We start from the raw sequence: 55,287 nt of genomic DNA, 5'->3' as shown, positions 1-55,287 counted from the left end.
CGCCGGACAGTCCCAAGAAAAGGTCCGCGCCGTCGACAACCTCGCCCAGGCTGCGCGCGTCGCTGTTCTGCGCGAACTCGGCCTTCTGCGGATTCATGTCCTCGGTCCGGCCCTCGTAGACCAGCCCATGAATGTCGCAGAGCCAGATGTTCTCGCGCTTGGCGCCCAGCTTGATCAGCATGTTCAGGCAGGCGATCCCGGCAGCCCCGCCGCCGGTCGAGACGATCTTGATGTCCTCGAACCGCTTTCCGGCGATGCGCAGCGCGTTGGTCGCGGCGGCGCCCACCACGATTGCGGTGCCATGCTGGTCGTCGTGGAAGACCGGAATGTTCATCCGCTCGCGGCAGATCTTCTCGACGATGAAGCAGTCGGGCGCCTTGATGTCTTCCAGGTTGATCGCCCCGAAAGTGGGCTCCAGCGCGCAGACGATATCGGCCAGCTTCTCGGGGTCGGGTTCGTTCAGTTCGATATCGAAACAATCGATCGCGGCGAACTTCTTGAAGAGAACCGCCTTGCCCTCCATCACTGGCTTGGCGGCCAGTGCGCCGATATTGCCAAGGCCAAGAACGGCGGTGCCGTTGGTGACGACGGCGACCATGTTGCCACGCGAGGTATAGCGCGCTGCGGTCGACGGGTCGGCCTTGATTTCCAGACAGGCCTCGGCGACGCCGGGCGAATAGGCACGGGTCAGGTCGCGACCGTTGGCAAGGGGCTTTGTCGCGCGGATCTCCAGCTTACCGGGGCGCGGAAATTCGTGATAATCGAGCGCCGCCTGCCTTGCGTTGTCATGCCTGCGTTCTTCCATCGCTGTCCCTCCAGACGGCTGCCTTTACCGATCTCTTGCACTGCCCAACGGCCCGGCGCAACATTGCGGGCGGGTTTTTGTCGGGGGAACGATGTCATTGCTGGATGCGGCGCGCCTGGTGCGTGAGGCGGCCTACGCGCCCTATTCGAACTTCAAGGTCGGCGCGGCCGTGCGCGGCGCCTCGGGCAGGGTCTATTCCGGCTGCAACGTTGAAAACGTGGCTTATCCCGAAGGCACCTGCGCGGAAGCGGGTGCCATCGCAGCGATGGTGGCCGCGGGCGAGACACGGCTGGTCGAGGTCGCGGTGATCGCCGATGCGCCGTCCCCGGTGCCACCCTGCGGCGGTTGCCGCCAGAAACTGGCCGAGTTCGGAAGCGGCGAGACGCCGGTGCTTCTGGCGACCACAGAAGGCCGCACGCAGGCGACGACGATCGGCGATCTGCTACCCGGTCGCTTTGATCCGTCGCATATGAGCACGGTGGGATGAGCGATCCGCGCCCCGTGATCGCGGCGCTCCGTGCGGGTCGCGGCCTTGACGTGGATGGGGCGCGGTTGATCGCGCAGGGATTGGCGGATGGAAGTGTCAGCGACGCGCAGGCCGGCGCCTTCGCGATGGCGGCGCTGCTACGGGGAACGGGGACTGAAGGTCGCGTCGCGCTGACGCGCGCGATGCGGGATTCGGGCGCGGTGCTGCAATGGGATCTGCCAGGGCCGGTGGTCGACAAGCACTCGACCGGGGGCGTAGGCGACGTGACCAGTCTGGTGCTTGCGCCGCTTCTGGCCGCCTGCGGCTGCTACGTCCCGATGATCTCGGGTCGGGGACTGGGCCATACCGGCGGAACCCTGGACAAGTTGGAGGCGATCCCCGGATTTCGCTGTGATCTGGAGGGTGACACCTTTCGACACACGGTCGCTGATATCGGCTGCGCCATCGTCGCGGCGGGTGGCGATCTCGCGCCCGCAGACAAGCGGCTCTACGCCATTCGCGATGAGACGGCGACGGTCGACAGCCTCGATCTGATCACCGCGTCGATCCTGTCGAAGAAACTCGCGGCGGGGCTGGATGCGCTCATCCTGGATGTGAAAGCAGGTTCGGGCGCGTTCATCGGCGGTGATGAGGATGCGCGCGCGTTGGCCCATGCCCTTGTAAAAACCGCAAACGATGCAGGCTGCCGGACCACGGCGCTGATCACCGATATGGACCAGCCGCTGGCGCGTGCCGCGGGCAACGCGCTGGAGGTGGCCGAGGCGATCGCGGTCCTGCGCGGGCAGGGCGGCGCCCTGCGCGATCTGGTTCTGGCACTGGCTGAGGCGTGCCTCACGATTGCCGGTGAAGCCCCGGAGGCGGCGCGCCGCGCGCTGGACAGCGGTGGCGCGGCCGAGCGGTTCGCGCGGATGGTTGCGGCGCAGGGCGGGGATGCCGGTGTGTTGGAGGAACCGCGTCGCTTGCCGCGCGCGTCGGTGATCAGACCGGTCGTGGTGCCGGATAGGACGACGGCGGTCACTGCCATCGACGTGACCGCCCTTGGCCATGTCGTCGTTGCGATGGGCGGCGGGCGCCGCCACGCTGGCGATGGGATCGACCCGTCCGTGGGACTGGCAAAGCTTGCCAGGCTGGGCGAGGAGGTCGGACCTGACCGTCCGTTGGCGATGATTCATGCCCGCACCGAAGCCGACGCCGATGCGGCCGACGCAGCCGTCCGGGCCGCCTATACGCTGGGTCACGCGGCCAAACCCGGCGCGCTGATCCGTGAAAGGATTGAGCCATGAGCCGCGCCTTCTTGATCGTCATGGATTCGGTGGGCATCGGCGGCGCACCGGACGCTGCGCAATTCTTCAACGAGGGTAAGCCCGATACCGGCGCGAACACGGTCGGTCACATCGCGCAGGCGCAGCCCCTGGCGATGCCGAACCTCGACCGCCTGGGTCTCGGCGCGGCGATCCGGCTGGCTTCCGGTCTCGATGCGCCGGGTTTTGGGCAGACTCCGCAAGGCCTGTGGGGCGCGGCCTCCGAAATCTCGCAGGGCAAGGATACGCCGTCCGGGCATTGGGAGATCGCGGGGGTGCCGGTGCCGTGGGACTGGCATTACTTCCCCGACACCGACCCCGCGTTCCCGCCCGAGGTGACCGCGCGGATCTGCGAGATCGCGGGTGTCGATGGCATCCTCGGCAACTGCCACGCCTCGGGGACCGAAGTGATCGAGCGCTTTGGCGAAAAGCATCTGCGGACCGGACAGCCGATCTGCTACACGTCGGTCGACAGCGTTCTGCAAATCGCCGCGCATGAAGAAGCTTTCGGGCTGGACCGGTTGATCGACCTTTGCCAGCGACTTGCGCCGATGCTGCACGATATGCGCGTCGGACGCTGCATTGCGCGCCCCTTTATCGGAACCAGCGCCGCTAATTTCAAACGCACGCCGAACCGCCGCGATTTCGCTATTGCGCCGCCCGACGACACGATCTTCGATATTGCCGAAAAGGCCGCGCGCGTGACCCATGCGATCGGCAAGATCGGCGACATCTTCAGCCATCGCGGCATCTCGCATCTTCACAAGGGCAAATCCGACGCCGATCTGGCGGATCACCTGATCCGACTGGCCGATGAGGCGGAGGGCGGCAGCCTGACATTCGCCAACTTCGTTGAATTCGACAGCAATTTCGGTCATCGCCGCGACGTGCCGGGTTACGCCGCGCAACTTGAATGGTTCGATGTGGTCGCAGGACAGTTTCTCGACCGGCTTCGCCCCGGCGATCTGGCGATCTTCACCGCGGATCATGGCAACGACCCGACTTGGCACGGCACCGATCATACCCGCGAACGCGTCCCGGTGCTGGGCGCTGGTCTGGGCACACGCGCCGTCGGACAGGTCGGTTTCGTCGATATTGGCGCGTCGGTGATGGCGCATCTGGGCCTGCCGCCCCCCAAGAAAGGACGCTCGTTCCTGTGAGTAACATCAAGAAGATCGAACTGCACCTGCATCTGGAAGGTGCCGCGCCGCCCGCGTTCATCCGCGCGCTGGCGGCGGAAAAGCGTGTCGATCTCAGCGGTATCTTCGATGAGCGTGGGCACTATAGGTACGCTGATTTCAACGATTTCCTGCGGGTGTACGAGGCCGCGACCTCGGTCATCCAGACCCCCGCCGATTACGCACGGCTCTTGCGTGAGGTTCTGGAGCGTGCCGCCGAGACCGGCGTGATCTACGCCGAACTGTTCGTCTCGCCCGAATTCTGCGGCAAAGGTGATCTGTCAGCCTGGCGCGACTATCTGGCGGCGATGGAAGAGGTCGCGGCAAAGATGCGGTCCGACATCGATTCGCGCGGCATCGTTACCCCGATCAGGCATTTCAGCCCTGATCGCGCCCGAGCCTCAGCCGTCTGCGCAGCCGAGACGGCGGGCGGCTGGATCACCGGACTGGGCCTCGGCGGTGCCGAGACTGTCGGCAAGGCGACCGATTTCGCCTGGTCCTTCGACTGCGCGCGAGAGGCCGGACTAGGACTGACCTGTCACGCGGGCGAATGGGGCGGGCCGGACAGCATCCGCGAAGCCTTGGCGTTGGGCGTCACGCGCATCGGCCATGGCGTCCGCGCGATTGAAGATCCGTCGCTTGTGGACGATCTGGCAGAAAAAGCGATTACGCTGGAAGTCTGCCCTGGATCGAATATCGCGCTGGGCCTTTGGCGGCGCTGGCCTGATCATCCGATTGCGCGACTGATGGATCGCGGCGTGCGCGTCACCGTCTCGACCGACGATCCGCCCTTCTTCCATACCGATATGGATCGCGAATACCGCATGCTCGCCGACAGCTTCGGCTGGACCGAGGCCGAGTTTTCGCAGATCAACCAATGGGCCGCCGATGCCGCATTTTGCGACGAGGCGACCCGCACGAGATTGAGAAAGGACTTCGCGTGACCGAACATCTGACCGTCGTCACCCACCCGCTGGTCCAGCACAAGCTGACGCTGATGCGGCAGAAGGACACATCGACCGCCAGTTTTCGCAGGCTTCTGCGCGAGATCAGCCTGCTTCTGGCCTACGAGGTGACGCGCGAGCTGGACATCGGGATGCAGCGGATCGAGACGCCGCTGTGCGAAATGGATGCGCCGTTGCTGGAAGGCAAGAAGCTGGCCCTGATCTCGATCCTGCGGGCGGGAAACGGGCTGCTGGATGGCATTCTGGAACTGATCCCGGCGGCGCGGGTCGGCTTCATCGGGCTTTACCGCGACCCCGAGACGCTTCAGCCGGTTCAGTATTATTCGAAGGTACCGCGCGCCTTGGATGCGCGCATGACGATCGTCGTCGATCCGATGCTGGCGACCGGCAATTCTTCTGCCGCAGCGATCGACGTGCTGAAGCAGGAAGGGGCGAGGAACATTCGTTTCCTGTGCCTGCTGGCTGCGCCCGAAGGTGTGGCGCGAATGCGTGAGGCCCATCCTGACGTTCCCATCGTGACGGCGGCCCTGGACGAAAGGCTGGACGATCACGGCTATATCGTGCCGGGTCTCGGCGACGCTGGCGACCGGATGTTTGGCACGAAGTGAGCCGTTAACCGGGACTTAGCGTTTCCGGTTTATCCCCGGTGGAACAGGTGTCCTTTCGGGAAAGGGTGGCCAATGCGCGCCGCGATCATGGTATGGCTGATCTCCGCCGGCGCGGTGCTGGCCGCGCCCGCCGAGACCCCGCCCGCCGATTTCACCGGCGCGCAATACATCGACAGCACAGGCTGCGTCTTCACAAGAACCGGAAGCGCTTGGACGCCCCGCCTTGACGCGACTGGCTCCACAATCTGCGGCTATCCGCCAACGCCGACCTCTCTCTCTGTCAATCGGGGCGGGGTGCACGATGCGAAAACGCCATCGCCGGAAGAGGCGCTTGCCGAAACGCTGGCGCATGGGCTCCGCGATGGTGAACTGACGGCCGATCCCCGACCTCGTGAAGAGCGCAGGGCGGCCCCTCCGGTAAAGACACCGGCCTCAAGCCCGCTGGCCGATCTGCCCCGGATGGTCGTCGCAGCGCCGTCCCTGCAGCGACAGATGGCTGCGGACCTGAACCCGAACCGGCGGCTTTGCGATCTGCTGGGTTACCCAGTGGAGGGAATTGCGACGCCGGGTCTGGGCGAGGACGCGACCCATGGTTTCTGTGGCGGGGGTGACGTTCGACCGTTGCAACGCACGGCGGCGACGCGAGCCGACGCATCAATGCCGCAGCAGACGATGAACTCGACGCAGGGTCAAACGGCTGGCGTCGATGAGGTGGGCGGCCCCAGAACGGCGACGGCCCGACCCACGCCGCCCACACGGTCGAAGCCCAGGTCGGTTGCGGCGTCAGTGCCGCGACAGACCCGTTCCGCTGATGTCGAGATGATCCCGGCAGGCGCCCGCTTCGTCCATGTCGGTTCTTTCCCAGATCAGGGAAGCCGCCGTGTCGTCATCCGCCGACTTCGCGATCTGGGCTACCCGGTCGCGCAGGAGCGCGGGCGGGGAGCGTCCGCATCCGGCCTCTATGCTGGACCGTTCAGTGATCGCCGTTCGCTCGTTGCGGCGCTGAACGATCTGCGCTCGCGTGGGATCGGTCGCCCGGTTGCTCGCTGAATTGGGTTAGCTCGTCTCGCAGATCTGCGTCAGCGCCTGCCATTGCTCGTCCGACAGCAACGGGGCAGGAGGGTTGGTGGTGCGGAAGGGATCCGCCTCGATCAGGCCCAGCGTCGCCTCGCCGCTGGGATCGAGCCGCCTCGCGTAAGGGACGCTGGAAATCCCCACCTCGGTGAATGCGGAAAGCAGCGACGAGTCCGCTGCGCGCTGGACCGGTTGGCTCAGCAGGATCTGGCCATAGCCGTCAAGCGAACCGGCCGGAAGGTCCCCCCCTGTCAGCAGCGACATGACGGGGCGAAACCCGGCATAATCCAAGGCGCCGTAGACGGGATCGGTCTCGCCAGCGACGATTCCCGCGGCAAGCAATTCGCCGGCAAGACTTTCCGTGCTCGCGGATCCTGCCAGCGAATCTTGTCCAACGGCGAAGATGCGGCCCGGCAGTTGCCGAGCGCCGTTCAGATCTGCGGGTAGAACCACGATCGTTGCGCCCTCGCCCAGGACGCGGCGCGCGAGATGGTCAGTGACGAGCGGCCCCTGACCATGGGCGCAGGCAAGCCCCGTCGAGCGCATCACATCGGCCAACGCCATCTTGCCGATCTGAAGCGATTGCGCGGGCGGGGCAATCCGCGCCGCGTGTCGCACAAGCGCGCCGGGAACCCACAAGATCGCCACCGCCAGCATCGCCACGACTGCCAGCAGGGTCAGCCCGCCCCGAAGTCGGCCCGGATGGGCACGTCGCGATTCGATCGCGCGATGGACGCGTTCGATCGCGTCGACCATCACGGCATCGTCGATTTCCAAGACTTCGTCATCGCCCGCCCCATCAGCCTGGGGTGCGAAAAGGGCGGGACTTTCCCCTGGGTTGAGGCGGATGACCGCAGGCAGCGACCAGTGCGACAGGGGCGTGTCGGATTTCGGATCGGTCAGGATCAAGGTCGCATCACCGACCGAGACGATGACCTCGCGCAACCGTTCGCCCGGACCCTCGCGCCAGGATCCAGCCGCCTCCAGCCGCTCGTATTCCGTCAGCGCCGTCATCTGGCCGCGATCCGCCCCCGCATGATCCCGACCATAGCCGGGGCGGGGCGACGGTCAATGCAGCCAAGGCTGTGAGAAGGAAGTTACTCCGCCTCGGGGATCGCCATCCCCTTCTGACGACCAAGCTCGCGCATGCGGTCCTGCAATTTCTCGAAGGCGCGCACCTCGATCTGGCGGATCCGTTCGCGGGAGACGTCGTAACGGCCTGAAAGATCCTCGAGCGTCATCGGATCGTCGCGCAGGCGACGCTCCATCAGGATGTCCTTCTCTCGATCATTCAGGACATCCATCGCCTGCACCAGGATCGTGCGGCGCGCCTGCAATTCGTCCTGTTCGGCATAGGCTTCGGCCTGGTCGGCATCCTCGTCTTCCAGCCAGTCCTGCCACTGCGCGCTCGACTCCCCTTCCGCCGAACCGACCGTCGCGTTCAGCGACGCATCGCCACCGGACAGGCGGCGGTTCATGTCGATCACCTCCTGCTCGGTCACGTTCAGATCATGGGCGATCTGCGCGACGTTTTCCGGGCGCAGGTCGCCATCCTCCAGTGCGCCGATCTTGGATTTGGCCTTGCGCAGGTTGAAGAAGAGCTTCTTTTGGGCGCTCGTGGTGCCCATCTTTACGAGCGACCACGAGCGGAGGATGTATTCCTGGATCGAGGCGCGGATCCACCACATCGCATAGGTGGCCAGCCGGAAGCCCTTTTCGGGATCGAAGCGCTTTACCGCTTGCATCAGACCGACATTCGCCTCGGAGATCACTTCCGCCTGCGGCAGCCCGTAGCCGCGATAGCCCATGGCAATCTTGGCAGCGAGCCGCAGGTGCGAGGTCACCAGACGATGCGCAGCCTCGCTATCCTCGTGATCGGCCCAAGCCTTGGCCAGCATGTACTCTTCTTCCGGCTCAAGCAGGGGAAACTTGCGTATTTCCTGCAGGTAGCGGTTCAGACCCTGTTCGGGTGATGGTGCTGGAAGCTGGGTGTAATTGACCATGGTCAGCGATTCTCGTCGGTTTGGGGTAACGCACCGCTGGTTGCGAGGGTTCCGCGCAGCAATGCCAGCAGGTTCGCCAAGTCCCGGGGAAGCGGGCTGTCGAAGCTCAGACGCTCGCCGGTCGTCGGATGATCGAAACCAAGTTGCGCCGCGTGCAGCGCCTGGCGGGGAAACGCTGCGACGGCAGTCGCTGCCTCGGCACCGAGCGCGCGGGCCGAGGCGCGGCGCGCGCCGCCGTAGACAGGATCGCCGATCAGCCCAAGCCCTGCATGGGCCATGTGAACCCTGATCTGATGCGTGCGACCGGTTTCCAGGCGGCATTCGACCAGCATCGCCGAAGGCGGCGCGCCGAAGCATTCGAGCATCCGCGCTCGCGTGACGGCATGGCGGCCGCGCTCTGCATGGACTGCCTGCCGCTGGCGGTCGGTGGGGTGACGGCCCAGCTTCGTCGCGATTCGCAGAACACCACCATCTTCGAAGCTGACGCCGGGCAAACCGCGCAGACGTGCATCGGCCGCATCGATCACCCCATGCGCCAGCGCAAGATAGCGGCGGGCCGCACTATGCGCCTCGAATTGGGCGGCGAGCCCATGATGCGCGCGGTCCGATTTCGCCGCGACCAGCAGCCCCGACGTGTCCTTGTCGATCCGGTGCACGATCCCGGGGCGCCTGGCCCCTCCGATCCCCGAAAGACTGTCCCCGCAATGGGCCAGAAGCGCATTGACCAGGGTGCCGCCGGGATTGCCGGGGGCCGGGTGGACAACCATCCCCGCCGGCTTGTCGATCACGATCAGTTCGTCATCTTCATAGGCGATCGACAGCGGAATCGCTTCGGGTCTGGCCGTGACCGGTTCGGGCGCGGGCAAGACGATGCGAAATTGTTGCCCTTCGGCGACCCGCGCCTTGCCGTCGCGCATCACGCCATCTGGACCGCTGACCGCACCATCCGCGATCAGCCGAGCAAGGCGCGATCGCGACAGGGCCGCTGCCTCTGGCACAGCGGCCGCCAGCGCCTTATCAAGCCGCTCGGGCGGATCCGCCGGGATGGTCACGAGAAGGTCGGGCATGATGGGCGATGATAGCGGGAGCGGACGCGAAGCGGAAGCGCAGCCGATGCCCGCTGAGGTGCGATTCCTGAAATGGCTGGTGACGGGCCTGGCGGCGGTCATGGGCGGCGGCATGATCGCCCTGGTCGCACTGATGTGGGTGCGTCTTGGCCAGCCCTCGCTGCCTCAACTGCCCGATACGATCATACTTCCAGAAGGCGCATCGGCCGACGCGGTCACCTTTGCGCGGGACTGGATCGTCGTGGTGACGGATGCGGGTGAGGTTCTGCTTTACGACCGTGAAGGCCGGCTGCAGGACAGCGTTCAGCCCTGATCGGTCTTCGCTGCCTCCAGCGAGTCGAGGCGCGCCTTCAGCTCGGCGTTCTCGGACCGTGCCTTGATCGCCATCTCGCGCACGGCCTCGAACTCTTCGCGCGTCACCAGGTCGCGCTCGGCCAGCCAGCGATCGACCCAGCCCCGCATCGCCGTTTCGGCCTCGGACTTCGCGCCCTGGGCCACGCCCATCGCGTTGGTCATCAGCCGCGAGATGTCGTCGAAGATGCGGTTTTGCGTGGTCATGGCGGGCCTTTCCAGATCGGTTCGTCCTGATATGGGCCGCGGCGCCTTCGCCTTCAAGCGGGGATCAAGCGCTCGTCAACCGCGCCTCGGTTGACTTCGCGGTCCCGCCCGCTAAGCCTGCGCGCCGACCGAGCCCCGAGGCAGCATGATCCCCTTTCCCGACATCAGCCCCGAGATCTTCACGCTGCGCTTCGGCGATTTCGCCTTTTCGCTGCGCTGGTACGCACTCGCCTACCTTGCCGGATTGCTGCTTGGCTGGTGGGCGGTGCGTTCCTTGATGCGCCGCCCGGCGCTGTGGGGCGGCACGCCGCCCGCCACGGCCGAAGGGATCGACGATCTGCTGAGCTGGATCATCCTTGGTGTGATCGTGGGCGGCAGGCTGGGCTTCGTTCTGTTCTACGAGCCAGCGTACTACCTCGCCAATCCGCTGGATGTCATCAAGGTCTGGCAGGGTGGCATGGCGTTTCACGGCGGCTTTCTGGGCGTCGTCGTCGCGGCTTTCCTGTGGTCGCGGAAGCATGGCGCGGCGCCCCTGAAACTGGCGGACTCTCTGGCGCTGGTGGCGCCGATCGGGCTGTTCTTCGGGCGCGTCGCAAATTTCATCAATGCCGAATTGTGGGGGCGACCGACCGACCTGCCCTGGGGCGTGATCTTCCCCGGTGAGGCAGCGCAGGCCTGTCCCGGTGTCGAAGGCCTTTGCGCCCGCCACCCCAGCCAGCTTTACGAGGCGGGTCTGGAGGGGCTGCTTCTGGGGCTGATCCTGTGGCTGATGGTCAGGGCCGGCGCGCTGGCGCGGCCGGGCACGGTGCTGGGCATGTTCTTGCTGGGCTACGGTCTGTCGCGCATCTTTGTCGAGTTCTTCCGTGTCGCAGACGCACAGTTCATCGCGCCGGACAACCCGTTGGGCCACGTGATCGGCGGCCCGGTCTGGGGCCTGTCGATGGGGCAGCTTCTCTCGCTGCCGATGGTTCTTCTGGGGCTGTTCTTCCTGTGGCGCGCGCGCCGGGCATGAACGCCCTTGGGCAGATCATCGCTGCGCGGATCGGCGCGCACGGCCCGATCAGCCTAGCCGATTACATGCAGACCTGCCTGCTGCATCCTCACCATGGGTATTACGCGACGCGCAATCCGTTCGGGCGGGGAGGCGATTTCATCACCGCGCCGGAAATCCACCAGATCTTTGGCGAGATCGCGGGCCTCGCGCTCGCGCAAGCGTGGCTGGATCAAGGCTCGTCCGCGCCCTTCACCCTCGCCGAACCTGGGCCGGGGCGCGGTACGCTGATGGCCGACATGCTGCGTGCGATGACCCGCGTGTCCGGCATGCGCGAGGCCGCGCAGATCGCATTGATCGAAGCGTCGCCGCATCTGCGCGACATGCAGCGTGATCGGCTGGGTCCCGTGACGCATCTGGACAGGCTGGACGATCTTCCGGATCGCCCGTTGTTCCTGATCGCCAACGAATTCTTCGACGCTCTGCCGGTCCATCAATACCTGCGGACGACGGATGGCTGGGCCGAGCGCATGGTGGGCTTCGACGGAGAGAAGCTGACCTTCGGTCTTGCGCCGCCGATGCCGCTGCCGCGCGAAGAGGCCGAAGGAACGGTGATCGAAACGCGCCCTTCGGCCGTCACGGCGATGAGTGCGATTGCCCGTCGCATTGCCGAGCATGGCGGCGCGGTGATCGTGATCGATTACGGCGACTGGAACGGCACCGGCGATACGTTCCAGGCCTTGCGCGACCATGCCCACGCCGATCCGCTGGACGCGCCCGGGCAGGCGGATCTGACCGCGCATGTGGATTTCGCTCCGCTTGCAGCAGCGGCGATCCAAGCGGGGGCGGTCGCCTCGAAACCGGTGATGCAGGGGTCCTGGCTCTTGTCGCTTGGCGCCGGAGAGCGGGCAGCGCGGCTGGCGCAGGCGGGCGATGCGGGGGCAGGGGCGGCGTTGCGCCGCTTGACCCACGCCGGCGAAATGGGACAATTGTTCAAGGCGCTGGCGGTGTGGCCGCGCGGTGCGCCGCCCGTCCCCGGATTCGAGGCTTTGGACGCGGATGCAGACGATGCTTGAGATCCTGACCCACCCGCTGCTGGACGGCGTCCGGCACGGCTTCTTCACCCGGAAGGGCGGGGCGTCCTCGGGCCTTTACGCCGGGCTGAACTGCGGGCGCGGCTCCGAGGATCAGGCAGCGATCGTGGCGGTGAATCGCGGCCGCGTGGCCGAGGCGATGGGGGTGCCGCGCGACCATCTGGCGGGGGTTCATCAGGTTCATTCGGCGACAGTGGTGACGATCGCCGAGGGTGATGACCCCGACAAGATGCGGGAAATACAGGCGGATGCCCTTGTCACGGCGCGGCCTGGGATCGCGCTGTCGGTGCTGACCGCCGATTGCCAGCCGGTGCTGCTGGCCGATCCCGAGGCGGGCGTGATCGGGGCGGCGCATGCGGGCTGGAAAGGTGCGATCGGCGGCGTTCTGGAGGCAACGGTCGCGGCGATGCGTGCCGCCGGCGCCGAGAATATCCGCGCCGTCATCGGCCCCACGATCAGCCAGCGCGCCTATGAGGTCGGCGAGGATTTCATGGAGGATTTCATCGCCGAAGACGATGACTATTCGCGCTTTTTCTCGGGCGGACCAAACGGGCGGCCGATGTTCGATCTGCCGTCCTTCGGCCTCTCGCGGCTGCGCGAGACCGGGGCCGAGGCGGAATGGACCGGCCATTGCACCTATTCCGACCCCGCGCGCTTCTTCAGCTATCGCCGCGCGACGCATGAAGGCGCGGCGGATTACGGCCGCCTGATCTCGGCGGTGGTTCTCTAGTCAGCGGAATGGTTAATTTCGGGCGCGCGTTGCGCGGCGCACCGAGCGTGCGTTGCCAGCGCAACAGCGCAACACCTGCGGCTCTATTTTGCCCAGCGTTTGTTAAGTTTGACGAGTCACAACCCGTACACCGCGCGTACACAGGCTGTACACAACCTGTACACAGCCTGCGGGCGTGCGGTTAGGAAGTGGTTAACGGGTGTTGCGACGCGATCGGAGATAGTTGCGGGCCAGCGCGGCCAGTCGTCATCCGAGGGCAATCAGCACAACCGCTCCACCGGCCAAGATCAGGCCCAGCCCTTGGATCGGCCTCAGTCGTTCGTTCAGGATGATCGCAGCGAGTGCTATCGTCGCTGCGGGATAAAGGGCAGTCAGCACGGCGACGATCGACAAGAGGCCGCGCTGCGCGGCCAGCATGAATCCAAGCACAGCCGCCGCCGCCAGTATGCCCCCAATCAGACCGATCGCTTCAGCACGGCGCGTCGGCCACCAGGCTTGGCGTAGCAGGCTTGCGAGAAACGGAATGACGACAATTGACGCCATCTGCAACGCGACCAGTGGCCACAGGCCCGCCGATGGCGCAATCTGCCCCGTCGCGATGAACAGCAGGCCAAAACCGAGCCCGGCGAGCAGTCCGTCCACGACCCCGGCACCCAGCCTGCCGCCGCCGCCGTTTCCGGGGGCGGCGGGTTCGCGTGAGATCAGGCCGACAGCTGGAAGGGCTAGGAGAATTCCGCACCAACTGAGAGCGGAAGGGCGTTCGCCCAACGCCAGCCCGGCCACAATGGGCAAAAGCGCCCCGGTCAACGAGGACAGCGGCGCCACGACGCCCATCCGTCCGGCGGCCAGTCCGCGGTAGAGAAAAGTCCCGCCCATGCCGTTGCCGATCCCCGCAAGAACGCCCCAGCCAAGGTCCACCGGATCCGCGCGTCCGCCCACCACCACGGCGGCAAGACACATCGCGATCCCGCCTCCGATTGAGGCCCAGAGCGCGACCGCGAAGGCTGAACCGCGACGGGAGGCGAGGCCGCCGATGAAGTCGCCGACGCCATAGGCCAACGACGCGAAAAGGGCGAGAAGGACGCTCATCGGGCGGGAGTTGGTCTCACCCCGCCTCGCGCACCCGCTCCTCGACCACCTCGAACGGCACGCCAGGTTCGTCCTTGGCGCCGCGGATCACCAGCGAGGTCTTGACGCTGGCCACGTTCGGCGCGGCCGTCAGGCTTTCTGTCAGAAACCGCTGGAACGTGCTCAGGTCGGGCGAGACGCATTTCAGGATGAAGTCGATCTCGCCATTCAGCATGTGGCATTCGCGGACCAGCGGCCAGCCGCGGCAGAGGTCCTCGAACGCGGACAGGTCGCGCTCGGACTGGCTGGCGAGGCGGACCATCGCGAAGACCTGCACCTCGAACCCGAGCGCGCGCGGGTCGATGTCGGCGTGATAGCCGCGGATGAAGCCCTGTTCCTCCAGCGCGCGGACGCGGCGCAGGCAGGGCGGGGCGGAGATGCCGACGCGGCGGGCGAGCTCGACATTGGTCATCCTCCCGTCAGCCTGCAATTCGGCGAGGATGTGGCGGTCGATCTCGTCCAGTCGTGCGCTTGCCATGTGGCGGGAGGTCCTTCAATGAGCTTGCGGGAAGCTACCTTGCGGGGCCAATCTGCGCAACATTGTTTCCGGTTTTGGCACCAGCCACGCCGGGGCGTCAGGTCGGCCATGCGTTGCATGGCGGCGGCGCGGCGCATAGATAAGGCCGACAGATGATGGGGGCCACGATGGGCGAACGCAATCACACCGAACTTCTGATCGTCGGTTCAGGCCCGGCGGGCTATACCGCTGCGGTCTATGCCTCGCGCGCGTTGCTGGAGCCGATCCTGATCCAGGGCATGCAGCCCGGCGGGCAACTGACCATCACCACCGAGGTGGAGAACTGGCCGGGCGAGACCGAGATCCAGGGCCCCGAGCTGATGGTGAAGATGGAAGAGCATGCCCGCGCGATGGGGACCGAGATCGTGACCGACCTGGTCACCGATCTGGACCTGTCGCAGCGACCGTTCCGGGCCACCTGCGACAGCGGGCGCGTGGTGACGGCGGATGCGGTGATCCTGGCCACCGGCGCGCAGGCGCGCTGGCTTGGGCTGGACAGCGAAGAGAAGTTCAAGGGGTTCGGCGTCAGCGCCTGTGCGACCTGCGACGGGTTCTTCTATCGCGGCAAGCCGGTTCTGGTGATCGGCGGCGGCAACACCGCGGTCGAAGAGGCGCTGTTCCTGACCAAGTTCGCGTCCAAGGTAACGCTGATCCACCGCCGCGACACCCTGCGCGCCGAGAAGATCCTGCAGGAGCGGCTGTTCAAGAACCCCAAGGTCGAGGTGATCTGGGATCACGAGCTGGCCGAGGTGCGCGGCACCGAAAGCCCGCTGGGCGTGACGGGCGCGGTGCTGCGGTCCACGAAGGACGGCACCGAGCGCGAGGTGACTGCGGATGGCATCTTCATCGCCATTGGCCATGCGCCCGCAAGCGAGCTGGTCAAGGATCAGCTTGAGACCTACGAGGGCGGCTACGTGAAGGTCGAGCCGGGGTCCACGCGGACCTCGATCCCCGGCGTCTTCGCGGCAGGCGACCTGACCGACCGGATCTACCGGCAGGCGGTGACCAGCGCGGGCATGGGTTGCATGGCGGCGCTGGACGCGGAACACTGGCTGGCCGAGCGCAACGCGGCCGGTGAGCCCGAACCCGACGCCGCGCAAATCCCGCCTGTGGTGGAGACCGCCGCGGAATAGGTCATTTAGGCAGCATCTCGGCCAGAAAGGCCATCATGTTGCCGCCCATGACCTTGGCGATCTGCGGGTCGGTCAGCCCCGCATCGATCAGCGCCTGCGTCAGCGCGGCAAGATGCGCCGCGTCGAAGGGCGCGTCGACCGAACCGTCGTAATCCGATCCGAGCGAGACGTGATCCTCGCCCACCAGCGCGATGGCGGCTGTGATCGCTGTGGCGATGTCGTCCGGCGTCTTGCCGCAGATGACGTCGGACCAGAAGCCGATCCCGATCAGCCCGCCCTTCGCCGCGACCGCCTGCATCAGGTCGTCGGGCAGGTTGCGCGGGCTGGCGCAATGGCGGTGGATGCCGGTATGCGAGACGATCGGGCGCGTGCCCTCCATCGCCAGCACGTCGCGGACCATCTGCGGGCTGGCATGGGCGAGGTCCACGATCATGTTGCGCGCCATCATCTCGGTCACCACCGTGCGGCCGAAATCGCTGAGACCCGTGTCGTCCTCGCCATGCAGGCTGCCGCCAAGCTCGTTGTCGAAGAAGTGGGTCAGCCCGATCAGGCGGAAGCCCGCATCGTAGAGCGTGTCGAGATTGGCGATGTCGCCTTCCAGCGGATGCCCGCCTTCCGACCCCAGAATGCCGCCCACCAGCCGGCCGCCAGCGCGGTGATCAGCCAAGACTGCCTCCAGGTCGGCCCGGGTCAGGATCAGGCGAAGCCGGTCGGGCGCGTCCTCTGCCATGCGGTGCAGCGCGGCGGCCTGGACCAGCGCCCGCTCGCGCAGGCTGGTCCAGGCGCGGACCGGGCGCAGCTGGCCGATGAAGAGGGGCGTGATGTTATCGGGCGCGTCTTCGCTGTTCTCGCCGTAGTTCTGGCCGCGCGGGCTTTTGGTGACGGTGGTGAAGACCTGCACGGCGACGTTGCCCTCGGCAAGGCGCGGGATGTCGGTATGGCCGCGATCCGCCCTGTCCAGAAGATCGCGGTCCCACAGCAGCGCATCGGCGTGCCAGTCGCCGATCAGCAGGCGGTCGTGCAGCGCCTGCGCCCGCTCGCTGACGGGCCAGCCGTCGTCGGGTCCGGTGACGGGGTTGCGCTGCGCCTCGACGTAGCCGGGACCCCAGACCAGCACCGCGCCGATCAGGACCACGATCACGATCGCCAACCCGCCCAATATCCGTCGCAGCATGTCCTGGCCCGTCCTTTCTCGATGCACTGATCTTAGCCGAAACCGGCGGCGTTGCGAGAATGGGAATGATTTTGGTTAGCGCGGGTGAACCTGTGGCGCTTCGTCGCGTTTCCCTGACCTGCGCGCCCACAGCGGCGCTGGAGATTCAGGAAAGGAGGGCATCATGCCTGCCATGGAAAACGCCAAGATCGCGATCCTTGCCACCGACGGTTTCGAGAAGTCCGAATTGTTCGAGCCGCGCCGCCAGTTGAGCGATGCGGGTGCCGAGATCACCATCGTCTCGCTGAAGAGCGGTGAGATCAAAAGCTGGGACAAGGACGATTGGGGCGAAAGCGTGACCGTCGACAAGACGCTGGATCAGGTGTCGGTCAGCGATTTCGACGCGCTCGTCTTGCCCGGCGGCCAGATCAATCCTGATCTGCTGCGGGTCGAGGAGAAGGCCGTGAAGTTCGTGAAGGATTTCTTCGAAAGCGGCAAGACGCTTGCCGCGATCTGCCATGCGCCCTGGCTGCTGATCGAGGCGGATGTGCTGAAGGGTCGCAAGGCGACCAGCTACAAGTCGATTCGCACCGATCTGAAGAATGCGGGCGCCGTCGTTCAGGATGCCTCGGTCGTGTGTGACGAGGCGTTGATCACCTCGCGTAACCCAGACGATCTGGACGATTTCTGCGCCAAGATCATTGAGGAAGTGCGCGAAGGGCGTCACGAGCGCGTCTGATCGCTTGACGGAACCGACGAAGGGACCGGCTGTCTAGCCGGTCCCTTTTTCTATGCGTGGTCCAGCGACAGGCGCATGATGTGCTGCGGACCCAGATCCCCACCCAGATACCGCTCGTCCGTATCGACGAAGCCGGCGCGCTGGTAAGTCCGGTATGCGCCCCCATTCTTGATGTTGACGGTCAGCAGGACCGCGCGCGCCAGCGGATGGGTGATCTTGACGTGATCCGGCAGCAGCCGCACCGCCGCAAGGCCATAGCCCTTCCCCTGATGATCGCGATCGATCAGCACGCCGCGCAGGCCGATCTCATCCGCTTTCGCAAAATCGTGGCGCTCGTGATAGCGGGGGTCCAGCTTGAACATCCCGACCGTCCGACCTTCGGCCCGGATCTCGTGGAAGGTCAGGTCCGGCGTCCGATCCTGGATCGCCACCGCGCCGCTGGATGCGAATTGCGGCCCCGCGTTCATCATCAGGCCGGACAGGCGATCCAGTTCGCCCGCCGGCACGACATGAAGCGAGATCACCGTTCCAGTGCCTCGAGTTCGTCGATCAGCCCCTCGATCATCGACAGGCCCTTGTCCCAAAAGGCGGGGTCCGACGCGTCGAGGCCGAACGGCGCGAGCAGCTCCTTGTGGTGCTTGGCACCGCCGGCCTTGAGCATGTCGAAATACTTGGCCTGGAAGTCGGGCAGGCCGTCTTCGTAGACGGCATAAAGCGCGTTCACCAGACCGTCGCCGAAGGCATAGGCATAGACGTAGAAGGGCGAGTGGACGAAGTGCGGGACATAGGTCCAGAACGTCTCGTAGCCCGGCATGAATTCGAAGACCGGCCCCAGGCTTTCGGCCTGCACCGACATCCACAGCGCGTTGATGTCGTCGGGCGTCAGCTCGCCCTCGGCCCGCGCGGCATGCAGCTTGCACTCGAAATCGTAGAAGGCGATCTGGCGCACGACGGTGTTGATCATGTCCTCGACCTTGCCGGCGAGCAGCGTCTTCTTCTGCGCCGGGTCGGTCGTGCGGGCCAGAAGCGCGCGGAAGGTCAGCATCTCGCCGAACACGCTGGCGGTTTCGGCCAGCGTCAGCGGCGTCGACGCCAGCAGTTCACCCTGCCGCGCGGCCAGACGCTGGTGGACGCCGTGGCCCAGTTCATGGGCCAGGGTCATCACGTCGCGCGGTTTGCCCAGGTAATTCAGCATCACGTAGGGGTGTACGGTGGTGACCGTCGGATGGGCGAAGGCCCCCGGCGCCTTGCCCGGCGTCACCGCCGCATCGATCCAACCCCGACCGAAGAAGGGCTTCGCCAGTTCGGCGAGTTCGGGGGAAAAGCCCGCGTAGGCGTCAAGCACGGTGCGTTCCGCCTCGTCCCAGCCGATGGTGCGGGGGGCGTCGGTTGGCAGGGGCGCGTTGCGGTCCCAGACCTGCAGCGTGTCGAGCCCGAGCCAGCGTGCCTTCAGCGCGTAATAGCGGTGCGACAGGCGCGGATAGGCGGCGACGACGGCTTCGCGCAGCGCCTCGACCACCTCGGGCTCGACATGGTTCGACAGGTGCCGCGCGGTTTGCGGCGTGGGCATCTTGCGCCACTTGTCCTCGATCGCCTTTTCCTTGGCGAGCGTGTTGTGGACCCGCGCGAACAGGCCGACATTCTTGGCAAAGACCTTGGCCAGGGCGTGGGCACCCGCCTCGCGCCGCGAGCGGTCGTGATCGGTCAGCAGGTTCAGCGTCGGTTCCAGTCCCAGCGTTTCGCCGCCGACATCGAATTCCAGCGCCGCTGTCGTTTCGTCAAAAAGTCGGTTCCAGGCCGCCGCGCCGACGACCGACGTATCGTGAAGATACTGCTCCAGCTCGTCGGACAGCTGATAGGGCCCCATCGAGCGCATGCGGTCGAAGACCGGCTTGTAGCGTGCCGGGCCATCGGGCGCGGTGAAGATGGCGTGGTAATCCGCCTCCGGGATGCGGTTGAATTCGAGGCTGAAGAAGACCAGCGGGGTCGTATCCTCGGTCACACGCGACTGGATGTCGCCCAGCATCTTGGCGCGCGCGGCATCGGTAGTTTTCTGGTAATAGCGCAAGCCGACATAGGACATGATCCGACCGCCAAGGATGTCGATGCGCTGGTAGCGCTCTATGCAATCTAGCATCGCGGGCGCGTCCAGATCGGCCAGCCTGCCCCGATAGGTGTCGGCGAAATCCGCACATTCGCTGCGCAGCAGATCCAGATCGCGGGTCAGCTCCGGCGCGTCCGGAGCGGGATAGAGATCGGTCAGGTCCCATTGCGGCAGGTCGCCGAACGGCGAGGTGACGCGCTCGGCGGCATCGAACACCGGATTGCGTTGCATGATATTTCCTTTGACTGGGCTACATCAGATGTGGACCGTGGCAGGGCCGGGTGCAAGGGCGCGGCCACGGCGGAGCATACGATGGGCGTTCCCAATCCCCGGCTGGACCGGTTCTTTCACCGCGATGCGCCGTGGCGGCCGGAACTGCGCGCCCTGCGCGCCGTGGTTCTGGACGGCCCGGTCGAAGAGGATCTGCGATGGCGCCAGCCCTGCTATCGCGCCCACGATGCCAATATCGCGATCGTCAGCGCGATGAAGGATTGCGCCGTCGTGTCCTTCCTGAAGGGGGCGCTGCTGGACGACCCGGACGGCGTGCTGGTCGCGCCGGGGCAGAACTCTCGCTCGGCCCGGATGGTGAAGGTGACGTCGGTCGCCCAGGTCGAGGGGCTGGCCGACACGATCCGCGGCTTCGTGCGGCAGGCGGTGGAGAACGAGGCGGCAGGGCGCAAGGTCGCGATGGAAGCGGGCGATTTCGACTGGCCGCCGGAACTAAGGGCGGCTTTCGACGACGATCCCGGCCTGCGCGAGGCATTCGAGACGCTGACGCCGGGGCGGCGGCGCGGCTGGCTGATCCATTTCACCGGGGCGAAGCAGTCGAAGACGGTGGTGTCGCGGATCGAGAAGGCGGCGCCGAAGATCCGGGCCGGGAAGGGGATGCAGGATTAGGGGATCACCCCTCGAAATGATCCAGCATCGCGTTCAGAAACGCCTCGCGCACGGACGGTGTTTCCATCATCGGTTCATGGCGGCAGTCGGGAAGGTCCAGCAGATGGGCCCCGGACCAGTTGGACACGCGTTCGCGGATCGCGGCCTTCGAGACGACCTGTTCCAGCGCGCCGAGCGCGACCAGGGTGGGAACGCTGGGCGATGGTTCGCGCGACAGGCGGGAGCATTCGTTCAGGGCATGGGCCACCCAGTCGAAGCTGGCGCCGCCGATGGTGAGATCGGGCCAGCTCGCAGCCTCGATCACCATGCGTGACCATTCCTGCGCATCGCCGGTCAGCAGGTTGGCGGAGAAACTTTCATCCAGCACGTAGGTGCCACCCTTGCCGCCACCGCTGGACGGCGCGGCACGGCCGCCGCGGCCCATCCGCCCGGCGAGGTAGGACACGCCCAGGGCCATCCGCTGCGGCATCTGGCGAAGGTTGATTCCCCACATCGGTGCCGAGAAGACCGCGCTTTCCACCGGCAGGTCGTCCAGCAGCGCGCCCAGACCAATGCAGCCGCCCATCGAATGGGCCAGCAGGTGCCACGGCCGCGGCAGGCCCAGATCCGACGCGGCCACGACCATCTCGACCACGTCTCGCTGGTAATCGGCGAAGGCGCCGACATGGCCGGGGCGCGGGTCGTCCTGCAGACGGTCCGACAGGCCCTGTCCGCGCCAGTCGATCGCGATGACGGCGTAGCCGCGCTCGTTCAGCCAGGCGGCGGTCGGCGCGTATTTCTCGATATACTCGGTCCGGCCCGGGAACAGCAGAACGGTGCCCGCAGCCCGGTCGTCCGCAGCCGCGCCGTCGCGCCAGACGGCGAGGCGCAGGCGAACGCCGTCCTCGGCCCGCGCCCAGTAGGCTGTGGCGGCGGGCAGCGGATCGCCTGGAAGCTGATGAAAGGGTGCGTCCTGCATCATGGCTCTATGCGCGGGCGAACCCGCGCAGGCAAGACACGATCAGGACAGGGCGGCGCCAAGCTGCATGGCAAGCGCCATCGAGCCGTCGACCTTCAGCTTGCCCGACATGAAGGCCATGGTCGGATTGACGCTGCCGTCCAGGATACCCTCGAACGTTTCGGCCGAGGCGGTCATCGTCACGTCCGCCGGCTCGTCGCCCGGACGTGCGCCGTTTTCGTCCATCATGATCGTGCCTTCATTCTCGATCACGAACTTCGCGGTCGAATCGAACTTGCCGACTTTTCGGTTCAACGCCGTGACGGCGCCGTTCACAACTTCGCTCATTTTCCATTTCCCCTTCGAGCTTTGACTGGCGCTGGCAGCGCCCCTTGGGATAGACCGTATTTATGATGAGGCGCGCGCCCCATTTCCACCATGCCGTGACGGCATGCCGGCACCGTGTCACGACGGCACTTTGCGCTGCAATCGTTATGATTGTGTTGACGTCCGCAAATCACGTTCCGGTTTACGCGCAGGATCTTCCCGATACCGGCACCGATGGCGCGGATCCTGCTGCCAAGACGGCGGCGCCTGACACCGGCGGCGAACCCTCGCGGATGGACCAGCTTTTTGCCGAACTGGCGCAGCCCGAGGGCGAGGGCTGGCGGATCGCCGAATCGGATATCCTTCGCGAATGGTCACGGTCCGGGTCCGCGGCGATGGATCTGCTTTACAAGCGCGGTGAGGATGCGCTGGACGGCGGCGATGCAGCCACCGCGATCGGTCACCTGACAGCGCTGGCCGACCACGCGCCCGACTTCGCCAGCGGCTATCACATGCGGGCCGTGGCTTATGCGACCGAAGGCGATTACGGCCCGGCGCTGGCCGATCTGGCCCGCGCCCTGCAGCTTGAACCGCGGCACTTTCCGGCCCTGACCCAACTGGGTTTCCTTCTGGAGGACATGGACCAGCCCGAGCGCGCGCTAGACGCCTATCGCCAGAGTCTGGCGATCCATCCGCATCAGCAGGACGTGCTGGATGCGGTCGAGCGGCTGGAACAGGCCGAGACGGGCACCAATATCTGACATCATGTTCGATTCCCCGCACCCGCGCCGGGTGACGGCCGTCCTTGGCCCGACCAATACCGGCAAGACCCATTACGCGATCGAGCGGATGCTGGCTCATCGGACCGGGGTGATCGGCCTGCCGCTGCGGCTGTTGGCGCGCGAGGTCTATGACCGGATCGTCAAGGCACGCGGTCCGTCGGTCGTGGCGCTGGTGACGGGCGAGGAACGGATCGTCCCGGACCGTGTGCAATACTGGGTCGCGACCACAGAGGCGATGCCAGAGGTCGGTGCCGATTTCGTGGCGCTCGACGAAATTCAGCTCTGCGCCGATCCCGAACGCGGCCACGTCTTCACCGACCGGCTGCTGAACATGCGCGGCCTGCACGAGACGCTGCTGCTCGGCTCTGACACGATGCGGCCCGCGATTGCCGCCCTGGTTCCGGGCGTGCGGTTCGAGCGGCGCGAGCGGTTCAGCACGCTCAGCTGGGCCGGCTCGAAGAAGCTGAGCCGGATGCCCGCGCGCTCGGCCATCGTCGGTTTCTCGACCGATGATGTCTACGCGATGGCAGAACTGATCCGACGCCAGAAGGGCGGCTGCGCGGTGGTGATGGGCGCGCTGTCGCCGCGCACGCGAAACGCGCAGGTCGCGCTGTATCAGGAGGGCGAGGTCGACTACCTCGTTGCAACAGACGCGATCGGGATGGGGCTGAACCTCGACATCCGCCACGTCGCGTTTTCCAGCACCCACAAGTTCGACGGCCGCCGGGTCAGGCCGTTGTTTCCCCACGAGATGGGCCAGATCGCGGGACGCGCCGGACGTCACACCGATCCCGGGACCTTCGGCGTGACCGGCGAGGCCTCGCCGCTGGACGAAGGGCTGATCGACGCGATCGAGAACCATCGCTTTCAGCCGATCCGGCGACTGACCTGGCGCAATGGTGCGCTGGAATTCGGCACGATCGACCGTCTGGTCGAAAGCCTCGAGGCGCCGTCCGGCGACGAATGGCTGGGGCGTGGGCGTGAGGCGGACGACATCCGGGCGCTGAAGGCGCTGCGCGATCTGCCCGAGATCCGCGACCGCATTGATCATCCCCGCGACGTGCGTCTGTTGTGGGATGTCTGTCGCGTGCCGGACTTCCGTGGAATCTCGCCTGCCGAGCATGTCACGCTTCTGTCGCGGATCTTCGGCTTCCTGCAGGAGGGCGGGATACCGTCCGACTGGCTGGCACGGTCGGTGTCGCGCATTGATAAAACGCAAGGCGATATCGACACGCTGTCCAAACGGCTCGCCTATATCCGGACTTGGACCTATGTGGCGCAGCGGGCGGGCTGGGTCCGGGACGAAAGTCATTGGCGGGGCGAGACTCGCGCGGTAGAAGATCGCCTGTCGGACGCGCTGCATGCCGCGCTGACACAGAGATTTGTGGACCGGCGCACATCCGTGCTGCTGCGCCGGCTCAAGCAGAAGGAGAGCCTTGTGGCCGAAGTGAACGACAAGGGCGAAGTGACGGTCGAGGGCGAATTCGCCGGCCGTCTGGAAGGTTTCCGCTTTCGCCCCGATCAGACCGGATCGGCCGACGAGGCGAAGATGCTGAACCGCGCCAGCCACGAGGCCCTGCGGCCCGAGTTCCACCTGCGCGCGGACCGGTTCTACAACGCACCCGATACCGAGCTGGATTTCACCGAGCAGGGCGGCCTGATGTGGGGTAGCGCCGCGATCGGCAAGCTGGTGCGCGGGGACGATCCGCTGAAGCCGGGGATCGAGGTTTTCGTCGACGAAGAGGCCGGCCCTGATATCGCCGAGAAGGTGAAGCGGCGGCTGCAGCATTTCATCGACCGCAAGGTCGCCACATTGTTCGAGCCGCTGCTGGCGATGCAGAAGGACGAGGCGCTGACGGGTCTGGCCCGCGGTTTCGCCTTCCGGCTGGTTGAATCGATGGGCGTGCTGCCCCGCACCGGCGTCGCGACCGAGGTCAAGGACCTTGACCAGGAATCGCGCGGTGCGCTGCGCAAGCACGGCGTGCGCTTTGGCCAGTTCACCATCTTCATGCCGGCGCTGCTGAAACCCGCGCCGACGCGGCTGCGGCTGGTTCTGTGGTCGCTGGCGGAAGGCTTGGACGAATTCCCCGAAAGCCCGCCCCCCGGTCTGGTCACGATCCCGCATCTCGATACCGTGCCGGACGGTTACTACACGTTGTCGGGCTATCACCCGGCGGGCGAGCGGGCGATCCGCATCGACATGCTGGAACGGCTGGCCGACATGATCCGCACGCAGGACACCCGCGCGGGGTTCGAGGCCAGCGCCGACATGCTGTCGATCACCGGCATGACGCTGGACCAGTTCGCCGACCTGATGGGGGGCCTCGGCTATGCGGCCGAGAAGGGCGAGCGCGAAAAGGCGCGGCCGACCGAGCCCTTGCCCAAGCCCGAGCCCGAGGCCGCGCCGTCGGACGCACCGATGACCGAGGAGGAATCGGTTCTGGCAGCCGAAACTCGCGCCAAATGGGAAGCGGATCAGGCTGCCAAGCGGGTCGTCGAGGCTGCGTCCGCGAACGAGCCCGATCCGGCGACGGGGGACGATCCGGCATTGGCGGAAGCCTTGGGCGTCGAGGGCGAGGCTGCGGCAGAGACGGCACCCGAGACCGAGACCTTCTATACGTTCCGCTGGGCGCCGCGCCCGCGCGGTCAGCGCCCGCAGCGCGGTGGCGGCGGACGCAACCGGCAGGGACAAGCGGCGGCCGAGGGCGCCGAACCCCAAGCCGCAGGCGAGCAGGGCGAGGGTCGCGGCGGACGGCGTCCCCGGTCCGACGGTGCGAAGGGTGGCGCGCCCGGCGGCCAGCGTCGTGGGCCCAAGGGCGCCGGCGGACATCACGATGGCGGGCGTGGCGAGGGCGGCTTCAAGAAGGGTGGCCCGAAGAAGGGGAACTTCCGCAAGGGCGACAAGCCGCAGGGCACCAAGACCTACAGCGCGCGTCCCGAAAAGAAGGCCGATCCCGACAGCCCGTTCGCGGTGCTGGCGGCGCTGAAGGACAAGAAGTGACCTCAGTCGTGGCACGCGGCTGATGGCCAAGACGGCCGAACCGGTCGAGGATACGCTTAGGCTGGACAAATGGCTGTTCTTCGCCCGGTTCTTCAAGTCGCGCGGTCTCGCCGCCGAACGGATCGAGGGTGGTGGCATCCGGGTGAACGGGCAGCCCTGCCGCAAGCCGGGACGGTCGGTCAGGGCTGGTGATCATCTGACGATCTCGGCGCGGGGACAGGTTCGTGCGCTGGAGATCCTGTCGCTCGGCACCCGCCGCGGACCAGCGCCCGAGGCGCAGGCCCTGTATCGCGACCTGACGGTGACGGCTGAAGGCTAAAGGCACCTTGGCGGATGATCGTCGCCCACGGGGGCCGTTTGGCCAAATCCGTTCTCCTCCGCGCGAGGTTCGGGGAATGGCCGTCTTTTTCGACGCGCGGCGCCGCGCCCCTCCCTTGAATGATCGCGGGAGCGCGCGTAACTGTCGCGGCAAAGGCCCGCGGAGCAGATTATGACTTACGTCGTCACCGACAATTGCATCATGTGCAAGTACACCGACTGCGTCGAGGTGTGCCCGGTCGATTGCTTCTATGAGGGTGAGAACACGCTGGTGATCCATCCCGACGAATGCATCGATTGCGGCGTCTGTGAGCCGGAATGCCCCGCTGACGCCATCCGACCTGATACCGAGCCGGACATGGAAAAGTGGGTCGAGTTCAATCGCAAGTATTCCGAAGCCTGGCCCGTGATCACCCGCAAGAAAGACCCGCTTCCGACCGCCGAGGAATATGACGGCAAGTCGGGCAAGATGGAGTTCTTCTCGGAAGCGCCGGGCGAGGGCGACTGAGACCAGCCCGCCTGTTTACGAGCGGTCCCGGCCGGTCAGCAGCGGCCACAGGACCATCTTGGGAAAATCGGCATAATAGCCTTTCGGCGCGAGCATGGGGTTCCGGCGAAGAACGGCGACCGGCACGTTCAAAAGCGCGCCCGTGAAGGCAGCGAGACCGGCGCCGATCGCACCGCGGCGGCCTCGCGTCTTCAGATGATAAAGCCTCCAAGACCTGTACCAGTATGCCGGTCTGCGCGCGACGCGCGGTCGTCCACCGCCGATCTCGGTCGCTGCGCCTTCGACGTGACGGACGCGCGCTTTGGGAACATGCAGGATGCGGTGTCCGGCGCGTGTCAGACGATGCATCAGTTCGACCTCCTCGAAATAAAGGAAGAAGTCGGGGTCAAAGCCACCGACCGCCATCACGTCGCTCAGCCGAAACATCACCGCGGCCCCCGTCACCCAGTCCACGGGCCCGTCCGGCTGGTCAGGGGGCAGGGAGACGCGGACGTCGTCAAACAGGCGCTCGACCGGGCCGAAGTTCATTGCGACGACGAATTCGCTGCGGGCGGTCGGAAAGCGGAAGCTGGCGCTGACCGGGTTGCCCGACGGCTGCGTGACGCTGGCCCCCACCGCTGCGACGTCTGGTTCGGCGTCGAGACGATCGGCGAGGATCGCGATCGCCTCGTTCTCCAGCGCGGCGTCTGGGTTCAGAAGGAAGACGTAATCCGGCGGTGTGTCGCGCTTGGCGAGCGCGTGCAGAACGACGTTGTTGCCACGACCGAACCCATGGTTTTCACGTTCGGGCCACAGGGTGACACGCTCGCCCCAGCCACGGTCCCGATGGATGCGGGACAGCGTTTCGGCGTCGTGACCGGGCGAGGCATTATCCAGCAGGTGCACCTCGACCGGGTGGTCGCGATGGTCCGCCGACAGCACGCTTTCGACCGCTTCGGCGGACAGATCGGCGGTGCCGTAATTGACGATGATGACAGCAATCGAGCTGGGCAATTGACGCTCTGCCAAGAAGAATGGGCGGTTAGAGATGACATCGGAACCGGCCCGAATTCAAGCGCGAGGCTGCACGCATCCGGCGTTGGAGAATGAGTCGCGCGCGAGCAATTTTCGAAAGCGATTCGGGACCACGCGATTCGCCATTCCGGCTGTTGGGAACGTCAACGCCTTGATTGCCTGAGCATAATCGAACGTCCGTTTCGCAACGTCGCACAGGCGCAAGCGGCTTTTTTGCAAGCGTAATTTATGATATATTCATGACATGTAAATCCTGCCGGGGCGGAACATGCCTCGGCTGGTTTCGGAAAGATCCACTGTCACCTCCGTCCTTCTGCGCGGACGGACGCATGAAAACAAGATCAATCGGCCCAAGGCGGCATTTTCCCGCCCGGGGCCCTTTGTGCACCGGCGAAGCCGTGCACCACCTGAGAGGAAGCCTATGTCGAAAGCCAAGAAGAACGAATTTCGCCCTGATGATTTCGTCGTTTACCCGGCGCACGGCGTCGGCCGTATCGTGTCGATCGAGGAGCAGGAAGTCGCCGGGCTGAAGCTGGAAATGTTCGTGATCTCGTTCGATAAGGACAAGATGACCCTGCGCGTGCCGACCGCGCGCGCAAGCGAGATTGGAATGCGCAGCCTGGCCAGCCCCGACCTTGTGGACAAGGCGCTGGAAACGCTGAAGGGCAAAGCCCGCGTGAAGCGCGCGATGTGGTCGCGCCGTGCGCAGGAATACGAGCAGAAGATCAATTCTGGCGATCTGATGTCCATTGCGGAAGTCGTGCGCGACCTGCACCGCAACGACGATCAGCGCGAGCAGAGCTATTCCGAACGTCAGCTTTACGAAGCCGCGTTGGACCGCCTGACCCGTGAAGTCGCCGCCGTCGCCGGTATGGACGAAGGTAGCGCCCAGAAGCGCGTTGACGATGTTCTGACGGCTCGCGCCGCCTGACCGGCAGAATCCTGCCAGTACAGAAATGGGAAAGGGGTGCCAATGGCGCCCCTTTCTGCTTTTCTTAGGGTCGCGGCGCCGTTTTTCACGCCCACTCAGAGCTGAAGCGTCGCATCAAGCTACAGCTTTTGCGGACAATGGCTAGCCAAGGCGAGCGCCGCAAAACACCAGCACTGGCTCACAAAATTGCGTGCCGAGGCGCCGCGCCGCATTTTTTCGCCTCTCGCGGTAGCCATGTGAGTGAATCTAGTATATGGAATTTGGTATACCAGACTCGTCCGAGGATTGTATCCGGCTGGTGTGGACCGTTCAGGAGGTAGGAGCGGCCCGGGCACGACAAGACGAGAACCAACGTAGGGAGGATACGGGTGACCGATACCAACGCGGATTACAAGGATTTTGGGAGAGGGGCTGGCGCGACCGATGCGTCCGTCGTTCACCAGAAGTCCGAAAGCATCCATCTGGAGGCACCGGGCACGGGCGTCGCCGATACGTGGCGCGCCATGGGACCGGGCGTCGCCGCCGCCATGACCGGCATCGGCGCGAGCCACATCATTCACGGACCGACCGCCGGCGCCACTTATGGCTACGCATTTTTGTGGATCATTCCCGTCGCTTACCTGCTGAAATATGCCTGTTTCGAATTCGCTCAGCGCTACACGATGGTGAAGGGCGAGAGCGTGATGGAGGCCTACGGTCGCGTGGGCCGCTGGCCGTTCTGGTACCTTGGCTTCCAATCGCTGGCGAACACGCTGGGGATCGCGGGCCGGGCATTGGGCTGCGGGGCGATGCTCTACGCCGCCTTCCCGTTCATTCCGCTGGAATACTGGGCGCTCTTCATCCTTGTCTTCAGCGTTGGCATCCTCTGGCTGGGCCAGTACGACGCGCTGGAAAAGGTCGTGAAGCTGGCGATCATCATCTTCGCGCTGTCGACCTTCTTCGCCTTCGCGCTGCAATCCCCGCCGCCGGGTGACTATCTGGGCCGTCTGATGCCGTCATTGGCACCGGCCGGGGCGATGATCCTGTTCGGGGCGATGTTCGGCTATTTCCCGACCACAACCGAGGTGTCGCCGATGCAGTCCAACTGGGCGGTCGACAAGCAGTCCGGCATGGTCAAGGTCCGCAAGCTGCGTGAAGCCGGCCACACGGTCACGATGGACAAGAACTACATGAAAAACTCGATGCTGCTGTTCAAGCGTGACATGAACATCAGCTACATCGTGTCCATGGTGACCGGCATGATCTTCCTGATCATCGGTGCTGCGGTCCTGAACCCGATCGGTCTTGTCCCCAAGGGCAGCGAGATGGGTGCCACGATCGCGAAGATCTACACCGACACCTTCGGCGCCTGGATCTTCCCGTTCATCATCGCGGGCGGCATCGCTGCGCTGTTCTCGACCGTCTTCACCTATTTCGACGGTCAGGCGCGTGTGTTCGAGGAATGTGCGGTTCGTCTGCGCAAGAACCTCGACACGCCGGAAAAGCGCAAGATGCTGTATCGCGGCTTCCAGGTTCTGTGGGTCGTCACCGGCGCGCTGATCATCTTCGGTCTGCCGCGTCCGGTTCTGGTCGTGCAGATCGCGTCGGTTCTGGCGCTGCTGTTCTCGCCGGTGATCTACTGGCTGAACATTCGCGCCATCAAGGACAACTTCAACGACGAGTTCGAGCGCAGCTTCCTGCCCGGACCGATCCTGATGGGGCTGGCCTGGGTCGGCACCGTCGGCATGGCCGTCATCAGCCTTTACGTGCTGACAATGATGGTCGTCGGCTAAGCCGAGACACCATCGCGAAAACAGCGCCCCCGTGTATCGCACGGGGGCGTTTTCGCATTTTGGTCGGGCCGGTCCCGGACCGGTCGTGCGTGGACATCCGGGGCGTGCAGTCCTATACGTCCCGCAAATTTTCCCGACCCGAACGAGAGATGCGATGATCAAGGTTTTCGGCCACAAGGCACCCGACACCGATTCCACCGGCTCGCCCATCATCTGGGCGTGGTTTCTGAACGAGGTTCGGGGAACGCCGGCGCAGCCCTTGCTGCAGGGAGAGCCTAACTCGGAAGCCGCCTGGATGCTGACGCGCTGGAACCTCGACAAGCCCGAGATCTTCTCGGACGTCGCCGAGGGCGATCAGTGCGTGCTCGTCGACACGAACAACCCTGCGGAACTGCCCGCCTCGCTGGACCAGGCCGACGTGATCGAGATCATCGACCACCATCTGCTGGCCGGCGGCGTCAAGACCCGCAGCCCGATCAACATCACCGTCCGCCCGCTGGCCTGCACCGCGACGATCATGCACGACCTGATCGGCGAAGACATGGCGCGGGCGCCTGAGGGCATCAAGGGTGCGATGCTGACCTGCATCCTGTCCGATACGCTGGAATTCCGCAGCCCGACCACGACCGCGCATGACCGCGCCGTGGCCGAGAAGCTGGCGGGCGAGTTGGGAATCGAGATCGCGGACTATGCCAGCGACATGTTCGCCGCCAAGTCGGACGTCTCATCCTTCTCGGATGACCAGCTTCTGCGCGTGGACAGCAAGTCCTATGAGTTGGGCGAAAAGAAGCTGCGCGTCTCTGTCCTGGAAACGACCGCGCCGCAGGTCGTGCTGGCCCGCAAGGACGCCATCATGGCAGCGATGCCTGCGACCGCTGCTGCCGATGGCGCGGACGAGGTCCTGTTCTTCGTTGTCGATATCCTGAACGAGGAAGCGACGCTGCTGGTCCCGAACGATTACGTGCGCCAGGTGGCCGAGCGCAGCTTTGGCGTGACCGTCACCGGTGACAGCGTGGTGCTGCCGGGGGTTGTCAGCCGCAAGAAGCAGATCATTCCGGTTCTGGCCGTCTGATGACCCGCACGATCCGCACGCTGGCCGAGATCGGCGGCGATTACGACGCGCTCTACTGCGATCTGTGGGGCTGTCTGCACAACGGAAAGCAGGCCTATCCGGCCGCCGTCGCGGCACTGCAGGCCTTCCGGCGGGGCGGTGGCAAGGTCTGTCTGCTGACGAACGCCCCCCGTCCCCAGCAATTCGTCGCCGTTCAACTTCAGCGCATGGGCGTCCCTGAAGACGCCTTCGACGTGATCGTGTCGTCCGGCGATGCCGCGCAGGACGCGATGTTCCAGGGCGTGGTCGGTCGCAAGGTCTGGCATATCGGCACTGACAAGGACGACGGCTTCTTCGATGATGTGCCGCCCGAACATTCCGCCGCCGAGAAGGTGACGCGGGTGCCGCTGGACCAGGCCGAGGGCATCGTGGCCACCGGCCCGTTCGATGAGGTGAACGAGGTCCCCGAGGATTATCGCGATCAGCTGGCCGATGCACAGGCGCGCGGGCTGAAGATGCTTTGCGCCAATCCCGACATCGTCGTCGACATGGGCGAGACGCGGATCTACTGCGCTGGTGCGCTGGCCGAGTTTTACACGTTGCTGGGGGGCGAAAGCCTCTATTTCGGCAAGCCGCATGCGCCGATCTACGATCTGGCCCGCCGCCGGCTGGGCCTTGATGACGACGCGCGGATCCTCGCCATCGGCGACGGCATCCTGACCGACGTGAAGGGAGCGCTCGACCAGGGGATCGACTCGATCTTCGTGACCGGCGGCCTTGCCGCCGAGGCGATGGGCCCGGATGTCGAGAACCCCGATCCCGGTCTGATGGCCGAATGGCTGACGGGGCAGGGACTGCGCCCCACCTTCGCGATCGGACGACTGAGATGAGCCTGACACCGATCCGAGAGCCCGCCGAGCCCGCACCGCCCGCGGCGCGCGTGGGGCACGTCCATCTGCGGGTGTCGGATCTGGAACGGTCGATTGCGTTCTACTGTGACGTCCTGGGGTTTTCGGTCACGCAGCGCTACGGCGCTGGTGCGGCGTTCTTGGGCGCTGGCGGTTATCACCATCATATCGGGTTGAACACGTGGGAATCGCTGGGCGGTCCGGCGCCCGCGCCGGGAACGACCGGGCTTTACCATTCGGCGTTTCTTTATCCCGACCGCAAATCATTGGGTGAGGTGCTGGCCCGGGTGATCGCGGCGGGCATCCCGCTGGACGGCGCCGCCGATCATGGCGTCAGCGAGGCGATCTATCTGCGCGATCCCGACGGAAACGGCGTCGAGTTGTATCGCGACCGCACGAGCGACGAATGGCCGCTGGACCCCGACGGGCACCTCAAGATGATCAACGCTCCGCTCGACCTGCAAGCACTTCTGAGCGAAGCGTCTGCCGAGACATAATCGGTCTAAGAAAGAACGATTGGTGTTATTTTATTGCGCGAGCATGTAGCGACTGCTATTCCGTTCGAGTGAACGGAGGGCGATGATGTTGGACAACCTGCCTCGCGGCACGATTGTGGTCGAGGATCTGGAGGTAGGGATGACCCGCCATCTTCAGAAACAGATCACCGATCACGACATCGAGCTGTTTGCCGAGGTGTCGACCGACCGCAATCCCGTCCATCTGGACGACGCCTATGCGCAGGACACCATCTTCGAAGGCCGGATCGCGCACGGGATGTTGACGGCAGGTCTGATCAGCGCGGTGATCGGCGAGCAGTTGCCCGGACACGGGACCGTCTATCTGGGCCAGACGCTGAAGTTCATGGCGCCGGTCAGGCCGGGTGACATGGTCCGCGCCGAGGTCACGGTCGAGACGATCGACCATTCGCGGCGCCGGGTGACGCTTGCAACCCGCTGCCTCGTCGGCGATACCGTCGTGCTGAAAGGCGAGGCGGTCGTTCTGGCGCCAAGCCGCAAGTTCGACTGACCCAGCCGCCTGTCGCGCGATCCGCGTATCCGTGCGGCGGCACGATTTGAGGCGCGCAATTGCAGATCCATGACGACTGGACCGGGCTTCCGGCATCGGCGCGGGGCGCGACCGTCGCGATGGGCAACTTCGACGGCGTTCATCTGGGTCATCGCGCGGTGATCGATGCTGCCCGCGCGGCCGTGCCTGACGCGCCACTGGGTGTGATGACATTCGAGCCCCATCCACGCCAGTTCTTTGCCGAGCGTGCCGGACGGACCGACGCGCCGACCTTCAGGCTGATGAATGCCGAAGCGCGGGCAAACCGGCTGGCTCGTCTCGGGGTCGCTCATCTCTATCAACTTCCGTTCGGCGCGGTGCTGGCGGGGCTGAGCCCTGAAGCTTTTGCCCGCGAAGTGCTGGTCGATGGACTCGGGGTGGCCCACGTGACGGTCGGGCAGGATTTCCAGTTCGGCAAGGATCGCGCCGGCGATGCCGCGATGCTTGAAACGCTGGGACAAAAGATGGGGTTCGGGGTTACGGTTGCGCCGCTCGTGTCCGATGCCGACGGCCGCGACTTCAGCTCGACCGCGATCCGTACCGCCCTGCGCGAGGGTCGAATGGACGACGCCGAGCGGATGCTGGGCCACTGGCACCGGTTCGAGGGCGAGGTGCTGCACGGCGAAAAGCGTGGCCGCGAACTGGGCTGGCGCACGGCGAACCTGTCGGTTGACGGACTGCATCTGCCTCGGCTTGGCGTCTATGCGGTATTGGTCGATATCCTGACCGGTCCTGACAAGGGCGCTTATCGCGGCGTCGCGAGCCTTGGCGTGCGCCCGATGTTCGGCAAGAACACCCCCAATCTTGAAGCGCATCTGTTCGATTTCTCGGGCGATCTTTACGGACAGCACCTGTCGGTCGCGCTGGTCAAGTTTCTGCGCGACGAAAAGGCGTTCAACTCGCTCGACGCGCTGACCGACCAGATTGCGAAGGACGCGGCCGAGGCGCGGGCCGTTCTGTCGGCGCGCTGACCCGATGCGCGCGCGCTTCTGGGAATTGCCGCTGGAACAGCTCGACCCCGCCGAATGGGAGGCATTGTGCGACGGCTGCGGCAAGTGTTGCCTCAACAAGCTGGAGGATGAGGAAAGCGGTGAGGTGGCTTTCACCCGCGTCGCCTGCCGCCTGCTGGATGGGCGCACGTGCCGATGCACCTCTTACCCGAACCGCCACGATTTCGTGCCGGAATGCGTGGTCCTGAGCCCCGCGCAGCTCCCCGAGATCGCTTATTGGCTGCCGCGGACCTGCGCCTATCGGCTGCGGTTCGAGGGCAAGCCGCTTTATCCGTGGCATCACCTGATTTCCGGCGATCCGGAATCCGTTCATCGCGCCGGCGTCAGCATGCGCGGCCGCACGATCCCCGAGACGGATCTGGGCGAAGACGAGTGGGAAGATCACATCATCGAGGATCTGGCATGAATTTCGGCTCCGACAACGCCTCGGGCGTGCATCCCGCGATCATGGACGCCCTGGCCGCCGCCAATCAGGGCCACGCAAGCGGTTACGGCCGCGATCCGTTGACCGAAGAAGCGGTCGAGCGCGTGCGCGCGGTCTTCGAGGCGCCGAGGGCCGAGATCTTCTTCGTGGGCGTCGGCACGGCCAGCAACGCGCTTGCGCTGGCACAGCTTTGCCCGCCCTTCGGCCGGATCTTCTGTCATCGCGGCGCCCATATTGAAACGAGCGAATCCGGCGCGCCGGGCTTCATGGCCGGTGGCGCGCAGATGGCGCTGATCGACGGCGCGGACGGGCGCGTCACGCCGGCCGCGCTGAACGATGCGCTGGCCACTTATCCGCAGGATGATGAACATGACGGGCTGAACGCCGTCCTGTCGCTGTCGAACGCGACAGAGATGGGCACGGTCTATGCGCCTGAACGGATCGCGCCGCTGACCGCGATCGCGCATGCACAGGACATGGCGGTGCATATGGACGGGGCGCGCTTTGCCAATGCGGTCGCCTCTACCGGCGCCTCGCCCGCGGAACTGACCTGGCGGTCGGGGGTCGATGCGCTGAGCCTTGGCGGCACGAAGGACGGATGTATGGCGCTGGAGGCGGTGATCCTGTTCGATCCGGACCGCGCCAGGCATTTTTCCTTTCGGCGGATGCGGGCCGGCCATCTGTGGTCGAAGCACCGCTTTCTGGCCGCGCAGATGCTGGCCTGGCTCGATGACGAATTGTGGCTGCGGCTGGCAGGTCACGCCAACGCCAAGGCGCGGACGCTGTCGCATGAACTGACCCAGATTTCCTTTGCCGAAATCCTCAACCCGGTCGAGGCGAACGAGATTTTCGTCCGCCTTCCGCAGCGCAGGATCGAGGCCCTTCGCAAGGGGGGGCTGCGGGCAGCAGACTGGCCGATGCCGGGTGACAGCGACACCCGCATGACGATCCGGCTGGTCACCAGCTGGGCGACGACCGAGGCCGAGATCACGGCGCTGGTCGCGGCCCTGCGGCGCTAGCGTTCAGGCGGCAAGCTGCGCAGCGTCGCGCGCGGCGGCGCCCGCCAGCCGCACCGAATGGGCGCGCTTGGCCGGATCGTAGATGTCGGAGGCGACGATCACTTCGTCCGCGCCTGTCTGGTCGACGAGGACCCGCAGTCCCCGCGCCAGCGAGTCCGGCCCGCCGACGATCGAACAGGCCAGCATCCGCTCGACATGCGCCTTCTCGGCCTCGGTCCAATAGCTGTCGATGTCGTCGATGGGCGGCTGGCTCATCATCCGCGTCCCGCGCACCATGTTGGTGAAGGACATCTGGGCTGTGGTGAACAGGTGCCGCGCCTCGTCGTCGCTGTCCGCGCCGATCACATTCGCTGCGACCATCGCATAAGGCTTTGCCAGCGTCGCGGACGGTTTGAAGCGACTGCGATAGGCTTCCATCGCCGGCATCAGCAGGTCCGGTGCGAAATGCGAGGCAAAGGCGTAGGGCAGTCCCAACTCGGCGGCCAGATAGGCCCCGAACATGCTGGAGCCGAGGATCCACAGCGGCACCTCTGTTCCGGCGGCCGGGACAGCCTGAATCTTCGCGCCTGGTTGAAGGGGGGCGAAGTAGCTTTGCAATTCGATCACGTCGCGCGGAAACTCTTCGGCGGATTGCGGATCCCGGCGCAGCGCGCGCACCGTCAGCTGATCGGTGCCCGGCGCGCGGCCAAGCCCCAGATCGATGCGGTCGGGGAACAGCCGGGCGAGCGTGCCGAATTGTTCGGCAACGATCAGCGGCGCATGGTTGGGCAGCATGATCCCGCCCGCACCGACGCGGATCGTACTGGTTCCGGCGGCGATATGACCGATCACGACCGGCGTCGCGGCGCTGGCGATGGCGGGAATGTTGTGATGTTCGGCCACCCAGACCCGGTTGTAGCCCGCATCCTCTGCGACCTTCGCCAGATCACGGGCACCGTCCAGTGCCTCGCGCGGGGTGCCGCCCTCACGGACGCGGACAAGCTCCAGCAGCGAAATCGGGATCATGGCGAACTCCTTCTTACGGCACCGCGGTGCTGGCGATCAGCACGGCGGCGGGAATGGTGATGGCGCCCAGCATGGTCTGGACAGCTATGATATTGGCCATCAGCGCGGAATTTCCACCCAACTGGCGTGCAAGAATATATGAGGACGACGCCGTGGGCAGCGCGTGGAACATCAGCGCGATCACCGCCTCGCGCCCTGACAGGCCCGCTAGCAGGATGATCGCCAACGTCACCAGGGGCAGGCAGGCGAACTTGAAGATCAGGCTTGCGGCGATGGGCAGGCGGTGCTGGCCGACTTCGTCCGGACGCAGCGCCGCGCCGACGCATAACAGCCCGATCGCCAGCGCGGACCGGCCAAGCGCGTCCAGCGCACCGGACACTGGCTCGGGCATCGGAATGCCGGCCCGTTGCATCGCCAGACCCAGAAGGCAGGACAGGATCAGCGGGTTCGTCGCAAGACTGGCGACGACCTTTCTCATGCTTAACCGGGTCTCGCCGTAGCGCGAAAAGACCAGCACGCTGAGGATGTTTACCGTCGGCACGATGGCTGCATTGGCGACGGCGGCCAACGCCGTGCCCTCGGCACCGTAGAGCCCGGTCGCCACCATGACGCCGACATAATTGTTGAACCGCACCCCACCTTGGAAGACCGAGGTGAAGGCCGGACCGTCCACCGGCATCCGGCCCCGGCAGGCGATCAAGATCGCCGAAGTGACAAGCAGCGATGCGATCAGGACCAGAAAGAGCCGCCCGATCGGGACGCCCGACAGATCGGCGGTGGCAAGCCCGTTCATAAACAGCGCGGGCAGCAGGATGAAATAGCTCAACCATTCCGCCTGACGCCAGAAATCGGCAGTCAGGCGACCGCTGCGGCCGAGCGCATGGCCGAAGCCGATCAGCAGGATGACCGGGACCAGCGCGGTCAGGGCAGCGTCAAGCATGGGCATCCTTTCGCCCCATCCATCACCGATCGGTGAGGCGCGCGCAAGCCGCTCAGCCCAAGGCAAGCGTCTCCAGCGCGCCGGCGATGGCCAGGTCCAGCAACTGCCGCTCGCGTCGCGGCGCATCGTCCGTTCGCGCCATCAGCCCGACAGGGCCCTCGGTTCCGGTCGTCGGCACGGGCCAGCGCGCCAGCCGACCCTCTGCCACATCGCCCGCAACGACGCCTGCCGAGATGATCCACACCGCATCCGAACGCAGGACATGGACACGTGCGAAGGCGCCTGAGACGGTTTCGATCCGACGGCCGGGTTCTGCCACGCCCTCGGCGATCAGCAGGCGTTCCACCATCGGGCGGATCGCGGCCTGCGGCGGCGGGTAGATCACCGGCCAGTCGACGATGAGGCGCAGATCGGGCGTGGCCAGCAGGGGATGGCCGGGACGCACCACCATCGCGACCTCTTCCAGATAAAGCTGGGTGAACGATAGGCCCTTCATTGTCTCAGGCGGGCCAAGGCGGCCGATCACCACGTCCAGGCTGGCGGCCTTCAGCGCCTCGATCAGCTGGTCGTGGGCGCCGTCGGCGATGGTCAGTTGCAGGTCCGCGTCCATGGCAGACAGACGGGCGGCAACCTCGGGCATCAACCGTGCCGCGACGCTGGGCAGGGCGCCGATGCGCAACTGTCGCGGCGCCCCGAGCCCCGCGCGGTCGAGCCCCCGGAAACCCTGTTCCAGCGCTGCGAGGCTCATCCGCGCATAACTCAGCAGCACTTCGCCGGGCGGGGTCAGCGACACGCCGCCGCGCCCGCGCGCCATCAGAGGGACGCCGGCGATCTCTTCCAGTTCGGCCAGCGTGCGTGAGATGGCGGGCTGGGTCAGCAATAACTTTTCTGCGGCGCCCTTCAGACTTCGCTGGCGCACGATCTCGACAAAGGCCTGAATGTGGCGAAACTTGATCCGACGATCCAGCATGACTTGCCTGTTCGGTGATGCGTCGGGCGCATTATCGCAGTTTGCTTGCAGGTTTCCACGGGGCTACGTCGTGGGGGCGTTGCCTTTGTCGGCGCCAGACCGCGCCATGGCTGCCGCTTCGCCCCAGGTGTGGTCAGGGGTCAGAAAGGCGCTCCAGCCGCCGTCCCTCGGGGCGATATCGTCCAGCGCATCGGGAAGCGTCGCAGCCGCACCCTCGGCGACAGCCCGCAACGCCCGCGCGACCAGTGCCAATGCGTCCTTGCGCGGCATCTCCCGGGCCAGCGCGAATCCTGCTGCCTCGGCCATCATCATGCCGCGATCGGTCGCGAAGCTCGCCTCGATCAAGTCTGCGTTCGGGCGCAGTGTTTCGACCAGATCCTGCGCAAGCCGCAGGGCCGCGCCGGTGCGGACCAGCATGTCGGGCAAGACAGCCCACTCGATCGCCAGCGCCGAACCATCGCGTTCCTGCGCGTGGATCATCGCCTGATGCAGCGTGCCGATGGCGCCTGCGTTCAGGCGTGCGATGCTGACCAGCGCTTCGGCGGCGACGGGATTGGCCTTTTGCGGCATGGTGGACGAGGCGCCGCCCGCGCCGGCCATGACCTCACCGATGCCCGACTGACCCATCAGGATCAGGTCGGCCCCCATCTTCCCAAGGCTGCCCGTCACCAGCGCCAGCCAATTCCCGAGTTCGACCATCGTGTCACGCGTGGCATGCCACGGCAGATCGGGCGCTGTCAGGCCCAGATTGTCAGCGAGAGCCTTGCGAAGCGCCGGACCATTCTCGCCAAACGCGGCCGAGGTCCCCGCGGCGCCGTGCAGGGACAGGACCAGCAGCCGTGGGCGCAGTTCTTCCAGACGCTCACTGTCGCGAACCAGTGGCGCGCGCCAGACGGCGATCTTGGCGCCAAGCGTCGTGGGCATCGCGTTCTGAAACCGAGTACGTGCGGGGATCGCCTGGTCGGCAAAATCGTCGGCTCGCCTATCCAATGTGTCGGTCACGGCTTGCAGCCGCGCGGCCAGAAGGGTCAGCGCCTCGCGCAGCGCCAGGACCAGCGCGCTGTCGACGATATCCTGCGAGGTTGCGCCGAAATGCACGTGACCGGCATGATCGGGGCAGGCGGACTTCAGCGCATTCACCACCGGCTGCGCGGCGATCCCCGCTGAGGCGGTACCTTTCCGCATCTCATCAGGGTCGGGGATCAGACCCTGCGCAGCGGCGGCGATCGCGCGAGCCGCGTCGTCCGGTATCATCCCCAAACGTGCCTGCGCTGTTGCGAGCGCCACCTCGACCTGCAGCATCGCCCTGATCTGCGCATCGCCGTCGATCAGCGCCAGCGTCTCGGGATCGCCGAGGATGGCGTCGGCGAGATTCATGCCGCCCGTAGACCGAGGATCCGGCGTGCCTCGGTCGGGGTCGCGACGGGCCGCTCGTAGGTCTCGCACAGTTCGACGACGCGCTTGACCAAGGCGGCGTTCGAGGGCGCGAGCGTGTCACGATCCAGCCGTACATTGTCTTCCAGCCCGGTGCGTGCGTGGCCGCCGGATGACACGGCCCATTCGTTGACGACGATCTGGTTGGCGCCGATCCCCGCCGCGCACCAAGGCGTATCGTTACCGAAGAGCCGATGGACGGTGTGGATATAGAAGTCGAAGACCTCGCGGTCGACCGGCATCGCGTTCTTCACGCCCATCACGAACTGAACGTAGGGTGTGGCCTTGATCCGGCCGTCCGCGTGCATCTTGGCGGCCTGGAAGATGTGCGACAGATCAAAAGCTTCGATCTCGGGTTTCACGTCATGCTTGACCATTTCCGAGGCCAGCCAATCGACCAGATCCGGCGGGTTTTCATAGACTCGCGTGGGGAAGTTGTTCGAACCGACCGACAGGCTCGCCATGTCGGGCGACAGCGACAGCATCCCGCCGCGTGCCTGCCCCGCGCCGGATCGTCCCCCGGTCGAAAGCTGCACGATTAGGCCGGGGCAATGCTTTTCCAGCCCCTCCTTCAGTGCGGCGAAGCGGTCGGGATCGCTGGTCGGCTTCCCGTCCTCGTCGCGGACGTGGCAATGGGCGATACTGGCGCCGGCTTCCATCGCTTCCTGGGTCGACTCGATCTGCTCGGCGACGGTGATCGGGACCGCTGGGTTGTTTTCCTTGGTCGGCAAGCTGCCGGTGATCGCGACGCAGATGATGCAGGGGTTGGACATGGTCGGCCTCAGATATCGAAGAAGACGGTTTCGTTCTCGCCCTGAAGGCGGATCTCGAACCGGTAGACGGGCGTGCCTTCGCGGTCCTGACGCGGGGCGATGATCGTGGTGCGGCGGCCTTCCCATTCGATCAGGTTGAGGACCGGGTCCTCGGCATTGGCCTGATCTTCGTCGCCGAAATACATCCGCGTGCTCAGCCCGATATTGATCCCGCGCGCGACGATCCAGAAATTCAGGTGCGGCGCCATCATCCGGCCATGACGTCCCATGACCGCACCGGGTTTCACCGTGTCGAAACTCCATTCGCCGGTCGCGAAATCGGTGATGACCCGGCCCCAGCCCCGAAAGCCGTCCTCGACGCCCTTTCCTTCCGTGTCAGGATAGGTCCCCGCCGCGTTGGCCTGCCAGACTTCCAGCAACACATCCTTGACCGGGTGGCCGGTGCCGTCGATGACCAGTCCCTCGACCCGGATGCGCTCACCCTCGGCATTCGGGCCGGCGATGTCGCGGCCCAGCTCCTGTTCGAAGATGTCAAAACCCGCAGCCCCCGGCGCAAGCCCGATATGGACGTATGGGCCCGCGGTCTGAGAGGCGGATTCACGCAGATAATGCAGCTTTTGCGGCATGCTCAGTTCCCCTCGGGCCGGTTTTCGAAATAGGTCGACCGCCGTCCCCTCAGCACGATGTCGAACTTGTAGGCGATGCTGTCCAGCGGGATCGTCGCGTTCAGGTCCAGCGTCGCGGTCAGTTGCTCGATCGCATCCGGGTCCGGAATGGTGGCCACGATCGGACATTTCGGGATCAGCGGGTCGCCCTCGAAATAAAGCTGGGTGATCAGCCGTTGGCAGAAGGCGTGACCGAAAACCGACACGTGGATATGCGCGGGACGCCAATTGTTGACCCAGTTGCGCCAAGGATAGGCGCCTGGCTTCACCGTGCGGAAGTGATAGCGTCCTTCGGCATCCGTGATGGTGCGCCCGCAACCGCCGAAATTGGGGTCGAGCGAGCCAAGGTAGGTGTCTTTCTTGTGCCGGTAACGCCCGGAGGCGTTGGCCTGCCAGATCTCTACCAGCGTGTTCGGCACGGGACGCGCATTTTCATCCAGCACGCGGCCGTGGACGATGATCCGCTCACCCACCGGCGCCTCGCCATCCTTCGCGAAGTTCATCAGCAGGTCGTTGTCCAGCGGGCCCAGATCGCCGTGGCCGAAGGTCGGGCCGGTCATCTCGCTTGCCGATTGCTGCAGCGAGATCGCCGCGAAACGCGGACTGCGCGCCACAGAGGTCTTGTAATCCGGAGTCAGCGCCGGCGGATGCAGGCGACGGTCGCGCTGGTAGAATTCACCGTCGTTCATCGTGCAGCCTCCATTTCGGCATAGGTTTCGCGCGCCAGTTTCAGGGCGTGGTTCGCGCGCGGTACGCCCGCATAGATTGCGACATGCTGGAACGCTTCCAGCACATCCTGCTTGCTGGCCCCCGTGCGGGCGGTGGCGCGGATATGCATCGGAATTTCCTCGAAATTGCCGGTCGCGGCCAGCAAGGCGAGCGTCAGCATCGAATGCTCGCGCCGGCTGATCGCGTCGCTGGCCCAGACCGTGCCCCACGCGCCTTCCGTGATCAATGACTGGAACGCGGTGTCGAGGTCGGTCTTGGCCGCTTCGGCGCGATCGACATGGGCGTCACCCAGCACTTCGCGGCGCACCTTCATGCCGGTGGCGTGGCGGTCGGTCATCGTGTCGTCTCCAGAAAATTGCGCAGCAGGGTCGCGTATTGGTCGGGCGTTTCGACGCAGGGGATGTGCCCCACGCCCTCGATCATCTCGAAACGGGAGCCGGGGATCATTGCGGCCGTTTCACGGACTAGATCGGGCGGCGTCGAGCCGTCGAGACTGCCTGCGATGGCCATGACCGGCAGGTCCAGTCCCGGCGCCGCGTTGCGCAGGTCTGCGTCGGCAATCGCGCGGCAGGCGTCAGCGTAGCCTTGCGGATCGGTGCGGGTCAGCATGTTACGCCACGGGGCGATATCGTCGCTGGCCTGGAAAGCGGGGGAAAACCACTTTTCCAACACGCCGTCGGCAATGGACGGCAGTCCGTCCTGCTCGACGGTGTCGATCCGTGTTTGCCAGCTGTCCGTCGTGCCGATCTTGGCGGCGGTGTTCGACAGGACCAGTGATGAGACGCATTCAGCATGGCGCGAGGCAAGCGACAGGCCGATCAGCCCACCGATGGACAATCCCACAAAGGCTGCGCGCCCGCCCATCACCTCGATCAGCGCGGCGGCATCGTCGGCCATGCTGTCTATGCTCGTGATCGGCGCGCGGTCGGACAACCCGTGGCCGGGCTTGTCGAAGCGTCCGATCCGCCATTCGGGAAGCTGCTGCACCACAGCGTCCCAGATGCGAAAGTCCGTGCCGAGGGAATTGGCAAAGACCAGCGACGGTCCATCCTCGGGCCCATCGAATCGTACATGCATGGCCCCCCAGGGGCGCATCAGAACCTGCGCCATCGTGTCGATTCCCCTTGCGCGCAGACTGTCGCATAATCTTTTCGCGCGGGCGATTGAAAAGTTGGGCCAGACAGTTGCGGTTTTCGATAAGTGTCAGGGATCGCCAGGCCAGGCACCCAGAGTATGAAAGCGTTCATCCTTGGCATCGAAAGGCGGAGGTTCCCCACCCTCCGGGCAGGTCAGCCCCAGGTTCAACCGTTCTGCCGCCCCCTCGGTCGCGTAGGTGCAGCGTCCATCCCTGACCTCTGCCGCAACCGCCTTTCCTTCGGCATCGAGAAAAGAGACCTCTGCCACCTTGTCGAGACATTCGCGCAGGAAATCGCCGGCTTTCTCAGGCGGTGATTGCAGCACGTCTTCGGGACGCGTCGCATCGACATTTACGTGCCGGTAGCGGTCCAGATTGCGCAGCCCCTCGGCGTCCAGCACCACAAGCCGGCCGTTCCAGCCGAAGGCAAGCGTGCGTGGCCGTTCGCCAAGCGCGACGCCGTTGTCCAGGAACTCGAAATGCACCTTCTGCTGGGTCTTGTTGATCCAGGTGAAGAACAGGTTTGGAATACCCGTGTAAGCCTCGATGTTGTGGTAGAGAAGGTCGTCCACCGCCTTGAAACGACCGGTCGTCAGCCCGCGCTTCCAGGCGCGTTCGACCGTCTCGGCCGGCGGGGTGATCATCACGAAGATATAGACCCGATCGCCGAAGCGGCTGAGCAGGTTGCCCACGTCTTCGCCCTGCGCGGTGGACACGAAGCTGTCGAAACGGAAGCGGTCGATCAGCAGATGCGGCACATCGCCACGTTGCTGCTTGCGAACGAAGTATTCGTCCAGCTTGCGGTCGATGATCTCCAGCTCTTCCCCGGTCAGGACGGCGGCGTATTTGTGATCCTCGCCCAGTGAACGGTAATCGAGCAAGTGCTTGCGCCAGTAATCGGGGCTGACCAGCGCAAATTCCTGCCACGGAATGCCAAGCCGCTCGGCCAGTTCACGCTGCAGGTTGCGCAGCGTGCTTTTCCCCGAGGCAGAGGCGCCCTTGACGTTCAGGATCACCGGCCTGTCCTGCGGCGGCAACAGAGTAAATTCGCCGGCTTCGGCAGCTTCGCGGATCAGCGGCTGGATCATCTCGCCCACGGCCCGACTGCCGTGGCGGTTGCAGGCGCGATGTGTGGCCAGACGCGCGATCAGGTCGCGGTCGGCGGGCAACCTGCCGCGGCGCTTGATGATGCCGCCTGCGACGAAACACAGCGCTTCCAGACAGGCACGTTCCAACCCCTCGTCTAGGTCGCGCAGTTCGGTCTGCCAGCCTGACAGTGCCGATTGGTCGCGCGGTTGGCCCGCATCCGGTGCAGGTTGCGGGGCAGGGGCGGTGCTGGTCTTGCGACCAAAAAGCCGGCCAAACAGCCCGCCGGTTTCCTTCGGTGGCGTCGCTGTTGCAGGCCGGGCGGGTGCGAAGACATTCTGGTCCAGCCGTGCCTCGATGGTGTGGCGGATCTGATCGCACAGCGCATCGAACTCTGCCTTCAGGCGGCCACGATGCGGGGCAACGTGCTTATCGGCGATGTTGGCGGCCATCTGACGCAGGTTCAGGCCCAGATCTTCATAGGCGTCGCCGTCGGGCACATGCAGATCGGCGGTGACGCGGATCAGCGTCTCGTGCGTCACCAGCCGGTCGAAGGTGAACGCCACCATCTCGCGCGCGTTGGTGCCGCAGAAATCTGCAGCGTCCTTCGCCTCGGTATAGGAAACGGATGAGTTTTCGGGTCGGTAAAGCGTGATCTGGGGACGCAGATGCGCGGGGATGGTCGAGCTGATTCCCGGCGACCAGGCATCGTGCTGATCAGCTTTCTTGGTCACGGTCAGGCCCCCTGAAATTGGAAGGGCGGGTCGAAGGACCCGCCCCGCCGTCATGGCTAGGTTAGCACGTTATCGACGTGACCTCAGACGTTGCCGGTCTTGGCACTTTTGCCGCGGCTGCGATCGTAGATCATCTTGAACAGCGGCAGCAGGATCAGGATGATCGCGCACACCATCGTCACGGCCGCGATCGGGCGGCTGAAGAAGATCATCGGATCACCCGACGACAGAAGCAGCGACTGGCGCAACGTCGGCTCGGCGATCGGACCCAGCACGATGGCCAGAACCGCGGGCGCCAGCGGATAGTCGAACTTGCGCAGGAAGAACGCGCCAAGCCCGAAGATCAGCATCAGCCAGACATCGTGCATATCGTTCGTCGCCGCGTAACCGCCCACGATCGACAGAACGAAGATCAGCGGTGCGAGGATGGTGAACGGCATCCGCAGCATCCAGATGAAGAGCGGAATGAACGACAGGTTGATGATCAGCGCGAAGAAGTTCGAGACATAGAACGAGCCGATCAGACCCCAGACGAATTCCGGCTGATCCGCGAACAGGCGCGGGCCGGGTGTCAGGCCCCAGATCACCATCCCGCCAAGAAGGATGGCGGTGGTGGGAGAGCCGGGGATGCCCAGCGTCAGCATCGGCAGCATCGCGCCCGTCGAGGCCGAGTTGTTGGCCGATTCGGGGGCGGCGACGCCGTCGGGGTTGCCCTTGCCGTAGCTGCTGGGATCCTTGCCCAGCATCTTCGCGACGCCGTAGGACATCAGCGAGCCGGGCGTGGCACCTGCCGCCGGCAGCATGCCGACGAAGAAGCCGAGGAACGACCCGATCGTGGTGCCCCGCCAGCCTTCACGGGCATATTCCTTGGTGTCGGCGACGACGCCCGCAACGCTGATCTTCGCTTCGGTCGTGGTGATCTTCCCGCGCGTCGTGTCGATGGTCCACAGCATCTCGCCGATGCCATAGACGCCGATCGCGAGCACGAGGAAGTTGATGCCGTGCAGGAAGCCCGAGATGTCGAAGAACACCAGACGTGGTGCGCCCGAGATCTGGTCGAAGCCGACGGCGGCGAAGACGAGGCCGAGGCAGATCGACAGGATCGTTTTCGGGATGTCGTCGCCGCCGAGGCCGACGAACGTGGCGAAGGCCAGCAGCATCAGCGCGAAGATTTCGGGCGGGCCGAAATTCAGCGCGACATGCGCGAGCGGCGGCGCGAAGGCGGTGAAGAGGATGATCGACACCGTGCCGCCGACGAAGGACGCGATGGCGGCAGAGACGAGCGCAAGACTGGCCCGTCCCTTCAGCGCCAATGGTCGTCCGTCGAAGGTTGTCGCGACCGCGGTCGAGGCACCCGGGATACCCAGCGTGATCGAAGAGATCGCGCCCCCATACATCGCCCCGTAATAGATCGCGGCAAGGAAGATGATGGCCGAGTCGGGCGGCACCAGGAAGGTGATCGGCAGCAGGATCGCGACCCCGTTCACCGACCCCAGCCCCGGCATCGCGCCGATGAACAGGCCGACCGTAACCCCGGCGATGATCAGCGCGATGTTGATCGGCTGCAACGCCAGTACCAGGCCGTGCCCCAGTAGCTGAAGAATTTCCATCGTATCTTTTCCACTTTCTGTCCGGTCGGGGCAGGGACCCTGACGCGGACTGACCAGGTGCGGCTCAGTAGATGATCTCGTAGAGCACGTTGAAGAACGGGTCGGTGAAGCTCATGCCCTTGGGCAGCGTGATCCGCATCAATCCTTCGAAGAAGAAGAAGAACAGGATGGGCACACCGATGGCGATCAGCAGCGACAGCCACAGTTTGTGTCGCCCCAGGAACCAAAGGTAGTAGAACAGGAACAGCATCATCGCGCCGTACATCGAGATGAAGCCGACGAGCCCGATGAACACCAGAAGCCCGCCGCCGACCTGGATCAGCATCTTGCGGCCTTCGGCATCCAGAACCGGTTCGGTGGATTGGGAAGGCGGAGAAGTCCGCCTTGCCCAGTTGATCGCGATCATGATGCAGCAGAGCAGCATGATCGCCGACAGCCAGAACGGCCAGGCACCACCCCCCGGACCACTTCCACGGATGTAGCCGATATCAAGCTCGGTGCTTTTCCACATCATGTAGATGGAGAGGAGGGCCAGCACGCCCGCCGTGACGATTTCTCCAAGACGCATCTTGGCCTCCCTTCCGGGTTGGTGGTGGCGGGGCTTCAGCCCTCGATTTCAGACAGAAGCTGCTTGTGGCGCTCGATCTGCTCGGCCCAGTAGGCTTTCTGCTCCTCGGGGCTCAGCCACATCGGTGCGAGGCTTTCCGAGGTCATGTAGCTCTGCCATTCCTCGCTGTCGTAGATCGTCTTGAACAGGTTCTGATAATAGGCGGCAGCCTCTTCGGACATGCCCGGCGCGCCCACCACGGCGCGCTGGTTGTTGTAGGCGAAATCGTGACCCAGTTCGGTCATCGTTGGTACGTCGGGGAAGGTTTCCAGACGCTCGGCCGCAAACGCGACCAGCGGGATCACGTCGCCCGACTGGTAGAAGCCGCGTGCTTCGGCGGGGTTGTTCACCGTCGCCATGACCTGCTTGCCGGCCAGTTCCTTGGCCACTTCGCCACCGCCCGCATAGGGGATGTACTTGATCTTCAGGCCCAGCTCATTCGCCAGGTAGCCGATGACCAGGCTGTCTTCCTGCCCGGTGCCCGTGCCGCCCATGACATATTCGCCGTCGGCTGCCTTCACCGCCTCGACCCACTGCTCGAACGTGGTGATGCCGCTGTCCTTGTGAACCCACAGCACGAACGGATCGACGCCCATCATCGCGACCGGCGTGAAGGTGTTGATGTCGATGTTCAGGTTCTGCTGGCGCAGCGGCGTGGTGAAGAACGAGTTCAGCGTCACGAGGATCGAATGATCCGGATCAGACGCGCCGTTCAGCGCAATCAGGGCTTCCGCGCCCGAGCCGCCGCCCTTGTTGTTCGGCACCAGCGGCCGGTTCGTCAGGTCGAGCTTTTCCGACACCGACTGCAGGAAGCGGGCGATCTGGTCGGCGCCGCCGCCGGCACCCGCCATGATGACGAAGTCGACGGGCTTGGTCGGCTGCCAGTCCTGGGCCGATGCGGTCCCGAAAAGACCCATCACCCCGATGGCCGCCGCGCCGGCGAGCTTCGCGAAGTTAGACATTACCTTGGTCATTCAATCCTCCCTTGGGTTCAGTTCTTTTGACGGGATTGTCCCGTCATGCTCCGGCCGTTCTCCAGGCGGCCTCTCCATCCTCGTCCCGAGTGTCTCCTATTCCAACGCTGTCGGTCTAGTGATTCAGCATGACGGGGATCTCGGCGGTATCCACGATGGTCTGCGTGTTTCCTCCAAACACGGTTTCCCGTTCGTGGCTTTCGCCATAGGCGCCCATGATCATCAGATCGGCGCCCAGTTCGCGGGTCGCATCCAGAAGGGCGCGACCGATGCGCTGAGAGGCCGACCACTCGTGGATCTCTGCCGTCAGCTCATGCAGTTTCAAATAGGCCTGAAGATCAGCCGCCGTCGTTCCCGGCCCGCTGTCGGAGCCGTTGGTCAGCACCCAGATCTTCTCGGCGCCGCGCAGGATGCTTTTGCACTGCGACAGCGCACGCGCGGCCTCGGCGCTGCCGTTCCAAGCCAGCGTCACCTTCGCACCCAGGACCTTGGGTGCCGGGTTGGCCATCGGCGCCATCATCACCGGGCGACTGGCGTGAAACAGCGCCGTCTTCAGCGTGTTGTGCCCAAGGTTGCGATCACGATCGGGCTTCGGGACGACGATCAGGTCGGCAAGCCGGCCAAGGCGCTTGATGACGTCCACCTGACGCCCGGCTTCCTCGGCAAAGGACACGCTGGCCCTGTCGCCGCTTCCATGGCCGTTCAGATCCAGATCAAGGTTGCGCGCCAGCACTTCCAGCTCGCCCCGCATGCCTTGCTCTTCCTGATCGGCGACCTGATAGGAATGATCGACGATCTGTTTGCGCAGAAATTCGGGGATGGCGACGCCGTAAGGCATCAGGTCCTGCGGCCGCGGACGGCAATGGACAACCTGGATGTGCGCGTTGTGGCGATGCGCGATGGCTGCGGCATGTGCCAGGGCGTTGTCGCCCTTGCCGTCGCCGCGGACCGGAACCAGAATCTTTCGGATCAACTGCGTTTCTCCCTGAAGATGGACCGTGAGTATCGCGCTTCGATCGCAGAGCGCGTCCTGGCCGGCCGCTGATGGCGGGCGGGGCGATCGCTCATGGCGCCGAACATCCTCAAAGGGACGTCACCGCGACGGGTGTTGGGCGGCATCCGCCCGATGAGCCCGCAGCATCGGGCCGCACATCGCGGCGACCTGCCCGGCTTGCATTCCACAACTCACGGAATCTCCTCCCATGTTTGCGTCTTTTATCCGGTGGGCCGGCGACTCCTCCTCGCCGATCTACCTGGTCCGACTATGGCATAAACTTCTGGTATCCACCATACCAAATACACTATTTCGTTATAAAAGCCGGACCGTCCCGAAAGATTTTTTCGTTTCGACGGGGTGGTTTGTCTCAACTATTGCTTAAAATCTAATGCTGCAGCGCGGAATGTTATCTGCACACCATGGCATGCGACTCAGTCAGCGCTTCATCCGCCGAAACCGTATTGAAAAAGGGCGGCGAAGCCATGCTTCGCCGCCCTTTGCATTGGACGATCAGGGTCGTCTGACGATCAGAACAGACCGTCGATCAGACCTTCCTCATTGATGCGGATGTTTTCCGCCGAGGGTTTGCGGGGCAGGCCCGGCATGGTCATGATCTCGCCGCAGATCACCACGATAAAGCCCGCGCCAGCCGAAAGCCGCACTTCACGGATCGGCAGGCTGTGACCGCGCGGCGCGCCGCGACGGGTCGGGTCCGTCGTGAAGGAGTACTGCGTCTTGGCCATGCAGACCGGCAGATTGCCGTAGCCGTCCTCTTCCCACTGCTTCAGCTGGTTGCGGATCGAGCTGTCGGCGACAATGTCGTCGGCGCGATAGATCTCTTTCGCGATCGTCTCGACCTTCTTCAGCAGCGGCATGTCGTCGGGGTACAGCGGTTTGAAGTCGGCCTTGCCGCCTTCGACCAGTTCCACGACCTTATTGGCCAGGTCCTTGATCCCTTCCGATCCTTTCGCCCAGTGCTTGCAGAGCACCGCTTCGGCGCCTTGCTCGGCGACGAAATCCTTGATCGCCTGCACTTCGGCGTCCGTGTCGGACACGAAGTGGTTGATCCCGACGACCGCCGGAACACCGAACTTCTTCAGGTTCTCGAGGTGCTGGCCAAGGTTTGCGCAGCCGTTGCGAACGGCATCGACGTTCTCGGTGCCGAGGTCGTCCTTCTTGACGCCGCCGTTCATCTTCATCGCGCGGACGGTGGCGACCAGGACCACGGCTTCCGGCTTGAGGCCGGCCTTGCGGCACTTGATGTCGAAGAACTTCTCGGCGCCCAGATCGGCCCCGAAGCCTGCCTCGGTCACGACGTAGTCGGCCAGTTTTAGTGCGGTCGTGGTCGCCACGACCGAGTTGCAGCCGTGAGCGATGTTGGCGAACGGGCCGCCATGGACGAAGGCCGGGTTGTTTTCCAGCGTCTGGACCAGGTTCGGCTGCATCGCCTGCTGCAGCAGCACCGCCATTGCGCCGTCGGCCTTGATGTCACGGGCATAGACGGCGGACTTGTCACGACGATAGCCAACGATGATGTCGCCGAGCCGCTTTTCAAGGTCGCGCAGGTCCTTGGCGAGGCACAGGATCGCCATGACTTCCGATGCCACTGTGATGTCGAAGCCGGCTTCACGCGGGAAGCCGTTCGCGACGCCGCCGAGGTTGCAGACGATCTGGCGCAGCGCACGATCGTTCATGTCCATGACGCGGCGATAGGCGATACGACGGATGTCGATCTCCAGCTCGTTGCCCCAGTAAATGTGGTTGTCGAGCATTGCGGCCAGCAGGTTGTGTGCGCTGGTGATCGCGTGGAAGTCGCCGGTGAAGTGGAGGTTCATGTCCTCCATCGGAACGACCTGGCTCTGACCGCCGCCCGCGGCGCCGCCCTTCATCCCGAAGTTCGGCCCGAGGGACGCTTCACGGATACAGATCGCGGTCTTCTTGCCGATCGCGTTCAGGCCGTCGCCCAGGCCGACCGTCGTGGTGGTCTTGCCTTCGCCGGCGGGGGTCGGGTTGATCGCGGTGACCAGGACCAGATGGCCGTTGGGCTTGCTTTCAAGCGACTTGATGAACTCTTCGCTGATCTTCGCCTTGTCGTGGCCGAAGGGCAGGAGGTGTTCGGAAGGGATGCCAAGCTTGTCGCCGATCTCCTGGATCGGCTTCTTGTTGGCCTTACGGGCGATTTCGATATCGGACATGATTTTGTTCCTTGTCCCTGTGGTATTTATCAGTTGCCGAGTGTGACGCCGGTCGAGAGGCCGGTCGCCTGAGCCCATTCCGCGGCCGGGACCTTTTTCTTGTCTCCGGCGGGACGAACCCTTTTCATCCGTATCTGGCCGCCATTCGCCTGGACCACGACGCCATTGTCATCGATCGCGACAATCTCGCCCGGCTGGCCATCGTTGGCGCCGTCGATCTTCTCGCTGTCGAAGATGCCCAGTTCCTCGCCCTTGAAGGTGGTCGAGGCGCCGGGGGCGGGGTTGCCCGCGCGGATGATGTTGTAGACCTGATCGACGGGCTGCGACCAATCGACGACGGCGTTGGCCTTCTTGAACCAGCTTTCGTAGGATCCGTCGTCAAGACGCTGATCGTGTTTCAGGATGACGCCGGCCTTGACCAGTTCCAGACCCTCGATCATCGCATCGACGCCCATCGGGAACAGCTTGTTGAAATAGACGTCGCCGATGGTTTCGTCCGGTCCGATCTCGCAGGTCTTCTGCAGCATGATCGGACCCTCGTCCAACCCGTCGTCGGGCCAGAAGATGGTCAGGCCCGTGCGGGTCTTGCCCATCGCGATCGGCCAGTTGATGGACGACGGCCCGCGATGTTCTGGGCAGAGCGACGGGTGATACTGGAACGTGCCGTAGCGTGGTGCGTCGCGCACCTCTTCCGGCACGAACAGCAGAACGTAAGCCATCATGCAGACATCCGCGTCGAAGCTTTTCATCAGCTCCAGCGCCTCGGGCGTCTTCCAGCTTGCGGGCTGGTGCAGCGGCAGGCCTTTTTCGCGGGCGAGTTCCGCCAGCGGGTCCTCGGGCTTTCCTTCCTTGGTCGGCGCGCAGCAGACGGCGACGACGTTCTCGCCCCGCTCAAGCAGCTTTTCCAGTACGGCCTTCCCGAAGGCCTGTTGTCCGTGAACGACAATGCGCATGATATCCTCCCTGTCGCAGTCGCGGGTCCTTGTCGGGGCGTTCAGCCCAGATCGTGATGGTGGTGACGCGGCCTATTCGGCCGCGACAGCCTTGGCTTCGCCCACAGCGCCCGAGCCGACGATGCGGTCGATCTCGTCCTGACCGTAGCCCAGGACTTCGCTCAGGATTTCCAGCGTGTGCTCACCCAGCAGCGGCGAGCGCGTGACCTCGACATCGCTGTCCGACAGCTTGATCGGGCAACCAACGGTCAGGTACTTGCCGCGCTCGGGATGATCGACCTCGACGATGGTGCCGGTTTTGCGCAGGCCTTCGTCCTCGGCAATCTCCTTCATGGACAGGATCGGACCGACCGGGATGTCCAGCGGGTTGCAGATGTCCATGACCTCGAACTTGGTCTTGGTCATCGTCCAGTCCTCGATCGCGCCGAAGATCTCGTTCAGGTGGGGCAGGCGGGCCTTGGGCGTCGCGTAGTCGGGGTCGGTCTTCCACTCGGGCTTGCCGATGACGTCGCACACCTTCTCCCAGACCGCGGCCTGCGTGATGAAGTAGGTGTAGGCGTTGGGATCGTCTTCCCAGCCCTTACACTTCAGGATGCGACCGGGCTGGCCGCCGCCGGAATCGTTGCCCGCGCGCGGCACGGCGTCGTCGAACTCGATGCCTTCGCCGTACTGCGAGTATTCGGTCAACGGACCACGCTCCAGACGCTGCTGGTCGCGCAGCTTGACGCGGCAGAGGTTCAGAACACCGTCCTGCATCGCGGCCAGGACCTTCTGACCCTTGCCGGACCGCTCGCGCTGGAACAGCGCGGTAACGATGCCAAGGCACAGGTGCAGGCCGGTGCCCGAGTCGCCGATCTGCGCGCCCGTCACCATCGGAATGCCGTCGCGGAAACCGGTGGTCGAGGCCGAGCCGCCGGCGCACTGCGCGACGTTTTCATAGACCTTGCAGTCCTGATACTTGCCGGGGCCGAAGCCCTTGACCGAAGCGACGATGATCCGCGGGTTGATCTTCTGGATGTTTTCCCAGCTGAAGCCCATCCGATCCAAAGCGCCGGGGGCGAAGTTCTCGACCAGCACGTCGCAGGTCTCGATCAGCTTGGTCAGAACTTCCTTGCCGGCGGCGTCCTTCGAGTTGATCTCGATCGAACGCTTGTTGTGGTTCAGCATGGTGAAATACAGGCTGTCCGCGCCCGGCACGTCGACGAGCTGTTTGCGCGTCGCATCGCCAACGCCGGGACGTTCCACCTTGATCACGTCGGCGCCGAACCATGCCAGTAGCTGGGTGCAGGTGGGACCGGACTGCACATGCGTGAAGTCCAGAACCTTGATGCCTTCGAGTGCTTTCATCTGAGCGCTCCGTTCACTTGATTTTCTGGGCCTGAGGGTAGCGCTTCTGTGCCACCACCGAGGACGGATTGAGATTGCCGATGTTGCCGCTTTCCTTGCCGGCGCCTTCTGCGATGACGGCGTTGATCAGCGTGGGCTTGCGGGACTTGAAGGCTTCCTTGACGGCCTGACGCAGCGCGTCCGGGTTATCGACGGTCACGCCGACGCCGCCGAAGGCTTCCATCATCATGTCGTAGCGCGAACCCTTGACGAAGACGGTGGTCGACGGATCGCTGCCGCCGCCCCAATTTTCGCCGTCACCGCGATAGATGCCGTTGTTGTTCATGATGACGATGCAAACCGGCAGGTTGTAACGGCAGATCGTCTCGACCTCCATGCCGCAGAACCCGAAGGCGCTGTCGCCTTCCACCGCGAGGACCTGGTTGCCGGTTTCGACCGCGGCGGCGACCGCCGAGCCCATTCCGACGCCCATGATGCCCCAGGTGCCGACGTCCAGACGCTTGCGCGGCTTGTGGATGTCGACGATCGACCGGCACTGGTCGAGCGCGTTCGCACCTTCGTTCACCAGAACCACGTCCGGGTTCTCGGCGATCAGATCCTTGATGACGCCAAGCGAGCCTTGGTAGTCCATCGGCGAATTGTTGTTCTTCAGCCGCGGCGCCATCTTTTCGATGTTGCCCTGAACCTTCTCGCGAACCTTGCCGGTCCAGCTTTCGTCGGGCTGCTTCCAGTCGCCGCCCATCTTCTCGAGCAGCGCGGAAGCGACGCTTCCGATGTCACCGATCAGCGGTGCGTCGATTTGCTGGTTGCTGTCCATCTCGGTCGGCTCGATGTCGATCTGGACGAACTTCTTGCCGCCCTTCTCGCCCCAGCCCGGTCCCTGGCCATGGCTCAGCAGCCAGTTCAGGCGAGCGCCGATCAGGAACACGCAGTCCGACTCCTTCAGCACCAGCGAGCGCGCGGCCGAGGCGCATTGCGGATGGGTGTCCGGCAGCAGACCCTTGGCCATCGACATCGGCAGGTAGGGGAAGCCCAGCGTTTCCACCAGCTCACGGACCTTGTCGTCGGCCTGCGCATAGGCTGCGCCCTTGCCGATGATGATCAGCGGCTTTTTCGCCTGCGTCAGCACCTCGACCGCGCGGTCGATCGCTTCGGGCGACGGGACGCTGGCTGGGTTCGGATCGACGACCTTGATCAGCGATTGCGCGCCTTCGGCTGCATCCATCACCTGACCCAGCAGGGCGCCGGGCACGTCCAGATAGACGCCGCCCGGACGACCGGTCAGCGCAGCACGGATAGCACGGGCGACGCCGAGGCCGATGTCTTCGGCGTGCAGGATCCGGTAAGCCGCCTTGGCATGCGGGCGCGCAATGGCCAGCTGATCCATCTCTTCATAATCGCCGCGCTGCAGGTCGACGATCTCGCGTTCGGACGAGCCCGAGATCAGGATCATGGGCCAGCAGTTCGTTGTCGCATGCGCCAAGGCGGTCAGGCCGTTCAGGAAGCCCGGTGCCGACACCGTCATGCAGACGCC

Annotated in this window: 57 protein-coding genes (2 of these 57 cut by a window edge); 26 read left to right on the top strand and 31 right to left on the bottom strand. The window is 65.0% G+C overall.

Annotation, left to right across the window (positions count from 1 at the left end; genetic code table 11):
- Positions 1-805, bottom strand: partial view of an NADP-dependent malic enzyme gene (locus MLD63_RS14785; RefSeq protein ID WP_255330678.1) — the start only. Its footprint begins 1,475 nt before the window's first position; 805 of the gene's 2,280 nt are visible here — the first part of the coding sequence; its start codon is at positions 803-805; its stop codon lies off the left edge, out of view.
- Between the two features lie 91 nt (positions 806-896).
- Here MLD63_RS14785 and MLD63_RS14780 point away from each other — a divergent pair, with 91 nt between their 5' ends.
- The 6 genes from MLD63_RS14780 (at position 897) to MLD63_RS14755 (ending at position 6,394) form a co-directional block, all read left to right on the top strand.
- The gene (locus MLD63_RS14780; protein ID WP_255330677.1) at positions 897-1,292 is read left to right on the top strand and encodes a cytidine deaminase; all 396 of its coding nucleotides are present in this window, start codon (positions 897-899) and stop codon (positions 1,290-1,292) included.
- Positions 1,289-2,575 carry a thymidine phosphorylase gene (locus tag MLD63_RS14775; protein WP_255330676.1) on the top strand — a complete coding sequence of 429 codons (1,287 nt, stop codon included), beginning with the start codon at positions 1,289-1,291 and terminating at the stop codon, positions 2,573-2,575. The genes MLD63_RS14780 and MLD63_RS14775 overlap by 4 nt, the downstream gene beginning before the upstream one ends.
- Positions 2,572-3,753 carry a phosphopentomutase gene (locus tag MLD63_RS14770; RefSeq protein ID WP_255330675.1) on the top strand — a complete coding sequence of 394 codons (1,182 nt, stop codon included), beginning with the start codon at positions 2,572-2,574 and terminating at the stop codon, positions 3,751-3,753. Before MLD63_RS14775 ends, MLD63_RS14770 begins: the two co-directional genes overlap by 4 nt.
- Positions 3,750-4,715, top strand: a complete 966-nt coding sequence (locus MLD63_RS14765; RefSeq protein ID WP_255330674.1) for an adenosine deaminase — start codon at positions 3,750-3,752, stop codon at positions 4,713-4,715. Before MLD63_RS14770 ends, MLD63_RS14765 begins: the two co-directional genes overlap by 4 nt.
- The gene (gene upp / locus MLD63_RS14760) at positions 4,712-5,344 is read left to right on the top strand and encodes a uracil phosphoribosyltransferase (RefSeq protein ID WP_255330673.1); all 633 of its coding nucleotides are present in this window, start codon (positions 4,712-4,714) and stop codon (positions 5,342-5,344) included. The genes MLD63_RS14765 and upp overlap by 4 nt, the downstream gene beginning before the upstream one ends.
- 72 nt (positions 5,345-5,416) lie before the next feature.
- On the top strand, positions 5,417-6,394 hold the full coding sequence (locus tag MLD63_RS14755; protein WP_255330672.1) for an SPOR domain-containing protein: 978 nt from the start codon (positions 5,417-5,419) through the stop codon (positions 6,392-6,394).
- Between the two features lie 6 nt (positions 6,395-6,400).
- Here MLD63_RS14755 and MLD63_RS14750 read toward each other — a convergent pair whose 3' ends face one another.
- From MLD63_RS14750 to MLD63_RS14740, 3 genes are all read right to left on the bottom strand, one after another.
- A complete protein-coding gene (locus MLD63_RS14750; RefSeq protein ID WP_255330671.1) occupies positions 6,401-7,432 on the bottom strand; it encodes a hypothetical protein in 1,032 nt (343 codons plus the stop codon).
- Positions 7,433-7,515: 83 nt separating this feature from the next.
- Positions 7,516-8,421 (bottom strand): RNA polymerase sigma factor RpoH, encoded by a 906-nt coding sequence (gene rpoH, locus MLD63_RS14745; protein WP_255330670.1) that lies wholly within the window; start codon positions 8,419-8,421, stop codon positions 7,516-7,518.
- 2 nt (positions 8,422-8,423) lie between these two features.
- The gene (locus MLD63_RS14740; RefSeq protein ID WP_255330669.1) at positions 8,424-9,488 is read right to left on the bottom strand and encodes an RluA family pseudouridine synthase; all 1,065 of its coding nucleotides are present in this window, start codon (positions 9,486-9,488) and stop codon (positions 8,424-8,426) included.
- A 1-nt stretch (position 9,489) separates the two neighbouring features.
- On the opposite strand from MLD63_RS14740, the gene MLD63_RS14735 reads away from it, so the two are divergent.
- Positions 9,490-9,801, top strand: coding sequence for a DUF6476 family protein (locus MLD63_RS14735; protein ID WP_255330668.1), 312 nt, complete (start codon positions 9,490-9,492; stop codon positions 9,799-9,801).
- On the opposite strand, the gene MLD63_RS14730 is transcribed toward MLD63_RS14735, so the two are convergent.
- Positions 9,792-10,046, bottom strand: a complete 255-nt coding sequence (locus tag MLD63_RS14730) for an accessory factor UbiK family protein (protein WP_255330667.1) — start codon at positions 10,044-10,046, stop codon at positions 9,792-9,794. The two genes, MLD63_RS14735 and MLD63_RS14730, sit on opposite strands and share 10 nt — an antisense overlap.
- A gap of 145 nt (positions 10,047-10,191) precedes the next feature.
- On the opposite strand from MLD63_RS14730, the gene lgt reads away from it, so the two are divergent.
- From lgt to pgeF, 3 genes are read left to right on the top strand one after another with little or no spacing between them, the layout of a single operon-like run.
- Positions 10,192-11,058, top strand: a complete 867-nt coding sequence (gene lgt / locus MLD63_RS14725) for a prolipoprotein diacylglyceryl transferase (protein WP_255330666.1) — start codon at positions 10,192-10,194, stop codon at positions 11,056-11,058.
- Positions 11,055-12,113 carry a class I SAM-dependent methyltransferase gene (locus MLD63_RS14720; RefSeq protein ID WP_255330665.1) on the top strand — a complete coding sequence of 353 codons (1,059 nt, stop codon included), beginning with the start codon at positions 11,055-11,057 and terminating at the stop codon, positions 12,111-12,113. The genes lgt and MLD63_RS14720 overlap by 4 nt, the downstream gene beginning before the upstream one ends.
- Positions 12,097-12,861 (top strand): peptidoglycan editing factor PgeF, encoded by a 765-nt coding sequence (gene pgeF, locus MLD63_RS14715; RefSeq protein ID WP_255330664.1) that lies wholly within the window; start codon positions 12,097-12,099, stop codon positions 12,859-12,861. The genes MLD63_RS14720 and pgeF overlap by 17 nt, the downstream gene beginning before the upstream one ends.
- 246 nt (positions 12,862-13,107) lie before the next feature.
- Here the strand turns inward: pgeF and MLD63_RS14710 are convergent, their stop codons facing one another.
- A complete protein-coding gene (locus MLD63_RS14710; protein WP_255330663.1) occupies positions 13,108-13,950 on the bottom strand; it encodes a DMT family transporter in 843 nt (280 codons plus the stop codon).
- A 16-nt stretch (positions 13,951-13,966) separates the two neighbouring features.
- A complete protein-coding gene (locus tag MLD63_RS14705; RefSeq protein WP_255330662.1) occupies positions 13,967-14,467 on the bottom strand; it encodes an Lrp/AsnC family transcriptional regulator in 501 nt (166 codons plus the stop codon).
- Positions 14,468-14,619: 152 nt separating this feature from the next.
- Here MLD63_RS14705 and trxB point away from each other — a divergent pair, with 152 nt between their 5' ends.
- Positions 14,620-15,639 (top strand): thioredoxin-disulfide reductase, encoded by a 1,020-nt coding sequence (gene trxB / locus MLD63_RS14700; RefSeq protein ID WP_439957671.1) that lies wholly within the window; start codon positions 14,620-14,622, stop codon positions 15,637-15,639.
- Position 15,640: 1 nt separating this feature from the next.
- On the opposite strand, the gene MLD63_RS14695 is transcribed toward trxB, so the two are convergent.
- Positions 15,641-16,813, bottom strand: a complete 1,173-nt coding sequence (locus tag MLD63_RS14695) for a dipeptidase (RefSeq protein ID WP_255330661.1) — start codon at positions 16,811-16,813, stop codon at positions 15,641-15,643.
- Positions 16,814-16,976: 163 nt separating this feature from the next.
- Here MLD63_RS14695 and MLD63_RS14690 point away from each other — a divergent pair, with 163 nt between their 5' ends.
- Positions 16,977-17,531 carry a type 1 glutamine amidotransferase domain-containing protein gene (locus MLD63_RS14690; protein ID WP_255330660.1) on the top strand — a complete coding sequence of 185 codons (555 nt, stop codon included), beginning with the start codon at positions 16,977-16,979 and terminating at the stop codon, positions 17,529-17,531.
- A 50-nt stretch (positions 17,532-17,581) separates the two neighbouring features.
- On the opposite strand, the gene MLD63_RS14685 is transcribed toward MLD63_RS14690, so the two are convergent.
- Together MLD63_RS14685 and MLD63_RS14680 are read right to left on the bottom strand one after the other, a co-directional pair.
- Positions 17,582-18,055: a GNAT family N-acetyltransferase gene (locus tag MLD63_RS14685; RefSeq protein ID WP_255330659.1), complete on the bottom strand. Its 474-nt coding sequence runs from the start codon at positions 18,053-18,055 to the stop codon at positions 17,582-17,584.
- Positions 18,052-19,866 (bottom strand): M3 family oligoendopeptidase, encoded by a 1,815-nt coding sequence (locus tag MLD63_RS14680; protein ID WP_255330658.1) that lies wholly within the window; start codon positions 19,864-19,866, stop codon positions 18,052-18,054. Before MLD63_RS14680 ends, MLD63_RS14685 begins: the two co-directional genes overlap by 4 nt.
- Before the next feature lie 81 nt (positions 19,867-19,947).
- Between MLD63_RS14680 and MLD63_RS14675 the strand changes: the two genes are divergently transcribed.
- Entirely contained in the window at positions 19,948-20,532 is a 585-nt protein-coding gene (locus MLD63_RS14675; RefSeq protein ID WP_255330657.1) for a YdeI/OmpD-associated family protein, read from the top strand.
- Between the two features lie 4 nt (positions 20,533-20,536).
- Here the strand turns inward: MLD63_RS14675 and MLD63_RS14670 are convergent, their stop codons facing one another.
- Positions 20,537-21,490 (bottom strand): alpha/beta fold hydrolase, encoded by a 954-nt coding sequence (locus tag MLD63_RS14670; protein ID WP_255330656.1) that lies wholly within the window; start codon positions 21,488-21,490, stop codon positions 20,537-20,539.
- A gap of 42 nt (positions 21,491-21,532) precedes the next feature.
- Positions 21,533-21,817, bottom strand: a complete 285-nt coding sequence (locus MLD63_RS14665; protein WP_255330655.1) for an SCP2 sterol-binding domain-containing protein — start codon at positions 21,815-21,817, stop codon at positions 21,533-21,535.
- A 146-nt stretch (positions 21,818-21,963) separates the two neighbouring features.
- Here MLD63_RS14665 and MLD63_RS14660 point away from each other — a divergent pair, with 146 nt between their 5' ends.
- The 4 genes from MLD63_RS14660 (at position 21,964) to fdxA (ending at position 26,405) form a co-directional block, all read left to right on the top strand.
- On the top strand, positions 21,964-22,557 hold the full coding sequence (locus MLD63_RS14660; RefSeq protein WP_369697009.1) for a hypothetical protein: 594 nt from the start codon (positions 21,964-21,966) through the stop codon (positions 22,555-22,557).
- 4 nt (positions 22,558-22,561) lie between these two features.
- Positions 22,562-25,579 (top strand): helicase-related protein, encoded by a 3,018-nt coding sequence (locus tag MLD63_RS14655; protein ID WP_255330654.1) that lies wholly within the window; start codon positions 22,562-22,564, stop codon positions 25,577-25,579.
- Positions 25,580-25,601: 22 nt separating this feature from the next.
- Positions 25,602-25,898, top strand: coding sequence for an RNA-binding S4 domain-containing protein (locus MLD63_RS14650; RefSeq protein ID WP_255330653.1), 297 nt, complete (start codon positions 25,602-25,604; stop codon positions 25,896-25,898).
- 171 nt (positions 25,899-26,069) lie between these two features.
- Positions 26,070-26,405 carry a ferredoxin FdxA gene (fdxA, locus tag MLD63_RS14645; RefSeq protein ID WP_255330652.1) on the top strand — a complete coding sequence of 112 codons (336 nt, stop codon included), beginning with the start codon at positions 26,070-26,072 and terminating at the stop codon, positions 26,403-26,405.
- A gap of 15 nt (positions 26,406-26,420) precedes the next feature.
- On the opposite strand, the gene MLD63_RS14640 is transcribed toward fdxA, so the two are convergent.
- Positions 26,421-27,413: a glycosyltransferase gene (locus MLD63_RS14640; protein ID WP_255330651.1), complete on the bottom strand. Its 993-nt coding sequence runs from the start codon at positions 27,411-27,413 to the stop codon at positions 26,421-26,423.
- Between the two features lie 427 nt (positions 27,414-27,840).
- On the opposite strand from MLD63_RS14640, the gene MLD63_RS14635 reads away from it, so the two are divergent.
- The 9 genes from MLD63_RS14635 to MLD63_RS14595 all read left to right on the top strand — a co-directional run bounded on the left by MLD63_RS14635 (position 27,841) and on the right by MLD63_RS14595 (position 35,599).
- The gene (locus tag MLD63_RS14635; protein WP_255330650.1) at positions 27,841-28,350 is read left to right on the top strand and encodes a CarD family transcriptional regulator; all 510 of its coding nucleotides are present in this window, start codon (positions 27,841-27,843) and stop codon (positions 28,348-28,350) included.
- Between the two features lie 368 nt (positions 28,351-28,718).
- Positions 28,719-30,122 (top strand): Nramp family divalent metal transporter, encoded by a 1,404-nt coding sequence (locus tag MLD63_RS14630; protein WP_255330649.1) that lies wholly within the window; start codon positions 28,719-28,721, stop codon positions 30,120-30,122.
- A gap of 154 nt (positions 30,123-30,276) precedes the next feature.
- Positions 30,277-31,194, top strand: a complete 918-nt coding sequence (locus tag MLD63_RS14625) for a manganese-dependent inorganic pyrophosphatase (protein ID WP_255330648.1) — start codon at positions 30,277-30,279, stop codon at positions 31,192-31,194.
- On the top strand, positions 31,194-32,063 hold the full coding sequence (locus tag MLD63_RS14620; RefSeq protein ID WP_255330647.1) for a TIGR01459 family HAD-type hydrolase: 870 nt from the start codon (positions 31,194-31,196) through the stop codon (positions 32,061-32,063). The genes MLD63_RS14625 and MLD63_RS14620 overlap by 1 nt, the downstream gene beginning before the upstream one ends.
- Positions 32,060-32,578 (top strand): VOC family protein, encoded by a 519-nt coding sequence (locus tag MLD63_RS14615; RefSeq protein WP_255330646.1) that lies wholly within the window; start codon positions 32,060-32,062, stop codon positions 32,576-32,578. Before MLD63_RS14620 ends, MLD63_RS14615 begins: the two co-directional genes overlap by 4 nt.
- Before the next feature lie 85 nt (positions 32,579-32,663).
- Entirely contained in the window at positions 32,664-33,107 is a 444-nt protein-coding gene (locus MLD63_RS14610; protein ID WP_255330783.1) for a MaoC family dehydratase, read from the top strand.
- A 59-nt stretch (positions 33,108-33,166) separates the two neighbouring features.
- Complete coding sequence (locus MLD63_RS14605) at positions 33,167-34,117, top strand: bifunctional riboflavin kinase/FAD synthetase (protein WP_255330645.1); 951 nt, start codon at positions 33,167-33,169, stop codon at positions 34,115-34,117.
- Positions 34,118-34,121: 4 nt separating this feature from the next.
- Positions 34,122-34,562: a YcgN family cysteine cluster protein gene (locus MLD63_RS14600; RefSeq protein ID WP_255330644.1), complete on the top strand. Its 441-nt coding sequence runs from the start codon at positions 34,122-34,124 to the stop codon at positions 34,560-34,562.
- A complete protein-coding gene (locus MLD63_RS14595) occupies positions 34,559-35,599 on the top strand; it encodes a threonine aldolase family protein (RefSeq protein WP_255330643.1) in 1,041 nt (346 codons plus the stop codon). Before MLD63_RS14600 ends, MLD63_RS14595 begins: the two co-directional genes overlap by 4 nt.
- Positions 35,600-35,602: 3 nt before the next feature.
- Here the strand turns inward: MLD63_RS14595 and MLD63_RS14590 are convergent, their stop codons facing one another.
- From MLD63_RS14590 to oxc, 18 genes are all read right to left on the bottom strand, one after another.
- A complete protein-coding gene (locus tag MLD63_RS14590; RefSeq protein WP_255330642.1) occupies positions 35,603-36,604 on the bottom strand; it encodes an LLM class flavin-dependent oxidoreductase in 1,002 nt (333 codons plus the stop codon).
- A 13-nt stretch (positions 36,605-36,617) separates the two neighbouring features.
- The gene (locus tag MLD63_RS14585; RefSeq protein ID WP_255330641.1) at positions 36,618-37,544 is read right to left on the bottom strand and encodes an AEC family transporter; all 927 of its coding nucleotides are present in this window, start codon (positions 37,542-37,544) and stop codon (positions 36,618-36,620) included.
- Between the two features lie 52 nt (positions 37,545-37,596).
- The gene (gene pcaQ / locus MLD63_RS14580) at positions 37,597-38,514 is read right to left on the bottom strand and encodes a pca operon transcription factor PcaQ (RefSeq protein WP_255330640.1); all 918 of its coding nucleotides are present in this window, start codon (positions 38,512-38,514) and stop codon (positions 37,597-37,599) included.
- A gap of 63 nt (positions 38,515-38,577) precedes the next feature.
- Entirely contained in the window at positions 38,578-39,891 is a 1,314-nt protein-coding gene (locus MLD63_RS14575; protein ID WP_255330639.1) for a lyase family protein, read from the bottom strand.
- The gene (locus tag MLD63_RS14570) at positions 39,888-40,721 is read right to left on the bottom strand and encodes a 3-oxoadipate:acetyl-CoA acetyltransferase (RefSeq protein WP_255330638.1); all 834 of its coding nucleotides are present in this window, start codon (positions 40,719-40,721) and stop codon (positions 39,888-39,890) included. The genes MLD63_RS14575 and MLD63_RS14570 overlap by 4 nt, the downstream gene beginning before the upstream one ends.
- Positions 40,722-40,729: 8 nt before the next feature.
- Positions 40,730-41,347 (bottom strand): protocatechuate 3,4-dioxygenase subunit alpha, encoded by a 618-nt coding sequence (gene pcaG / locus MLD63_RS14565; protein ID WP_255330637.1) that lies wholly within the window; start codon positions 41,345-41,347, stop codon positions 40,730-40,732.
- A gap of 2 nt (positions 41,348-41,349) precedes the next feature.
- On the bottom strand, positions 41,350-42,075 hold the full coding sequence (pcaH, locus tag MLD63_RS14560; RefSeq protein ID WP_255330636.1) for a protocatechuate 3,4-dioxygenase subunit beta: 726 nt from the start codon (positions 42,073-42,075) through the stop codon (positions 41,350-41,352).
- Positions 42,072-42,452 carry a 4-carboxymuconolactone decarboxylase gene (pcaC, locus tag MLD63_RS14555; protein ID WP_255330635.1) on the bottom strand — a complete coding sequence of 127 codons (381 nt, stop codon included), beginning with the start codon at positions 42,450-42,452 and terminating at the stop codon, positions 42,072-42,074. Before pcaC ends, pcaH begins: the two co-directional genes overlap by 4 nt.
- Entirely contained in the window at positions 42,449-43,192 is a 744-nt protein-coding gene (pcaD, locus tag MLD63_RS14550) for a 3-oxoadipate enol-lactonase (protein ID WP_255330634.1), read from the bottom strand. Before pcaD ends, pcaC begins: the two co-directional genes overlap by 4 nt.
- Positions 43,193-43,318: 126 nt before the next feature.
- Positions 43,319-45,070, bottom strand: a complete 1,752-nt coding sequence (locus tag MLD63_RS14545; RefSeq protein WP_255330633.1) for a DEAD/DEAH box helicase family protein — start codon at positions 45,068-45,070, stop codon at positions 43,319-43,321.
- A gap of 83 nt (positions 45,071-45,153) precedes the next feature.
- Complete coding sequence (locus MLD63_RS14540; protein WP_255330632.1) at positions 45,154-46,680, bottom strand: tripartite tricarboxylate transporter permease; 1,527 nt, start codon at positions 46,678-46,680, stop codon at positions 45,154-45,156.
- 64 nt (positions 46,681-46,744) lie between these two features.
- Positions 46,745-47,248: a tripartite tricarboxylate transporter TctB family protein gene (locus tag MLD63_RS14535; RefSeq protein WP_255330631.1), complete on the bottom strand. Its 504-nt coding sequence runs from the start codon at positions 47,246-47,248 to the stop codon at positions 46,745-46,747.
- 35 nt (positions 47,249-47,283) lie between these two features.
- Entirely contained in the window at positions 47,284-48,249 is a 966-nt protein-coding gene (locus MLD63_RS14530) for a Bug family tripartite tricarboxylate transporter substrate binding protein (RefSeq protein ID WP_255330630.1), read from the bottom strand.
- A gap of 127 nt (positions 48,250-48,376) precedes the next feature.
- A complete protein-coding gene (locus MLD63_RS14525) occupies positions 48,377-49,234 on the bottom strand; it encodes a universal stress protein (RefSeq protein ID WP_255330629.1) in 858 nt (285 codons plus the stop codon).
- A 551-nt stretch (positions 49,235-49,785) separates the two neighbouring features.
- Positions 49,786-51,453 carry a formate--tetrahydrofolate ligase gene (locus MLD63_RS14520; RefSeq protein ID WP_255330628.1) on the bottom strand — a complete coding sequence of 556 codons (1,668 nt, stop codon included), beginning with the start codon at positions 51,451-51,453 and terminating at the stop codon, positions 49,786-49,788.
- Positions 51,454-51,482: 29 nt separating this feature from the next.
- Positions 51,483-52,406, bottom strand: a complete 924-nt coding sequence (locus tag MLD63_RS14515) for a methionyl-tRNA formyltransferase (RefSeq protein WP_255330627.1) — start codon at positions 52,404-52,406, stop codon at positions 51,483-51,485.
- Between the two features lie 72 nt (positions 52,407-52,478).
- Positions 52,479-53,753: a formyl-CoA transferase gene (gene frc, locus MLD63_RS14510; protein ID WP_255330626.1), complete on the bottom strand. Its 1,275-nt coding sequence runs from the start codon at positions 53,751-53,753 to the stop codon at positions 52,479-52,481.
- A 13-nt stretch (positions 53,754-53,766) separates the two neighbouring features.
- Positions 53,767-55,287, bottom strand: the 3' portion of a protein-coding gene (gene oxc / locus MLD63_RS14505; protein ID WP_255330625.1) for an oxalyl-CoA decarboxylase. Its footprint extends 258 nt past the window's final position; 1,521 of the gene's 1,779 nt are visible here — the last part of the coding sequence; its start codon lies off the right edge, out of view — the gene reads right to left on this strand; it ends in the stop codon at positions 53,767-53,769.

Source organism: Paracoccus albicereus, from assembly GCF_024359525.1.
In the GTDB taxonomy this organism is placed as follows: Bacteria; Pseudomonadota; Alphaproteobacteria; order Rhodobacterales; family Rhodobacteraceae; genus Paracoccus; species Paracoccus albicereus.
The sequence above is the reverse complement of the archived record's forward strand: the minus strand, read 5'-3'. Positions and strand labels throughout refer to the sequence as shown.

What these genes read in the sequence shown, in the direction of transcription:
- MLD63_RS14780 (WP_255330677.1), top strand. Translation starts at nt 897, where the DNA reads ATGTCATTGCTGGATGCGGCGCGCCTGGTGCGTGAGGCGGCCTACGCG.
- MLD63_RS14775 (WP_255330676.1), top strand. Translation starts at nt 1,289, where the DNA reads ATGAGCGATCCGCGCCCCGTGATCGCGGCGCTCCGTGCGGGTCGCGGC.
- MLD63_RS14770 (WP_255330675.1), top strand. Translation starts at nt 2,572, where the DNA reads ATGAGCCGCGCCTTCTTGATCGTCATGGATTCGGTGGGCATCGGCGGC.
- MLD63_RS14755 (WP_255330672.1), top strand. Translation starts at nt 5,417, where the DNA reads ATGCGCGCCGCGATCATGGTATGGCTGATCTCCGCCGGCGCGGTGCTG.
- MLD63_RS14750 (WP_255330671.1), bottom strand. Translation starts at nt 7,432, where the DNA reads ATGACGGCGCTGACGGAATACGAGCGGCTGGAGGCGGCTGGATCCTGG.
- rpoH (WP_255330670.1), bottom strand. Translation starts at nt 8,421, where the DNA reads ATGGTCAATTACACCCAGCTTCCAGCACCATCACCCGAACAGGGTCTG.
- MLD63_RS14740 (WP_255330669.1), bottom strand. Translation starts at nt 9,488, where the DNA reads ATGCCCGACCTTCTCGTGACCATCCCGGCGGATCCGCCCGAGCGGCTT.
- MLD63_RS14735 (WP_255330668.1), top strand. Translation starts at nt 9,490, where the DNA reads ATGGGCGATGATAGCGGGAGCGGACGCGAAGCGGAAGCGCAGCCGATG.
- MLD63_RS14730 (WP_255330667.1), bottom strand. Translation starts at nt 10,046, where the DNA reads ATGACCACGCAAAACCGCATCTTCGACGACATCTCGCGGCTGATGACC.
- lgt (WP_255330666.1), top strand. Translation starts at nt 10,192, where the DNA reads ATGATCCCCTTTCCCGACATCAGCCCCGAGATCTTCACGCTGCGCTTC.
- MLD63_RS14720 (WP_255330665.1), top strand. Translation starts at nt 11,055, where the DNA reads ATGAACGCCCTTGGGCAGATCATCGCTGCGCGGATCGGCGCGCACGGC.
- pgeF (WP_255330664.1), top strand. Translation starts at nt 12,097, where the DNA reads ATGCAGACGATGCTTGAGATCCTGACCCACCCGCTGCTGGACGGCGTC.
- MLD63_RS14710 (WP_255330663.1), bottom strand. Translation starts at nt 13,950, where the DNA reads ATGAGCGTCCTTCTCGCCCTTTTCGCGTCGTTGGCCTATGGCGTCGGC.
- MLD63_RS14705 (WP_255330662.1), bottom strand. Translation starts at nt 14,467, where the DNA reads ATGGCAAGCGCACGACTGGACGAGATCGACCGCCACATCCTCGCCGAA.
- trxB (WP_439957671.1), top strand. Translation starts at nt 14,620, where the DNA reads ATGATGGGGGCCACGATGGGCGAACGCAATCACACCGAACTTCTGATC.
- MLD63_RS14695 (WP_255330661.1), bottom strand. Translation starts at nt 16,813, where the DNA reads ATGCTGCGACGGATATTGGGCGGGTTGGCGATCGTGATCGTGGTCCTG.
- MLD63_RS14690 (WP_255330660.1), top strand. Translation starts at nt 16,977, where the DNA reads ATGCCTGCCATGGAAAACGCCAAGATCGCGATCCTTGCCACCGACGGT.
- MLD63_RS14680 (WP_255330658.1), bottom strand. Translation starts at nt 19,866, where the DNA reads ATGCAACGCAATCCGGTGTTCGATGCCGCCGAGCGCGTCACCTCGCCG.
- MLD63_RS14675 (WP_255330657.1), top strand. Translation starts at nt 19,948, where the DNA reads ATGGGCGTTCCCAATCCCCGGCTGGACCGGTTCTTTCACCGCGATGCG.
- MLD63_RS14670 (WP_255330656.1), bottom strand. Translation starts at nt 21,490, where the DNA reads ATGCAGGACGCACCCTTTCATCAGCTTCCAGGCGATCCGCTGCCCGCC.
- MLD63_RS14665 (WP_255330655.1), bottom strand. Translation starts at nt 21,817, where the DNA reads ATGAGCGAAGTTGTGAACGGCGCCGTCACGGCGTTGAACCGAAAAGTC.
- MLD63_RS14660 (WP_369697009.1), top strand. Translation starts at nt 21,964, where the DNA reads ATGATTGTGTTGACGTCCGCAAATCACGTTCCGGTTTACGCGCAGGAT.
- MLD63_RS14655 (WP_255330654.1), top strand. Translation starts at nt 22,562, where the DNA reads ATGTTCGATTCCCCGCACCCGCGCCGGGTGACGGCCGTCCTTGGCCCG.
- MLD63_RS14650 (WP_255330653.1), top strand. Translation starts at nt 25,602, where the DNA reads ATGGCCAAGACGGCCGAACCGGTCGAGGATACGCTTAGGCTGGACAAA.
- fdxA (WP_255330652.1), top strand. Translation starts at nt 26,070, where the DNA reads ATGACTTACGTCGTCACCGACAATTGCATCATGTGCAAGTACACCGAC.
- MLD63_RS14635 (WP_255330650.1), top strand. Translation starts at nt 27,841, where the DNA reads ATGTCGAAAGCCAAGAAGAACGAATTTCGCCCTGATGATTTCGTCGTT.
- MLD63_RS14625 (WP_255330648.1), top strand. Translation starts at nt 30,277, where the DNA reads ATGATCAAGGTTTTCGGCCACAAGGCACCCGACACCGATTCCACCGGC.
- MLD63_RS14620 (WP_255330647.1), top strand. Translation starts at nt 31,194, where the DNA reads ATGACCCGCACGATCCGCACGCTGGCCGAGATCGGCGGCGATTACGAC.
- MLD63_RS14615 (WP_255330646.1), top strand. Translation starts at nt 32,060, where the DNA reads ATGAGCCTGACACCGATCCGAGAGCCCGCCGAGCCCGCACCGCCCGCG.
- MLD63_RS14610 (WP_255330783.1), top strand. Translation starts at nt 32,664, where the DNA reads ATGTTGGACAACCTGCCTCGCGGCACGATTGTGGTCGAGGATCTGGAG.
- MLD63_RS14600 (WP_255330644.1), top strand. Translation starts at nt 34,122, where the DNA reads ATGCGCGCGCGCTTCTGGGAATTGCCGCTGGAACAGCTCGACCCCGCC.
- MLD63_RS14595 (WP_255330643.1), top strand. Translation starts at nt 34,559, where the DNA reads ATGAATTTCGGCTCCGACAACGCCTCGGGCGTGCATCCCGCGATCATG.
- MLD63_RS14590 (WP_255330642.1), bottom strand. Translation starts at nt 36,604, where the DNA reads ATGATCCCGATTTCGCTGCTGGAGCTTGTCCGCGTCCGTGAGGGCGGC.
- MLD63_RS14585 (WP_255330641.1), bottom strand. Translation starts at nt 37,544, where the DNA reads ATGCTTGACGCTGCCCTGACCGCGCTGGTCCCGGTCATCCTGCTGATC.
- pcaQ (WP_255330640.1), bottom strand. Translation starts at nt 38,514, where the DNA reads ATGCTGGATCGTCGGATCAAGTTTCGCCACATTCAGGCCTTTGTCGAG.
- MLD63_RS14575 (WP_255330639.1), bottom strand. Translation starts at nt 39,891, where the DNA reads ATGAATCTCGCCGACGCCATCCTCGGCGATCCCGAGACGCTGGCGCTG.
- MLD63_RS14570 (WP_255330638.1), bottom strand. Translation starts at nt 40,721, where the DNA reads ATGTCCAACCCCTGCATCATCTGCGTCGCGATCACCGGCAGCTTGCCG.
- pcaG (WP_255330637.1), bottom strand. Translation starts at nt 41,347, where the DNA reads ATGCCGCAAAAGCTGCATTATCTGCGTGAATCCGCCTCTCAGACCGCG.
- pcaH (WP_255330636.1), bottom strand. Translation starts at nt 42,075, where the DNA reads ATGAACGACGGTGAATTCTACCAGCGCGACCGTCGCCTGCATCCGCCG.
- pcaC (WP_255330635.1), bottom strand. Translation starts at nt 42,452, where the DNA reads ATGACCGACCGCCACGCCACCGGCATGAAGGTGCGCCGCGAAGTGCTG.
- pcaD (WP_255330634.1), bottom strand. Translation starts at nt 43,192, where the DNA reads ATGCATGTACGATTCGATGGGCCCGAGGATGGACCGTCGCTGGTCTTT.
- MLD63_RS14540 (WP_255330632.1), bottom strand. Translation starts at nt 46,680, where the DNA reads ATGGAAATTCTTCAGCTACTGGGGCACGGCCTGGTACTGGCGTTGCAG.
- MLD63_RS14535 (WP_255330631.1), bottom strand. Translation starts at nt 47,248, where the DNA reads ATGCGTCTTGGAGAAATCGTCACGGCGGGCGTGCTGGCCCTCCTCTCC.
- MLD63_RS14530 (WP_255330630.1), bottom strand. Translation starts at nt 48,249, where the DNA reads ATGTCTAACTTCGCGAAGCTCGCCGGCGCGGCGGCCATCGGGGTGATG.
- MLD63_RS14520 (WP_255330628.1), bottom strand. Translation starts at nt 51,453, where the DNA reads ATGTCCGATATCGAAATCGCCCGTAAGGCCAACAAGAAGCCGATCCAG.
- MLD63_RS14515 (WP_255330627.1), bottom strand. Translation starts at nt 52,406, where the DNA reads ATGCGCATTGTCGTTCACGGACAACAGGCCTTCGGGAAGGCCGTACTG.
- frc (WP_255330626.1), bottom strand. Translation starts at nt 53,753, where the DNA reads ATGAAAGCACTCGAAGGCATCAAGGTTCTGGACTTCACGCATGTGCAG.